This window comes from Marinomonas sp. ATLA20, assembly GCF_057180105.1.
On record NZ_JBXUKU010000001.1, the window covers coordinates 1 to 57,671 of the forward strand.

Annotated in this window: 45 protein-coding genes, 1 tRNA gene and 1 riboswitch; of the genes, 20 read left to right on the forward strand and 26 right to left on the reverse strand. The window is 44.1% G+C overall.

Annotated elements, in window-relative coordinates:
* Positions 1–226: 226 nt before the first annotated feature.
* From AC2A4J_RS00005 to AC2A4J_RS00020, 4 genes are all read right to left on the reverse strand, one after another.
* Positions 227–1,027 (reverse strand): ABC transporter permease, encoded by an 801-nt coding sequence (locus tag AC2A4J_RS00005; RefSeq protein WP_484174436.1) that lies wholly within the window; start codon positions 1,025–1,027, stop codon positions 227–229.
* On the reverse strand, positions 1,024–1,911 hold the full coding sequence (locus AC2A4J_RS00010; RefSeq protein WP_114411459.1) for an ABC transporter permease: 888 nt from the start codon (positions 1,909–1,911) through the stop codon (positions 1,024–1,026). Before AC2A4J_RS00010 ends, AC2A4J_RS00005 begins: the two co-directional genes overlap by 4 nt.
* Complete coding sequence (locus AC2A4J_RS00015; RefSeq protein WP_255827151.1) at positions 1,904–2,986, reverse strand: ABC transporter ATP-binding protein; 1,083 nt, start codon at positions 2,984–2,986, stop codon at positions 1,904–1,906. The genes AC2A4J_RS00010 and AC2A4J_RS00015 overlap by 8 nt, the downstream gene beginning before the upstream one ends.
* 74 nt (positions 2,987–3,060) lie before the next feature.
* Positions 3,061–4,170 (reverse strand): extracellular solute-binding protein, encoded by a 1,110-nt coding sequence (locus tag AC2A4J_RS00020; RefSeq protein ID WP_255827152.1) that lies wholly within the window; start codon positions 4,168–4,170, stop codon positions 3,061–3,063.
* 425 nt (positions 4,171–4,595) lie between these two features.
* Here AC2A4J_RS00020 and AC2A4J_RS00025 point away from each other — a divergent pair, with 425 nt between their 5' ends.
* Complete coding sequence (locus AC2A4J_RS00025; protein WP_484174437.1) at positions 4,596–6,482, forward strand: methyl-accepting chemotaxis protein; 1,887 nt, start codon at positions 4,596–4,598, stop codon at positions 6,480–6,482.
* Between the two features lie 94 nt (positions 6,483–6,576).
* Here AC2A4J_RS00025 and serA read toward each other — a convergent pair whose 3' ends face one another.
* The 11 genes from serA to tkt form a co-directional block, all read right to left on the reverse strand.
* A complete protein-coding gene (serA, locus tag AC2A4J_RS00030; RefSeq protein ID WP_484174438.1) occupies positions 6,577–7,806 on the reverse strand; it encodes a phosphoglycerate dehydrogenase in 1,230 nt (409 codons plus the stop codon).
* A 217-nt stretch (positions 7,807–8,023) separates the two neighbouring features.
* Positions 8,024–9,127 (reverse strand): tRNA (uridine(54)-C5)-methyltransferase TrmA, encoded by a 1,104-nt coding sequence (gene trmA / locus AC2A4J_RS00035; RefSeq protein ID WP_484174439.1) that lies wholly within the window; start codon positions 9,125–9,127, stop codon positions 8,024–8,026.
* A gap of 107 nt (positions 9,128–9,234) precedes the next feature.
* Positions 9,235–10,248: a hypothetical protein gene (locus AC2A4J_RS00040; RefSeq protein WP_484174440.1), complete on the reverse strand. Its 1,014-nt coding sequence runs from the start codon at positions 10,246–10,248 to the stop codon at positions 9,235–9,237.
* A 3-nt stretch (positions 10,249–10,251) separates the two neighbouring features.
* Positions 10,252–10,947, reverse strand: a complete 696-nt coding sequence (gene mtnN, locus AC2A4J_RS00045) for a 5'-methylthioadenosine/S-adenosylhomocysteine nucleosidase (protein ID WP_484174441.1) — start codon at positions 10,945–10,947, stop codon at positions 10,252–10,254.
* Complete coding sequence (locus AC2A4J_RS00050; RefSeq protein WP_484174442.1) at positions 10,944–13,538, reverse strand: hypothetical protein; 2,595 nt, start codon at positions 13,536–13,538, stop codon at positions 10,944–10,946. The genes mtnN and AC2A4J_RS00050 overlap by 4 nt, the downstream gene beginning before the upstream one ends.
* A complete protein-coding gene (locus AC2A4J_RS00055; RefSeq protein ID WP_484174443.1) occupies positions 13,526–14,572 on the reverse strand; it encodes a substrate-binding domain-containing protein in 1,047 nt (348 codons plus the stop codon). The genes AC2A4J_RS00050 and AC2A4J_RS00055 overlap by 13 nt, the downstream gene beginning before the upstream one ends.
* A 272-nt stretch (positions 14,573–14,844) precedes the next feature.
* Positions 14,845–14,929: transfer RNA gene (locus AC2A4J_RS00060), tRNA-Leu, on the reverse strand.
* A 126-nt stretch (positions 14,930–15,055) separates the two neighbouring features.
* Positions 15,056–16,123 carry a class II fructose-bisphosphate aldolase gene (fba, locus tag AC2A4J_RS00065; RefSeq protein WP_255827160.1) on the reverse strand — a complete coding sequence of 356 codons (1,068 nt, stop codon included), beginning with the start codon at positions 16,121–16,123 and terminating at the stop codon, positions 15,056–15,058.
* 297 nt (positions 16,124–16,420) lie between these two features.
* On the reverse strand, positions 16,421–17,584 hold the full coding sequence (locus tag AC2A4J_RS00070; protein ID WP_484174444.1) for a phosphoglycerate kinase: 1,164 nt from the start codon (positions 17,582–17,584) through the stop codon (positions 16,421–16,423).
* Positions 17,585–17,618: 34 nt separating this feature from the next.
* Positions 17,619–18,650, reverse strand: a complete 1,032-nt coding sequence (locus AC2A4J_RS00075; protein ID WP_255827162.1) for a type I glyceraldehyde-3-phosphate dehydrogenase — start codon at positions 18,648–18,650, stop codon at positions 17,619–17,621.
* A 110-nt stretch (positions 18,651–18,760) separates the two neighbouring features.
* Positions 18,761–20,761, reverse strand: a complete 2,001-nt coding sequence (tkt, locus tag AC2A4J_RS00080; RefSeq protein WP_255827163.1) for a transketolase — start codon at positions 20,759–20,761, stop codon at positions 18,761–18,763.
* 369 nt (positions 20,762–21,130) lie between these two features.
* Between tkt and metK the strand changes: the two genes are divergently transcribed.
* The 5 genes from metK to AC2A4J_RS00105 all read left to right on the forward strand — a co-directional run bounded on the left by metK (position 21,131) and on the right by AC2A4J_RS00105 (position 26,846).
* Positions 21,131–22,294: a methionine adenosyltransferase gene (gene metK, locus AC2A4J_RS00085; RefSeq protein ID WP_484174445.1), complete on the forward strand. Its 1,164-nt coding sequence runs from the start codon at positions 21,131–21,133 to the stop codon at positions 22,292–22,294.
* Between the two features lie 109 nt (positions 22,295–22,403).
* Positions 22,404–23,150, forward strand: a complete 747-nt coding sequence (locus AC2A4J_RS00090) for a 16S rRNA (uracil(1498)-N(3))-methyltransferase (RefSeq protein ID WP_484174446.1) — start codon at positions 22,404–22,406, stop codon at positions 23,148–23,150.
* A gap of 100 nt (positions 23,151–23,250) precedes the next feature.
* Positions 23,251–24,753 carry a TolC family outer membrane protein gene (locus tag AC2A4J_RS00095; RefSeq protein WP_484174447.1) on the forward strand — a complete coding sequence of 501 codons (1,503 nt, stop codon included), beginning with the start codon at positions 23,251–23,253 and terminating at the stop codon, positions 24,751–24,753.
* Positions 24,754–25,030: 277 nt separating this feature from the next.
* Positions 25,031–25,978 carry a glutathione synthase gene (gene gshB, locus AC2A4J_RS00100; RefSeq protein ID WP_484174448.1) on the forward strand — a complete coding sequence of 316 codons (948 nt, stop codon included), beginning with the start codon at positions 25,031–25,033 and terminating at the stop codon, positions 25,976–25,978.
* A gap of 7 nt (positions 25,979–25,985) precedes the next feature.
* Positions 25,986–26,846 (forward strand): energy transducer TonB, encoded by an 861-nt coding sequence (locus AC2A4J_RS00105; RefSeq protein WP_255827168.1) that lies wholly within the window; start codon positions 25,986–25,988, stop codon positions 26,844–26,846.
* Positions 26,847–26,932: 86 nt separating this feature from the next.
* Here the strand turns inward: AC2A4J_RS00105 and rpoH are convergent, their stop codons facing one another.
* From rpoH to ftsY, 4 genes are all read right to left on the reverse strand, one after another.
* Positions 26,933–27,799: an RNA polymerase sigma factor RpoH gene (gene rpoH / locus AC2A4J_RS00110; protein ID WP_255827169.1), complete on the reverse strand. Its 867-nt coding sequence runs from the start codon at positions 27,797–27,799 to the stop codon at positions 26,933–26,935.
* Between the two features lie 130 nt (positions 27,800–27,929).
* Positions 27,930–28,937 (reverse strand): permease-like cell division protein FtsX, encoded by a 1,008-nt coding sequence (gene ftsX / locus AC2A4J_RS00115; RefSeq protein WP_484174449.1) that lies wholly within the window; start codon positions 28,935–28,937, stop codon positions 27,930–27,932.
* On the reverse strand, positions 28,938–29,609 hold the full coding sequence (ftsE, locus tag AC2A4J_RS00120; RefSeq protein ID WP_255827171.1) for a cell division ATP-binding protein FtsE: 672 nt from the start codon (positions 29,607–29,609) through the stop codon (positions 28,938–28,940).
* Positions 29,610–29,688: 79 nt separating this feature from the next.
* Positions 29,689–30,924, reverse strand: coding sequence for a signal recognition particle-docking protein FtsY (gene ftsY / locus AC2A4J_RS00125; RefSeq protein ID WP_255827172.1), 1,236 nt, complete (start codon positions 30,922–30,924; stop codon positions 29,689–29,691).
* Between the two features lie 172 nt (positions 30,925–31,096).
* Between ftsY and AC2A4J_RS00130 the strand changes: the two genes are divergently transcribed.
* The 11 genes from AC2A4J_RS00130 (at position 31,097) to AC2A4J_RS00180 (ending at position 44,498) form a co-directional block, all read left to right on the forward strand.
* The gene (locus tag AC2A4J_RS00130) at positions 31,097–32,410 is read left to right on the forward strand and encodes a peptidase M16 family protein (RefSeq protein WP_484174450.1); all 1,314 of its coding nucleotides are present in this window, start codon (positions 31,097–31,099) and stop codon (positions 32,408–32,410) included.
* The gene (rsmD, locus tag AC2A4J_RS00135) at positions 32,407–33,009 is read left to right on the forward strand and encodes a 16S rRNA (guanine(966)-N(2))-methyltransferase RsmD (RefSeq protein ID WP_370646856.1); all 603 of its coding nucleotides are present in this window, start codon (positions 32,407–32,409) and stop codon (positions 33,007–33,009) included. Before AC2A4J_RS00130 ends, rsmD begins: the two co-directional genes overlap by 4 nt.
* A 217-nt stretch (positions 33,010–33,226) precedes the next feature.
* Positions 33,227–35,113 carry a methyl-accepting chemotaxis protein gene (locus AC2A4J_RS00140; RefSeq protein ID WP_255827174.1) on the forward strand — a complete coding sequence of 629 codons (1,887 nt, stop codon included), beginning with the start codon at positions 33,227–33,229 and terminating at the stop codon, positions 35,111–35,113.
* A 239-nt stretch (positions 35,114–35,352) separates the two neighbouring features.
* Complete coding sequence (gene metX, locus AC2A4J_RS00145) at positions 35,353–36,510, forward strand: homoserine O-succinyltransferase MetX (protein ID WP_255827175.1); 1,158 nt, start codon at positions 35,353–35,355, stop codon at positions 36,508–36,510.
* Positions 36,510–37,100: a methionine biosynthesis protein MetW gene (gene metW, locus AC2A4J_RS00150; protein WP_255827176.1), complete on the forward strand. Its 591-nt coding sequence runs from the start codon at positions 36,510–36,512 to the stop codon at positions 37,098–37,100. Before metX ends, metW begins: the two co-directional genes overlap by 1 nt.
* 85 nt (positions 37,101–37,185) lie before the next feature.
* Entirely contained in the window at positions 37,186–37,791 is a 606-nt protein-coding gene (gene rdgB, locus AC2A4J_RS00155) for an RdgB/HAM1 family non-canonical purine NTP pyrophosphatase (protein ID WP_484174451.1), read from the forward strand.
* Positions 37,788–38,957: a radical SAM family heme chaperone HemW gene (hemW, locus tag AC2A4J_RS00160; RefSeq protein WP_484174452.1), complete on the forward strand. Its 1,170-nt coding sequence runs from the start codon at positions 37,788–37,790 to the stop codon at positions 38,955–38,957. Before rdgB ends, hemW begins: the two co-directional genes overlap by 4 nt.
* Positions 38,958–39,421: 464 nt before the next feature.
* On the forward strand, positions 39,422–41,005 hold the full coding sequence (locus AC2A4J_RS00165; protein ID WP_255827179.1) for a BCCT family transporter: 1,584 nt from the start codon (positions 39,422–39,424) through the stop codon (positions 41,003–41,005).
* A gap of 99 nt (positions 41,006–41,104) precedes the next feature.
* A riboswitch (yybP-ykoY riboswitch) is annotated at positions 41,105–41,306 on the forward strand.
* A 9-nt stretch (positions 41,307–41,315) separates the two neighbouring features.
* Positions 41,316–41,882, forward strand: coding sequence for a TMEM165/GDT1 family protein (locus AC2A4J_RS00170; RefSeq protein WP_255827180.1), 567 nt, complete (start codon positions 41,316–41,318; stop codon positions 41,880–41,882).
* A 42-nt stretch (positions 41,883–41,924) separates the two neighbouring features.
* On the forward strand, positions 41,925–43,781 hold the full coding sequence (locus tag AC2A4J_RS00175) for a DUF294 nucleotidyltransferase-like domain-containing protein (RefSeq protein ID WP_484174453.1): 1,857 nt from the start codon (positions 41,925–41,927) through the stop codon (positions 43,779–43,781).
* Positions 43,782–44,498, forward strand: coding sequence for a 3'-5' exonuclease (locus tag AC2A4J_RS00180; RefSeq protein ID WP_255827182.1), 717 nt, complete (start codon positions 43,782–43,784; stop codon positions 44,496–44,498).
* A 28-nt stretch (positions 44,499–44,526) separates the two neighbouring features.
* Here the strand turns inward: AC2A4J_RS00180 and AC2A4J_RS00185 are convergent, their stop codons facing one another.
* The 7 genes from AC2A4J_RS00185 to AC2A4J_RS00215 all read right to left on the reverse strand — a co-directional run bounded on the left by AC2A4J_RS00185 (position 44,527) and on the right by AC2A4J_RS00215 (position 53,668).
* Positions 44,527–45,627 carry a LacI family DNA-binding transcriptional regulator gene (locus AC2A4J_RS00185; RefSeq protein ID WP_255827183.1) on the reverse strand — a complete coding sequence of 367 codons (1,101 nt, stop codon included), beginning with the start codon at positions 45,625–45,627 and terminating at the stop codon, positions 44,527–44,529.
* Positions 45,628–45,730: 103 nt separating this feature from the next.
* Positions 45,731–47,350: an alpha-glucosidase family protein gene (locus AC2A4J_RS00190; RefSeq protein ID WP_255827184.1), complete on the reverse strand. Its 1,620-nt coding sequence runs from the start codon at positions 47,348–47,350 to the stop codon at positions 45,731–45,733.
* Between the two features lie 97 nt (positions 47,351–47,447).
* On the reverse strand, positions 47,448–48,548 hold the full coding sequence (locus AC2A4J_RS00195; protein WP_255827185.1) for an ABC transporter ATP-binding protein: 1,101 nt from the start codon (positions 48,546–48,548) through the stop codon (positions 47,448–47,450).
* A gap of 72 nt (positions 48,549–48,620) precedes the next feature.
* Positions 48,621–49,763 carry a carbohydrate ABC transporter permease gene (locus tag AC2A4J_RS00200; protein ID WP_484174454.1) on the reverse strand — a complete coding sequence of 381 codons (1,143 nt, stop codon included), beginning with the start codon at positions 49,761–49,763 and terminating at the stop codon, positions 48,621–48,623.
* Position 49,764: 1 nt separating this feature from the next.
* Complete coding sequence (locus AC2A4J_RS00205; protein WP_255827187.1) at positions 49,765–50,775, reverse strand: carbohydrate ABC transporter permease; 1,011 nt, start codon at positions 50,773–50,775, stop codon at positions 49,765–49,767.
* Between the two features lie 113 nt (positions 50,776–50,888).
* Complete coding sequence (locus tag AC2A4J_RS00210) at positions 50,889–52,241, reverse strand: ABC transporter substrate-binding protein (protein WP_484174455.1); 1,353 nt, start codon at positions 52,239–52,241, stop codon at positions 50,889–50,891.
* A 455-nt stretch (positions 52,242–52,696) separates the two neighbouring features.
* Positions 52,697–53,668: a carbohydrate kinase family protein gene (locus AC2A4J_RS00215; protein WP_255827189.1), complete on the reverse strand. Its 972-nt coding sequence runs from the start codon at positions 53,666–53,668 to the stop codon at positions 52,697–52,699.
* A gap of 227 nt (positions 53,669–53,895) precedes the next feature.
* Here AC2A4J_RS00215 and AC2A4J_RS00220 point away from each other — a divergent pair, with 227 nt between their 5' ends.
* The 3 genes from AC2A4J_RS00220 to AC2A4J_RS00230 all read left to right on the forward strand — a co-directional run bounded on the left by AC2A4J_RS00220 (position 53,896) and on the right by AC2A4J_RS00230 (position 57,614).
* Complete coding sequence (locus tag AC2A4J_RS00220; RefSeq protein WP_304941370.1) at positions 53,896–54,630, forward strand: response regulator; 735 nt, start codon at positions 53,896–53,898, stop codon at positions 54,628–54,630.
* A complete protein-coding gene (locus AC2A4J_RS00225) occupies positions 54,620–56,086 on the forward strand; it encodes an ATP-binding protein (RefSeq protein WP_484174456.1) in 1,467 nt (488 codons plus the stop codon). The genes AC2A4J_RS00220 and AC2A4J_RS00225 overlap by 11 nt, the downstream gene beginning before the upstream one ends.
* A 280-nt stretch (positions 56,087–56,366) precedes the next feature.
* Positions 56,367–57,614 carry an ABC transporter substrate-binding protein gene (locus AC2A4J_RS00230; RefSeq protein WP_255827191.1) on the forward strand — a complete coding sequence of 416 codons (1,248 nt, stop codon included), beginning with the start codon at positions 56,367–56,369 and terminating at the stop codon, positions 57,612–57,614.
* The last annotated feature ends 57 nt before the right edge of the window (positions 57,615–57,671 follow it).

The window sequence follows — 57,671 nt, forward strand, 5'->3', positions numbered from 1 at the left end:
GTTAGTTGAACTTGGTCTTCGTTGCTCTGAAGCCTTGTCCGTGTCAGCGAGGGCGTATATTAAGGATCTACAGATTTTGTGCAACCCTTTTCTGAGGTTTTTTATAAATTTGTCATATTTATTTGCTACAAGCCCAAAAGCTGATCACCAAACAAACAAAAACCATAAAAAAGGCCATTATTCGTACAAATAATGGCCTTTTCAATCTCAATTAAAGCACTCTATATTATGGTGAACTGATAGAAAGCTCTCGACGACGCTTCACTTCGTAAATAACAGCTAACAAGATGGTGACAGAAATCATCACTAACCCTAGCGCATTTACCGCAGGTGTTAACCCTGTTCTTACCTTAGAGGCAATGTAAACCGTTAATGTCGTATCATAGCCTTTAACAAACAACGTCGTGTTATAGTTTTCAAACGATTGTAAAAAAGCAATTGCTGCTGCCGAGAAAATTGCAGGCTTCAAATAAGGCAAAAGAATACGTCGGAACGCTTGCCATTGAGTTGCCCCCAAACTTAACGCTGCATTTTCAAGCGTACGATCAAATCGCTGCAAACGAGCCAACACCATCAACATGACATAAGCAGCAATAAAAGTAGTCTGAGCAATCACAGTTAGGAACACACCACCACTAACCGACAACCCTTTCCAAAAGATAAGTGTCGAAATCCCCACAATTACACCCGGTGTTAATAACGGCGACATCATCAACGAATACAAAAAGGTTTTTCCTCTGCCCTGAACTGTTGATAAAAACAAAGCACAGCAAATACCAATCGGCACTGCAACCGCCAATACACCAGCAGCTACTACAACACTTGTCCATAAAGCGGTCCACATGGCACCATCTTGAGCAAGCGCCTCAAACCATTTGAGCGTTGCCCCTTTCCAAGGCGACACAGTAGGAAAACGGCTATCGTTAAATGTTGCCAGCCCCATAATAATAAGCGGCGTGAATAGATAGACAAAAAATACACCAATATAAAAACGTACGGCGAAGCGCATGATAGTTTCAGACTTCATTTTGCAATGTCCCCCAAACCTACTTTAAAAATACGCATCACCAAAGCGATGAAACCGATACAGATAATTAACAGCAAGAAGGCATAGGCAGCCCCTTGATTCCAATCCCCACCCTCAAAGAACCAATTATAAATAATTTGCGTAAACCAACGACTTCCGGGAGAACCTAATAAAGCAGGTACTGCATAACTACCCGCCGCCAGCATAAAGGTCATGATACAGCCCGTCGCAATACCTGGCTTGGCATGCGGAATCACCACACGCCAATGGGTACGAATCCAGCCTGCCCCCAAATTGCGTGCCGCTTTAATCTGATTGGTGTCCAAGCTCTCAATCGCGTTGTATATAGGAAAGATCATAAACAAGATGTAGGCGTAAACCATACCAATGAGCACTCCGCCATCGCCAGATAAAAACCGAATAGGTCGATCAATAAGCCCCAGCCCTAGTAATAGAGCATTCAGCGGTCCTTTATAAGCAAGAATGATGTACCAAGAAAATGTGCGCAGAATTTCATTGATCCAAAACGGGATAATCAACAACAACAAACAGAGCGCCGCTTTTTGAGGTGTTGCGACTTTCGCGAGGTAAAACGCAATAGGATAACTAACGACTAACGTTAATCCCGTTACTAGTACGCTTGACCAGATGGTTTTGAAGAAAATGGCCAAGTGTATTTTATTGCTAAACAGCGTCTCATAATTTGTCAGTGAATAGACGTCTTTTGGCCCGCCTATGTCAGCAGGTAATAGATTCGGGCGAAATGAGTAATCCACCATCAAAATCTGCGGCAAAATTACCAAGCCTATCAACCAGATCGCAATCATACCTATAATGCCAACCGCCAATCCGCTACCAAATCGCGACTTCAGTTGACTAAACATGGTCGCCTCCGGCAATCACAATGGCATCTCGCTCATTATAAGAAAGGCTAACGGGTGCGCCTTTTTTTAACGATTCAGAGTACTGGTGAGTCCCAAGCTGAATAGACAAAGCTTGGTCGGCAGGCGTTTTGGCATTTAAAGTCAGATACGCACCCTCAAAATTAACTTCATCGATAGTCGCTCCTAAGGTGTGCATTCCATTTTCTGCTTGTAATCTAAAGTGCTCTGGGCGAATAAAAAGCGTGGCATCAGTGCCAATAGCAATGTTGCCTTGTGAGCGCCCTGCTAACTTACCCAGTGGCCCACAATCCAATACGACAAGATCAGAGTTGGCTTCAATCACTTTGCCTGAAACGCCATTATTTTCACCCACAAAAGAGGCAACAAATGCGGTATGGGGATCTCTATATAAAGTAATAGGATCAGCAACTTGCTGAATGCGACCTGCAGACATAACAGCCACTCGGTCTGACATAGTCAGCGCCTCGCCTTGGTCATGAGTAATATAGATGAAAGTGATGCCTGTTTTACGCTGAATGGCTTTCAACTCGGTACGCATATGCTGGCGTAATTTCAAATCTAATGCGGATAATGGCTCATCCAATAACAAAACTTGCGGCTCTACAGCTAATGCACGTGCAATAGCAATTCGCTGTCTTTGGCCACCGGATAACTCAGAAACTTTTTTTGCCCCACTGCCTTCAAGGGCCACCAATTCGAGCAAGCGGTCCGAGGCTTTTTTGCGCTCACTTTTCGAAACACCGCGAACCTCTAAGCCGAACTCAATATTTTCGGCCACGGTCATAAGAGGAAAAAGTGCGAGGTTTTGAAAAATCATCGAGGTTGGACGTTTATTGGCCGGCACGCCACGCATGCTCTTACCACCAATTTTAATATCACCCTGTGTTGGGTCTATAAAGCCACTAATCATGTTTAGGATCGTGGTCTTGCCACAACCTGAAGGGCCTAAGAAACTAAAAAACTCTCCGGATTGTATCGTTAGATCGGTTTTCTGTATGGCGGTAAAGTCGCCGAATTGCATGACGGTATTATCTAAGTGAACACTGCTATCCATATTTCTCTCGCTGGTTATTTTTTCTCGATACAAAAAAGCCCCTTGCGACATAAAGTCACAAGGGGCCTTCGAGGTTATGCAGACAAGTAACGGTCTTGGTATTCGTTACGCAGTGCAACGTACCATGGTTCCTGAATAGGCCACCACCATAGGTTGGCGAGATCTTGCTCGCTGTAAGAGTCTTGGAAGAACTGCTTAGTTTCCGCTGGTAATAAAGCATCCGCACCTTTTGATGTAGAGTTATAACCAGTGGACTTAACAAACATAGCGCCCGCTTCCGGCGTGTAATACCAGTTAATGAATTCATATACTGAATCCACGTTATTGGCGTTTTTAGGAATAACAAAGCCTTCCATCCATGCCAACGCACCTTCTTTTGGTGCGCCGTAGGCAATAGGCTCGCCTTCTGATTGCAATTTAAATGCGGTGCTGTCCCAAGTTTGACCGATAATTGCGCCATTAGTACGAAATGCACCTTGCGCTTCATTTTCTGTAGACCAGAACTGAGCAAGTGCGCCCTTATGTTCGGCAGCTACTTTTAAGATGACATCAAAGTTAGCACGCATGGCTTTTTCGTTTTTGTACGAATCCAATAAAGGGAAAGGAAGTTTGCCCGCTTTTTCTAGCCACAAACCAATGCCGACAAGAGCCGAGTGACCACGAACCGTTACACCACCCGCGTTTTCTGGCAACCAAAGGTCACCATAACTTAGCTCTTTACTGATTTTTGCATCATTTTTATTGTAAGCAATTGCCTCGGTCCCCCAATCAGATGGGGCGAAGTAACGCTTACCATTTACGATCCCGCCAACATCCGATCCGGATAAAGCGCTCTCCAAGCAGCCATCCCAATTAACTCTTTTCACATCAAGCGGCTGCACTAAATCGTAATCAACATAACCTGGGACACGGTCAACTGTCGGCATAATAATATCGAAGCCGGTTCCATCCGTAGCACGCAAAGAGTTCATCAACTCATCATTGGTACCGTATGGTGTAAACGTCGCGTTAATACCAGTTTTGGCTTTAAAGTCCGCTAACATTTCATCAGTTATATAACCAGCCCACGCATAAATACGTAGCTCTTTATTAGCCGCAATGGCTTTGTTAATCGAAAATGGGGTAGCGGCAACAGCACCTGCGATAGAGGCGCCTTTCACGAATTGGCGACGGGAAAGGGTCATTCTTGAGCTCCTTTATATTTTATGATTAATTGCTATTTCAAGAAAAAGCGGCTTAACAGCCAAAACACTCTTTTAATTAAACGATCGTTTAATTTCTTTTTTAATCTAATACAAAATAATGACGAAAAAGTGACCATGGAAGGTTTTTTTTCCAATTGGACAGAAATTACACCAATTGATGCGCAAAAAGACAAAGATATGTCGTTTTTGGTCAATTCGTTAGATTTAGTACACTCTCTGCTTCGTATATCACACACAGCGTAAGTCACATTTTTGTCACATACACATATTAAGGTAGTCGTATTCGTCGTTTTATGTAAATTAAAGTAGGTTCTGAATTGAAAATATCCCATGTCACACGCACAACAACCGCAAGCTACCTGGTTATTGCGGTCATGCTTGTCGCCCTGCTCCTTTGGAGTTTAATGAAATTTCGCAGCGCCTTTGAGCAAAGTGACGCCTACACACAAGTTTGGGAATATTCTTCTATTAATTTAAAGCAGAAAATTGAAGGCTATTTATCGTCAGGGGAAGCATCCGCGCTCCAATCTTCACAGGAATTCATCGCGAAACAGATTCGCCCCGCACTTAGCTCACTTCCCGATACGATCAAAGACCCAATTAACAACCAATTAATTGAAATAGAAAAGAGCCTTCAATCTGACGTTAGAGCGGCAGGAAAGCTATCTGGAAATCCCTATGCTTTGATCGAAAACAATGAAAGGCAAACCTTGTTATCACTAAATACCCTGTCGGATAAGATTGCACAATTTCAATCACTGCATGATATGCAATCCGCCGCAGCTTACTTAGCAAGCCAAGCTTTACTGTACGCAGACCTTGCGAATATGAGTGACGCAAAAGATAACTATCTTGCCAAAAACACAGCGGACAATAAACAGCGCTTAGTTCAATCTATTGCAACATTTCAATCTCATATCGCTGACTTTAATACACTCCCCATTCTAGAACTGAATGAAGAACAAGATACTGACTCAGCTGATGACTTGGCGTCATTAATGGGATGGGCAAGCGACGTAGAAGACGCAACCGAAGTAGACGATCCTCTCGAAGAAACCAAAAGCGAACTTCATACTTGGTCAAGCCGCTATCTAAAAGACGTTGATTCTAGCCTTATCAATATCCAACAAGCTCTAACCGCACAAAACAAAATTCGGTCATTAATTAGCCAACTTGAAGACATTTTAAAAGCAGGCACTGAAGACATTCAGAAAAGTGCTCAAGAGACTCAACAACAAACCTTGATCGCATTTTCTATCTTTGTCATCCTGATGATATTAACCACTATTTCAGTGCATATATTTCAAAATAGAGTCGTTGTAAAAAGTGCTAGAGACTTATACGCAGCGGTAAAAGACTTGGTTGAACATCAAAACATCAACTCTCTCAAAGTCGGAAAGAATAAAAATGAACTGTCGGACGTAGCACACTATTTAAATCGCTACCTAGAACAAATAGCTGTGCAACGCCAGCAACGGGATACCGAGCTCAGTAACATTTCGACATCACTCAATGACATGCTCAATGCTTTTGGACAAGTACGCGAACTGAGCTCAGCATCGCGACAAGAACTGGATGATACGCTTAACATGTCGAATCAAGTAGAGACCCTTGCAGGCAAAGCAGAAGTGCGTGCTCAAGAAGTAGCAAGTTATGCTACCGATACCAATACCGCGATGACGCATAGCGTGAAACAAGCCGCTTCGTTAGCCGCCGCGAATCAAACAACGGTGGATCGACTCAGTAGCAGTAAAAAGGCATTAACCAGTTTAAACTCATCCGTGTCTAGCGCATCGTCTATTGTTGGTGGTATCAAAGACATTTCGGAGCAAACCAATTTACTCGCACTAAACGCTGCCATTGAAGCCGCACGAGCAGGTGAACATGGCCGTGGTTTTGCTGTCGTCGCCTCTGAGGTAAGAACCCTTTCAACCCGAACCCAACAATCCCTAGAAGAGATCACTAAGATTTTCTCTCTTCTTACATCGGCGACAGATAAACTTACCCAGAATATCGAACTGATTGAAACGGCTTCGATCGAGCAAATAGACTTAACCCACGCGCTCGGACAGTCCGCTCAAGATATTCTCGAAAAGTCTAAACAATCGAGTCACTTGGCGAAAAAGGCAACAGGCTATGCTGCGGAGCAAAAATTGGGCATGAATAAGCTAAATAGTGCTGTGGTAAAAGTCAGAGAGCAAGCAAACGAATCGGAAGAATTTATGACAGGCGTGACAAACAACATCAAACAGAAGATTCAAGACATCACGACAACCTTAGGAATTAGCTAACTCCCAAGGCTGAATTCTCATCCAAAATGAAAAGTCACAGAAACAAAAAATCCAGCCGTAGCTGGATTTTTTATTAAGAATACAAAGTAAAAGTTTAAAACAAAACGCGTGCTTTAACGGTTCCTTCGACTTCTTTCACTTTCTCAAGCGCTAATTCGCCTTCTTCTGCATCTACGTCCATTACCATGTAGCCAAGCTTCTCCGTAGTACGAAGGTACTGACCCGTGATATTGATGTTGTTCTCAGAGAAGATCGCGTTGATCTTAGAAAGTACACCTGGGCGGTTTTCATGAATATGAAGAATACGATGGTTGTTCGCTTGAGCTGGTAGTGCCACTTCAGGGAAGTTAACCGCTGCGATTGTTGTACCAACATCAGAGTATTTAACCAGCTTATCAGCCACTTCAATACCAATGTTCTCTTGCGCTTCCATTGTGCTACCGCCGATATGAGGCGTTAGAATCACATTGTCCAAACCACGAAGTGGAGAAACAAACTCTTCGTCATTGCCTTTGGGCTCAACAGGGAATACATCGACTGCAGCGCCACCCAAAGCGCCTGTTTTAATCGCTTCTGCCACAGCATCTAGATCAGCGACAGTACCGCGCGAAGCGTTAATAAAGATAGAGCCTTGCTTCATCTGTGAAACTTCTTTCGCACCAATCATCATCTTAGTGGAATTCGTTTCTGGCACATGCAAGCTAATAATATCGCTGGTAGACAGCAATTCTTTCAGGCTCTTAATTTGACGTGCATTACCCAAAGGTAACTTGGTGACGATATCGTAAAAGCATACTTCCATGCCTAAGGATTCCGCCAAAACGCTCAATTGAGTGCCAATACTTCCGTAACCAATAATACCTAAACGCTTACCACGAGTTTCGAAAGACCCTACAGCAGACTTAATCCAACCACCGCGATGACATGCCGCGTTTTTCGCAGGAATGCCGCGAAGCAATAGAATTAATTGACCCAACACCAACTCAGCAACACTTCGAGTATTAGAGTAAGGCGCATTAAATACCACAATGCCTTTTTCGCTTGCCGCATCTAAATCAACTTGGTTTGTACCGATGCAGAAACAACCAATAGCAACCAGCTTATTAGCATGCGCTAAGACTTTTTCAGTCAACTGAGTACGAGAACGAATACCAATGAAGTGCGCTTCCGAGATCTTTTCGATCAACTCATCTTCCGCTAATGCTGTCTTATGATATTCAATGTTGGTGTAACCAGCGTCATTCAATGCGTCCAATGCAGATTGATGAACGCCTTCTAATAACAAAATTTTGATTTTGCCTTTGTCTAGTGAGTTGTTGCTCATGGCTCGTTCGACTTCTCTATTATGGTGGGGGAAATGTATGCGCATATGTTACCACAGAACATTCTTTGTCGTATTCAAGATACAAGAATGTCTTTCATTATGATAAGAGTGAAACTCATACAAAATATTGATACTAGTACAATCTAAACGTCTTCAAAAAAATGAGTCACACTGTCTCAATATAAAAAAAAGAGGCTGTGAGGCCTCTTCTTTTATTTTAGGAATTAGCCTTACGCTCTAAGAAAACGCCAGTTTCCACATGATGCGTATAAGGAAACTGGTCAAACATCGCATATCGAACCACTTCGTGAGTGCTCGATAAAGCTTCTAAATTCGCCTTTAATGTTTCAGGATTACAGGAAATATACAGAATAGAATCTATTTTACGTATGAGCTCTACCGTTGCATCGTCTAGGCCTGCTCGCGGAGGATCAACCAAAACAACGGAGGGCGTCAATTCGCTCACACCAGCCTGAACCAAACTTTTAGGCAACTCAGAATCACCATTCAACGCTGCGGATACATCTTCACTGGCCATTTTGACCACTTGAACATTATGCATTCCGTTGATAGCAATATTTAGCTGGGCAGAGTTTACCGACACTTTGGAGATTTCGGTCGCAACCACGCGGTCAAAACGACGAGCTAATGGAATAGAAAAATTACCATTGCCACAGTACATTTCTAGCAAATCACCCGATGCGTTTTTCGTCACATCCAACGCCCACTCCAACATTTTTTCACTGATACCAGCATTAGGCTGCGTAAAGCTATTTTCTACTTGTTGGTAATGAAATTTTTCACCGTTTACCGTTAACGTCTCCATCACAAAATCACGAGTGATAATTTGCTTCTTCTTACGGCTACGGCCAATAAAGTGACAAGCAGGAAAAGCGTTATTTAACTCTTGAACAGCGGCATTCCATTCATCATCAATCGGCTTATGGTAAAGCAAACTAATTAGCGCTTCGCCCGTTGTCGTGGTTAGAAAATCCACTTGGAATAATTTGTAGCGCAAGACTGGAATATCTCGAACCGCATCCAGAAGTTTTGGCATCAGCTCATTAATAAGGCTCGATGCCGCGAGAAATTGATCAGTACGAATCGGTGTTCTTGGGTCGGCAGAATCAAACATCGCATAATATAAATCATCACCATCATGCCAAATTCGGAACTCAGCCCGCATACGATAATGAGAAGGCTGACTCGCGAATACTTCCATCTCAGGCAATGACAAAGTCGCCATTAATTTGGCTAATTCAGCTTGTTTATCTTGCAGCTGCTTTTCATACATTTCTGGTTGGATTTGATCCGGTCTCATGGCTGATTCTCTTGAAAGCGATAGATACTGATAGAGCGCGGCATTATACGAGTTCCCCGTATACAAATCTAATCACATGCAAACAATTCAAAAAATAAAGGGGGCAACTAATGAAGATATTCTGGTCCAAGCAAAATAGCTAAAGACAGGGTCAACGAAAATGTGCCGTGATAATCATCATCAGCTTCATGAGTAAACTGAGGTTTAACCTGACCAATGAGCCAATCTTTGTATAGAAGGCGTTCATATTGTATGTTGTATAAAAAACTATCAGGCTCAATCGAGTGTTCTCCAGACTGAAGAAAGCTCAATTGGTAGCCTAGGCGATTTTTTTTATTTATCCCATGTTGAAAAGCAAAGTTTTCACGGGCGTAAAACATCCCCTCCTTATCAAGCCAAGTCACACTAAAGTCTGTAGTAAAGCTTAATGGAGGCGAAATGGCATAACCCAATCCAATTCCGTAGCGAGCACCAATACCTTTAGAGTAATAGGCAAACGCTTCTTGCTTCTGCCACCAATCAAAGCGATCTAAAGTTTGCCCTTGCTTTAAGCGAATTCTCAAGAAAGGATCTAAAGGAAAATCGACTCGGATACCCGCATCAACATCCATTCCTATATCCTCTTTTATGTAACGTACCGCTGCAGAGATACTCGATTTAAGGGCAGAGTTAACCACATTATTTTGTTGCGAAGACTCGCCCCGCAAACTTTCAGGTGCTAACGAGTCTGAGTCAGATTCTACAATCAAGCGCAGCCGGTCTTGGGTATTCGGTAATTTCAATTGAGCATTAAAATCAAAAAAGCCAGTTCGCTCCCCCTTATCTTTACTAAGAACCGAACCAAAACGGATTTGAATAGAGCTATCAGATTGTTGATTGCTTGGTCTACCAGACAAAAAAGAATCGATATTTGTTGACCAACTGCCGATTTTTTTAGACACGGTTTCGTGCGATCCTATCAACCAGCCAGTCTCCCCCGCTTCATCCTCACCCGTAGCTTCTAAAGACTCATTGTTCGTTGTTTGACTATTCGTATTATCAGCGTTTTCTGCAGACAAAGCGGCTAAGGGCCAGCCAGTTACCAAGCAAATTGCAACAATATAGCCCTTTTTCAATGGCATTATTTAGCTGCCTTTCAGCATTTGTTGAATCATCAGAGACGAGTTTTCAGCCGCTACTTTAAGGTATTCTTCAAAGCTTTGAGGTGATTCTTTACCAGCGATATCAGACAGAGAACGTACTACGACAAACGGGGTTCCAAATTTGAAGCACACTTGAGATACCGCCGCGGCTTCCATTTCAACAGCCACCAATTCAGGAAAAATAACTCTAACGGCTTCCACTCGAACAGGATCATTCATGAAGCTATCGCCCGTTCCGATCAAACCTACTTTTGCTTGTACTTGAGTGACAGCCTGCAATGCTTGCTTTGCTTTACTCACGAGCGCTTCATTGGCCACATAAGTTGCTGGCATATTTGGAACTTGTCCCATTACATAACCAAAAGCGGTTACATCCACATCGTGATGAACCACTTGATCTGAAATCACGACATCGCCAACCTGTAATTCAGGATCAAAACCGCCAGCTGAACCAATATTGATGACATATTCCGGTTTAAATTGAGACAACAATAACGTCGTTGAAACCGCCGCATTTACTTTGCCAATACCCGATTTCAACAGAACAACATCTTTACCTTCAAAGTGCCCAACAAAAAAATCACAACCAGCAAGGGTCTGTTCTCGGACGTCTGTCATCCATTCTTTGATAACCGCGACTTCTTCATCCATGGCACCAATTAATCCAATTACGCTCATTCATTGCTCCTACTGTTTGTATTTTGTTGCATAACTTTTTGTGTAAAAAGTCGTATTTGATCGCCAGAATAAGGCAATGTCATATCGAAAAACGCCACATTATCCGGCATTTCAGGCCACCGTTGTACCGAAAAAAGTCGACTTGTCGGAAAAACTTCCTGAATAGATAACAAAAGCGACCTAGGCTGAGGCTCAAGCAATACTACGACAGCATTTGGGTGATAGGACAGCACCACATGATAATTAGATAAATCCGCCAGCCATTGAGTGGTCACGTCATATTTTTCTAATTCGGTATACCAAATAGCCTTAGCAATACGACTCCCTCCCACCATCACCCAAGATAAATCCCGTTCATTTGAATGAGTAGGAATAACACTCTCTAACTCACAGGCTTTCACTAAGACTTGATGTAAATTGTAATCGAAAGAACACCCCTGCAGCGTAAAGACATGTGGATCAACCTCAATAGGCAAAGTGCTATTAAGCCAAACAATCGGCAGATCATCACGATTGTATTTAAGTTTAAGTGCACGTGTCATATCCGCTTGCGCAGCAACATCTTTATCACAACCAATCAATATCGCATCAAATTTCACCACGCCACTGGACTGAGTAAAGAAACTGTCTGTGGAGACATACTCTTCCACTTGTAACCCAAGTCGTACTAAAGCCGCTTTTATTGCGAGAGGGTTTGGGTAATCATTTGCGACCCAAGCTACTACTTTATTATGTGCTAGTGGCTTGAATGAGGGTGTTGCTTCAAGCCCCTCTACTGTCAAATTAATCTGCATGGCATTATTTTGTAAGGTTTTTTGTTGACCACCCAAGTTCGCCAATAACATCTTAATCATCCAGTGAAACAAAGGCCTGAACGTCATATCATGCATGGCGACCATTTCAAGCCCTAAATCATCGAATCGAATCGTTAATCGGCGTTCGGCCATATCATTCGACATAACCATCATAAACAAGACACGAATAAGGCCTCTGAAGTTAGCGTCCACCGCCACGGTTCTTTTGCCAGACTCGACTGTACAATCTAATAACGTTCGATTCGCCTCAACCCCCATTGCGGCCATAACCCGAGCGCTTTCTTGGCAAAAAACATCTCCAATTGCCATGTAGGACACGCTATCTTCTACGCTACCAATATCATCTAAGACCGAGATAAGTAACCCAAGCCACCCTTGCAAGTGCTTACTATCAATATGGCCAGGCAAAACAGACAGGTACATAAGCTCATTTAAAATAGCATCCACATCTACCTTCTTTTGCAAAGCAAAAGACAATGGCTGCAACTGTTTCAACTGCCAGGTCAAACTGGTTTCTTGAGTGACGTTTTGCCCCACCAACAACAAGCCCCGATAGTCACTTTCATTCTTAAATGAATACGCTTTCCATTGATAAATTCGGCCTAAACTATTGATAGTCAAATCAAAAGACACACCGACTTCACCTTTTAACGCCTCTTGGATCGATTGATGACACGAGATCGGCATAAAATCAAAAAGTGTTCGAGCTTTATCCACATCAGGAAAAAGACTCTTAGCCTCCTCGTTAATTAATTCAACTTCTGCTACTTCAGTACAAAAAATAATTGCGCTGTGTATTGATTCAGTAAGCAGCTTGAATCTATGCTCTTTTGATTCAATAAAGGCTTTATATTGTTGGCTTTGCCGCTGTATAGGCAACAACTCACTATAAGGCAGTAAAGTATCTTCGTTACGAAAGGCAATCGATTCAAGAGGCTGAAAAATCAACTCCCTAATTTGACGGAATAATAAAAACCAAGAGCACAATAAAACAGCGGCAATACCAGCGATTAGAGGTAATGCCTTGGTCACCACCGCTGAAGAGAAAGCATGTTTCTGGATAATATCTAACTGCAGATCGCCCTGAATAGGCGATATCAAAGGTAAGCGAGAGTGTAATGCCTCTCCAGACATGTCTACACCAACTTTATGCTCTTCAAGCAAGGTTCGATCATTTTCATTATCATGAATTCGAACCGCGCTAACTTGAGCGCTCTCAAGCAACTCATTAGCCAAAGTTAAATTGTCGTTTAAAGAAATAAAACCATACAAAAAGCCGATATTTTCTTGGTCGTCTGAAAAAAGCTGTTTTTTAAACATCAGCAAAATGGAATCGTCTTTCGTTACGATTGATGTCCAACGATTAATAAGCCCTTCCCCCAAAATAGATTGCAAATCCACTTTGGTGAACAACCGAGCTCTAGGATCCATCGCATGCTTGCCATCTCGCCATTCAATATAGAAAAAATCCAACCCCCCAAAAAAAAGTACTTCATGGTGACTAAATAGCAAATCTAATTCGCGGCCAGCCGCATAATTACTCAAGGAAAGATCTTGGCCAATAAACTTCATTTCATCTTCAGCACGCGCCAAATAGCCATTGAAAGCTTGCTCAACAACACGATGCTTTAATGCCAAGTTTTTTTTCTCTGCACTCTGATTTAATACCTCAATAAAATATAAAGTCATAGCGGTCACGACGACAAAAACAGCCGCAGCCAATATGAATACTTTAAGGCGTAATCGATGTTGTAAACTAATCTCTACTTCTGCCATAGTTCCACCGAATAGTGATGAGCTTGCTGTACCATCAAGCGTAAACTTTCTGAATCTAATTCAGCGGGTACAAGCGAAGAATTAGCAACATAAAGACTTGGCATATTTCGTCCTTCAAGGTCTAACTTAATCGCTTCTGCTACTGCAATAGAAAGATCATCTTTCATAAAAAGAACACTTGCCTTGAGCTTGCGACTTTTTAAACCAGCCATGCCATTCGCTGATAATCCCCACGCATTGGTTTGTATTTTCGAGCCAACCCCCTCTGCTTGTAATGCAGAAACTACCCCCTCAGAAATATTCTGCGAGCAGCTAAAAATAAAATCGGGTGGATTGTTTTTCAGTAATATTTGAGTCGCATCATAGGCGCTATTTTTATCATCGGATACCGCTCTAATACGATCAATGTGACGATTATACTTCGTCATCTCATCTAGAAATAAGTCACAACGCGTGTGGCCAAGATAGCCTGTTGGCAAAACCAATGCAGAGATCTTTATCCCCTCAGGCAACTGCCGCTCTAGGTAACTCGCCAGCATAATAGTGGCCTTTTTCTGATCAAAGCCTATGTACATTAATGGCGGATGATTTCTCCAATGAGTAAGCGGAGAAGCAAAGTCGTACAAAATAACTTTGGGTTTGCCCGAACGTAAAAAACGCTCCAAAAAACGACGTTGAACCGAACCTAACTTGGTCATAACAATATAATCAGGCTGAGCATCGGCCATTTTGAAATACGCGGTTAAATCACCCTCAGAATCAAAACTATCATTATAGGTATCTAAACGATAATCGACATTAAGTTCACGCATTCGCTTTCGAAATGTCACTAAAAGGGATCTGTTCTCGAGAGAGTTCATATCACCAAATAGCAATAACGCGATACGTACTGCTCGCGTTTGAGAAATGCGCATCGGATTAGGAGGAGAGTTAACAATCGTAGTGAACTGTTCAGCCAAAGGACCCTGCCTCGGCATCAGCTGATAAAATTCCTGACTGTCCATGAGGTCAAGCGCAATATTTGCAGCTTGCACGCTTGAAGCGCAACAGCTTAGAACAATCCATGTTAAAAAAAAACGAAATCTTCGCATTACCGAACCCGATGAAACATCATAGAAAGAATTATTCTAACCAAATTAACGAACTTTGGTGATAACAGGAACAAGAAAATACGCTTCATTATGATAAATGCGCGTTTAATAGAATTATTTAGCGAAGAAAAGTGAGCTGCTACTCGCTTAAAAATAACGGCAGGTATAAATAAGGCAAAAAAAAAGCTGACATAAAGTCAGCTTTTTTTTAAATTTGGTGCGGAAGGAGAGACTCGAACTCTCACGCCGTGAAGCACTGGAACCTAAATCCAGCGTGTCTACCAATTCCACCACTCCCGCAAGGAATGGCGAGCATTATAGGTAATTGAATTTTCCGGTCAATAGTTTTTTTATGTTTTTAGCAAAAAACTTAAAAAAAGATTTCCCTTACCCTATGTACTCACCACTTTTTAAACACAGTAGTGTTTAAAAAACACGACCATTAGCGTATTCGCCACGCTCGTAGCGTACAGCCATCTCTTCCAGATCCATTGTATGAATACGAGAAGCCTGGCCTGCGCAACCAAATGCCTCATAACGGTCAATACAAACCGCTTTCATGGCCTTGATGCTTTCTGTTAAGTATTTACGTGGATCAAAGTTGCCTTTGTGTTCCGCTAAGCTACGACGAATCGCGCCTGTTGCAGCCAAACGTAAATCCGTATCAATATTCACTTTACGAACGCCGTAACGAATCGCTTTAACAATTTCATCTACTGGAACACCGTAAGTCTCAGGAATATCACCACCAAACTCATTGATGATAGACAACCAATCTTGAGGAACCGAAGACGATCCGTGCAACACGATATGCGTGTTTGGAAGTAACTCAACGATTCTTGCAATACGCTCGATATCAAGAATGTCACCAGTAGGCGGACGAGTAAATTTGTACGCACCATGACTGGTACCAATTGCTACCGCCAATGCATCAATACCTGTTGCATTCACAAAGTCCACAGCCTCTTGTGGGTCTGTCAGCATTTGATCATGAGACAATATACCTTCAGCGCCAACACCGTCTTCTTCACCGGCCTGACCTGTTTCTAGAGACCCCAACACACCCAACTCACCTTCTACGGATACGCCACATGCGTGTGCGAATTCAACAGTGCGACGAGTCACATCAACATTGTAATCATAAGTAGCAGGCGTTTTGCCGTCAGCCATCAAAGACCCATCCATCATGACAGACGAAAAACCAAGCTGAATAGATCGCTGACAGATTGCGGGAGACGTACCATGATCCTGGTGCATAACCACTGGAATATGTGGGTAATCCTCAATCGCCGCAGCAATCAAGTGACGTAAGAAGTGGGAGCCTGCGTATTTGCGGGCACCAGCAGATGCTTGCATGATAACGGGAGAATTCACTTCGTGAGCGGCTTCCATAATGGCTTTAACTTGCTCCATGTTATTCACATTGAAGGCAGGCAAACCATAGCTGTGTTCTGCTGCATGATCGAGCAATTGACGCATACTAATTAAAGGCATAAAAGATTTCCTCTGACAATTTGTCTTATATTCTATTTATAACGAACAGAGTTATGGTGTTAGGTAACTCTATAATCTTGTAATCATGGCACAGTCAATGACAGGCCATGTGGCTTACGCCTTATCGTTATTGTCATACCCGACTCACGCCGAGTAGGTCACTCTCTAGTTTTGTTTTTCACTAACACCGCTTTCAGCACAACTAACACTATGCTTACACCGATGTTAACGAAATAGGCTTTACGCCTTTTTATTTCTTATAAAGTGCTTTAGAACGATCTTTGTCATTCTTTGATACTAATTTTGCGCGCGAGACTCTAACATCGCAACCGCTGGCAACACTTTTCCTTCAACAAATTCCAAAAATGCACCGCCCCCCGTTGAAATATAAGAGACTTGATCCGCAATATCATACTTATCAACCGCCGCTAACGTATCTCCACCGCCAGCAATAGAAAAACCTTTGCTGTTCGCAATCGCCATCGCAAGCGCTTTCGTACCGCCACCGAACTGATCAAATTCGAATACGCCTACCGGACCATTCCAGATTATGGTTTGAGACTCTTCTAGCAATGCAGCGAACGCCGCCGCTGCCTTAGGCCCAATATCCAGAATCATATCGTCTGGGCCAACATTTGCTGCATCTTTGACCGTCGCAACGGCATCATGAGCAAAAGCAGTCGCCACCACAACATCTTCAGGCAATGGAATACTGGTTTTTGCCATCAAGGCTTTTGCCTGAGGGATCAAATCTTCTTCGTACAAAGACTTGCCCACTGGAAAGCCTGCCGCTGCGAGGAAAGTATTCGCGATACCACCACCAACAATCAATTGATCCACCTTATCAGACAAAGATTCCAACACCGTCAGCTTGGTAGATACTTTTGAACCACCAACAATCGCCGCCATTGGACGAGCTGGTTTCGCCAACGCTTTTTCCAAAGCTTCAAGTTCAGCAGACAACAATGGGCCCGCACAAGCAATCGGGGCAAACTTCGCAACACCATGAGTAGAAGCTTGAGCACGGTGTGCCGTACCAAATGCATCCATCACAAATACATCACACAAAGCCGCCATTTTTTTAGACAAGACTTCGTCGTCTTTTTTCTCACCTGGGTTAAAACGTACGTTTTCAACCAAAACAAGTTGACCAGATTCAACTTCAACACCGTCCAACCAATCTTTTACTAAAGGCACGTCTTGTCCTAGCAAACCAGCAATATGTGTCGCAACTGGTTGAAGAGAAAACTCTTCTTCGTACTGCCCTTCTGTGGGACGACCAAGGTGAGACATCACCATAACTTTTGCACCAGCGGCTAACGCCAACTTAATAGTTGGTAAGGCGGCACGAATACGAGCATCGCTCGTCACTTTGCCATCTTTAACAGGTACGTTAAGATCTTCACGGATCAATACTCTTTTGTTCTTCAGATCCACGTCTTTCATATTAATTACAGTCATGTACGATGTCCTCGTCGTTTAAACTTCTGATGTCTCAATCCAAATTTGATTGTTCAATCACACCTGCCCAATGCTTAGCCACATCCAACATACGGTTAGCGTAGCCCCATTCATTATCAAACCAACACAGTAACTTCACCATTCGCTGATCAATTACTTGGGTTTGTGTACTATCTATAATTACCGAACGTGGATCATGATTAAAATCCACAGACGCATGCGCTTCTTTGGTAAACCCCATCAATCCTGCATATTTTGAATTTGCAGCATGTTCTAACTGGGTATTTATTTGTTCTACAGTCACATTCCGCTCTGTACGCAAAACTAAATCAATTACAGAGACATTTAATGTTGGCACACGTACCGCATTACAACCCAACTTTCCGTCAAGTTCTGGCATCATCCGTGTAATCCCCTTCGCTAACCCTGTATCAACTGGAATAATAGAGCTCAACGCTGCACGGGTTAGACGTAAATCCTTAGTGTGGTAACCGTCAATCACTGGCTGATCATTCATCGCCGAGTGGATAGTCTGCGTCATACCATGTGCCACACCTGCAAACTGCTTCACCACATCCAAAACCGGAATCAAACAATTCGTCGTACAAGATGCCGCTGACACAATGCTTTGATTTGCCTGAATGTCCTGATGATTAAAACCATACACAATAGTCGAATCCACATCCGCCGCCGCAGGCTGGGATAGCAACATTCTGGGAACACCTGCATTTAGATAGGCTTGCGCGCCTTCTCGACTGGAAAAACTGCCTGAACACTCCAACACCATATCCAGTTCAAGAGACGACCAATCCAACTTATCAGGAGTCGCACGAGAAAAACATAAAATGCTATCGTCACCTATAAGCAAGGCATTGCCTTGGGTCGAAACAGGCTTAGGGAATCGGCCATGAGTCGTGTCATAGCGAGTAAGATAACTGATTGTCTCAATATCGGACAATTCATTAATAGCAACCACTTGAATGTGATCGCGGTAGCCGTTTTCATACAGAGCTCGTAATACCGAACGCCCGATACGACCATAACCATTTATAGCGACTCGCAACATATTCCTACTACTTCATCGCAAAGAAAGTGATCAAAAATCACCACCTTCCACCTTCATAAAAGGAAAAAGAGGCATACAAACGTATACCTCTTTTCTTATCAAGCACCAGATTACGCAGCTAGAATTTTCTCAGCAGTCGCAACCACATTGTCTACTGTAAAGCCGAAGTGTTTCATAAGATCGCCACCAGGAGCCGACTCACCAAAAGTAGTCATCCCCACCATAGCGCCTTCGAAACCAACGTATTTGTACCAGTAATCAGTATGAGCCGCTTCGATAGAAACGCGCTTAGTTACGCTACTTGGTAATACAGATTCTTTGTACGCGGCGTCTTGGGCATCAAAGACATCCGTAGATGGCATAGAAACCACACGCACTTTCTTGCCTTTCGCTGTTAGCGCTTCAGCAGAATCCATTGCTAGGCCTACTTCAGAACCTGTAGCAATCAAGATAAGATCAGGTGTACCAGTGCAATCTTTCAGCACGTAGCCACCTTTCGCTGCGTTAGCTAATTGCTGTGCATCACGCGCTTGCGCAGGCAAACCTTGGCGAGAGAATACCAAAGACGTTGGGCCAGTACGACGTTCAATACCGGCTTTCCAAGCAATCGCTGTTTCCGCCGCATCACATGGACGCCATACAGACATATTTGGTGTCATACGCAAATTCGCTAACTGCTCAATAGGTTGATGCGTTGGACCGTCTTCGCCTTGACCAATAGAATCGTGCGTGTAAACAAATACGTTTTGAATGCCCATCAAAGCAGACATACGAACCGCGTTACGGGCATATTCCATAAACATCATAAAGGTCGCACCGTAGTTAATAAAACCACCATGCAAAGAAGCACCATTCATGATACCGCTCATACCAAACTCACGAACACCATAGAAAACATAGTTGCCCGCAGGATCGTCTTGAATACCTTTTGAACCAGACCATAACGTCAAGTTAGAACCAGCAAGATCCGCAGAGCCACCTAGCAACTCTGGCAACATTGCACCAAAGAAACCAATCGAATTCTGAGATGCTTTACGGCTCGCGATGCTTTCACCTTTGTCTTGGCTTTCTTGAATGAAAGCTTGTGCTTTGGCTTCGAAATCCGCAGGCAGTTCACCCTTAATAACACGACGTTCAAATTCAGCAGCCAATTCTGGGTAAGCCGCTTTGTACGCTTCAAATTGAGCATTCCACTGCGCTTCACGAGCAGAACCGGCTTCTTTCGCATCCCAACCAGAATAAACGTCAGCAGGAATCTCGAACGGTGCATGTGGCCAACCAAGGAATTCACGAGCAGCCGCAATTTCTGCATCGCCTAGTGGTGCGCCATGGCAATCATGACTACCAGATTTATTTGGCGAACCAAAACCGATAATGGTTTTGCAGCAAATCAGAGTTGGCTTAGTTGTTTCAGCTTTCGCCGCTTCAATCGCCGCTTTGATCGCTTCTGGATCATGCCCATCTACATCAGCAATAACATGCCAACCGTAGGCTTCAAAACGCTGAGGTGTATTGTCAGTGAACCAGCCCTCAACATGACCATCGATAGAAATACCGTTGTCATCCCAAAACGCAACCAATTTGCCCAAACCTAACGTTCCAGCAAGAGAAGCCGACTCGTGAGAAATACCTTCCATCAAACAACCGTCACCAAGGAAGCAATAGGTGTTGTGGTCGACGACAGTATGCCCTTCACGGTTAAACTGCGCAGCTAACGTTTTCTCAGCAAGCGCCATACCGACAGCGTTACTAATACCCGCGCCCAATGGACCCGTTGTGGTTTCTACGCCATCGGTGTAACCGTATTCTGGGTGACCCGGTGTTTTAGAGTGAAGTTGACGGAACTGTTTTAAATCTTCGATTGCCAATTTATAACCGGATAGATGCAGTAAAGAATAAATCAGCATAGAGCCATGGCCGTTTGACAACACAAAGCGGTCGCGATCAACCCATTTTGAATTGTTTGGGTTGTGCTTTAAAAAATCATTCCATAGCACTTCAGCGATATCCGCCATACCCATTGGCGCACCAGGGTGACCAGAGTTAGCTTTTTGTACGGCATCCATACTCAATGCACGTATGGCGTTAGCAAGTTGTTTACGAGACGGCATGGTTATTCCACTCCTGATAGCTTAACGAACAATAGAAGTAACATTCTCTACGGGATAGAACCACGATACAAGGTTGGCACCATCGTAACGCCCAAACACTGGGCAAAGAAAATGAAATCACTTAGAAATCTGCACCATCGTAACAAAAAAACCACCTTTTGCCTCATTAAAATCCACATACTGGGTTGATATTTAAACAACGCTAGTTCATGATTCGCTCTACTAATACAGCGTCGATTTGTCTCGGCTTGCGGGCGCTATATAAACTCAGCTAAACAGATACGCAAGAACCTGTTTAGCACTTTTGATGCCGAACAGGTTTTTTTATGCCTGTTTAGCGACTAACTCAGCTAAAGAGGAAAACTCAATATGTCAGAATATTCTTTATTTACCTCAGAATCCGTTTCTGAAGGTCACCCAGATAAAATTGCCGACCAAGTCTCCGACGCCATCCTTGATGCCATTTTGGCAGAAGATTCTGAAGCACGCGTTGCCTGCGAAACCCTAGTTAAAACAGGCATGGTCTTGGTTGCAGGTGAAGTTCGTACCAACGCATGGGTCGACATCGAAGAAATCGCTCGTGGCGTTATCCGTGAAATCGGCTACAACAGTTCAGACATGGGTTTCGACTGGGAGTCTTGTGCCGTAATGAACGCCATTGGTAAACAATCTGCCGATATCGCAGTAGGTGTTGATGAAGCCAGTGAAAAAGAACTGGGTGCAGGCGACCAAGGTTTAATGTTTGGTTTTGCAACAAACGAAACGGACGTACTAATGCCTGCGCCGATCACTTACGCGCATCGTTTGGTTCAACGCCAAGCTGAGGTTCGTAAAAACGGTACTTTAGATTTTCTTCGCCCAGATGCGAAAAGCCAAGTCACTTTCCGTTACGATGAAAATGGCAAACCATGTGCTATCGATGCGGTTGTTCTTTCGACACAACACAGCGCATCCGTTAAACAAGCCGATCTTCGTGAAGCTGTGATGGAAGAGATCATTAAGCCCGTACTTCCTGCAGAATGGTTATCGAAAGACACCAAATACTTTATCAACCCAACAGGTCAATTCATCATTGGCGGCCCAGTGGGTGATTGCGGTCTAACCGGTCGTAAAATCATTGTGGATACTTACGGCGGTATGGCTCGTCATGGTGGTGGTGCTTTCTCTGGTAAGGATCCGTCTAAAGTTGACCGCTCTGCTGCTTACGCAGGTCGTTATGTAGCGAAAAATATCGTTGCGGCGGGACTGGCTGATAAGTGTGAAATTCAAATCTCTTACGCCATCGGTGTCGCTGAACCAACGTCAATCAGTATCAATACCTTCGGTACGGGTAAAGTAAGTGATGCGGTAATTTCACAATTAGTGCGTGAGCACTTTGAATTACGTCCCGCAGGCTTGATTAAGATGTTAGATCTAAAACGCCCAATCTATCTACCAACAGCGGCTTATGGTCACTTTGGTCGTGAAGGTGAAAACTTCACTTGGGAAAAAACAGACAAAGCGGACGCATTGCGCAAAGCAGCAGGTTTATAATTTCCTAATTTTCCGCTATAAAGCCTTCTTCTGCCCTACTATTATTACAGGGTAGAAGAAGGCTTTTTTATTTCTATTCTTTAATACTCTCGAAAACATAAGGCAAAACATGCGTATTCCACGAATTTTTATCGACACAGAACTCAATGAGAATAGCACTCTTGCCCTACCAGACTCCGCGTTCCAGCACCTCTGTAAAGTACTTAGGTTAAAATCAGACCACCCTATTCGCGTATTTAATGGTCGAGAATTTAACGGCAAAATTGGGCAATTTGACGCAACACTGTGTGATGTTGAGAAGCGTTCGGCAAATATTCATGTGACTAATTTCGAAGCACTAGATAATGAATCACCCATCCTAGTTACAGTTGGACAAACTTTATCGCGCGGCGAACGTATGGATTACGCTATTCAGAAGTCTGTTGAAGCTGGCGTATTTGCTATCCAGCCACTTTTTAGTGAGCGCTGTGAAGTGAAACTTCAAGACAGCCGTGCAGAAAAGCGCCAACAACATTGGCAGCAAGTGGCGATTAGTGCAGCCGAGCAATGTGGCCGTGGTGTAGTGCCGATTGTTCACCCACCGATAGAATTAAGTGAATGGGTCTCGAATTGTAACGAAATGTTAACACTTACATTACACCATCACAGCGCAAAACCGATTCGCCAATATGAAAAACCCTCCAACAATCAGGTAGCATTATTAATTGGGCCAGAAGGCGGGCTAAGCGAAAAAGAGGTCCAACTATCTGAAAAATCAGGGTTTAATGCCATTACTCTAGGGCCTAGAGTATTAAGAACTGAAACGGCTCCCGTGGTCGCTCTAAGTGTTATTAATACTTTATGGGGCGATATTTGATTCATTTGTACATATTGTAAGAACTAACAGAATCGCTACATATTCAGTAGATAAATGGCTATACCATGATAGCAGTACTCAATAAAGGATAGATCATCTCATGTTTCAGCGAATAGTTTTAGCTTGCACGGTTTATATAGGGACAGCTTTTCTACCTGCAGTAGTACATGCAATGACGCTTGAAGAAGCGACATATATGGCAATAGAAAACAATCCATCAGTAAGACAAGCCGTCGCCAAATATCGAGAGTCCAAAGAAAATACCGATATTGCTCTTCGCTCTGGTTACTACCCAAGTGTGGATCTTTCCGCCGGAATAGGACACGAAACAACCTACGCAGACGGCAGTAACTCAAGCGATGTAGACTTGGCTCGTCGAGAGCTTACCCTTTCATTGAATCAACCCCTATTCAACGGCTTCTCTACAAAAAACGATATTGAGCGTTTAAAAAGCGAAGCAGAAGCAGATCGTTGGAATGCACTTATTTCGGTTGAAAATACCGCTCTAGAAGTCGCTCAAGTTTACGCCGATGTTTTGCGCTATCGCGAATTGGTCAAGCTTGCAGAACTAAATTTAAAAACTCATGAGCGAATTTATGGGCAAATCAAACTAAAAAGTGATTCCGGTATTGGCCGCCAATCAGACCTTAGCCAAATCACCGCTCGCCTAGCTAAAGCTCGAGCGAATCACTTTGCAGCCATCAATAATCTCCAGGATGCCGAAAGTAACTACAAAAATGTCGTTGGGGAGTTGCCACCCGAGGACTTGATTTACCCTGTACCTGACAGAGAGCTGCTTCCGCAAGACCTTAATTCGGCCATCAATGAATCCCTGAAGAAAAACCCTGCAATAGAAGGTGCTCGCTGGGATGTTGCCGCAACAGAAAGCGCTCAGAAGCTTGCTGATGCAGACAACTACCCAACCATCAACTTTGTTTTAGAACGTACATGGAACAATAATTTAGACGGGACGGAAGGCCCAAGCGAAGATTTATTGGCTATGGTGCGCTTGAACTATAATATTTACAGTGGTGGTTCACACAAACGCCGAAAAGAAGTGGCGACTCAACAGAACATCCAAGCATCTGAAATACGCCGAAATACCATTCGAGATACGGAACTGACAGTTCGACTAGCTTGGGCAGCGTTTGAAGCAACAACAGGACAAAAAGAGCATATTAGACAATATGTGATCGCGACAAAAGAGTCTCAAATTGCTTATGAAAAACAATTTCGTCTAGGCCGTCGTACTTTGCTCGATGTACTAGATAGCGAAAACGAACTTTTCCAAGCTCGCCAAGACTATGTAAATGCCGATTACGATGAGCTTTTCTCTGAGTTCCGTTTATTTAATGCTAAAGGTGAACTGATGCGAGCATTCCGCATTTACCGTCCTCAAACTCTTGGCTTCAATGATGAATTCGACAAAGCCAAGGCGCCGCCAGCATCAGAACCAACGGCGACGGATGAGTTAAAGGCAGCAGAAAGCTCCATCAAAGACAGCCCTACAGTGTCGGACCCAAAAGCCACCCAAGCAGAAACAGAAAAATCGAAAGAGAGTGAGCTTTTCTTGGATGCCAGCGAAAACTCTGGAAACTGGTAAATATTCTTTTAAAGCAGAATCATTGATATAAAGCGCTATTTCTAGCGTCCAATGATTCTGCTTTTAATCCAATAAAACACTCAGCTTTAAATACACTGTATTACAGGCTATTTTCACCACACAGACTTATCATTGTTATATTCCTGCCTACCGAAACAACTATCTCAAAATCATGGGTGTTTTTTCTTCTCAGCGCCCCCATATTTCTATAGCATCAACACCTATTAACAGATTGAACAAAGCGATGAAACATTGCTTTCGATTTAGGAACCGCCTTATGACTATCAAACTCGGCATTGTTATGGATCCAATTTCATCCATAAACTACAAAAAAGACACCTCACTCGCCATGCTATGGGCTGCCGCAGAAAAGGGCTGGCAACTCATTTATATGGAGCAAAAAGACCTCTTTTTGGATAATGGCAAAGCTTATGCCATGACTCGTCCTATTAGTGTTTATAAAGATCCAGCCCATTTCTATGACCTTGGTGAAGAAACCAAAATGGCCATGGGTGATATAGACGTGATTTTGATGCGCAAAGATCCGCCATTTGATAGTGAGTTTGTCTACAGCACCATGATACTAGAGCAAGCAGAAAGAGACGGTGCGCTTGTAGTGAACGACCCCAAAAGCCTACGTGACTGCAATGAAAAACTATTTGCCACTCAGTTCCCTCATTGCTGCCCGCCAGTTTTGGTAACAAGACGAGCTGATTTACTGAAAAGCTTTCACAAAGAACATGGCGACGTGATCTTTAAACCACTAGACGGCATGGGTGGCAGCTCGATTTTCCGTATTAAACCAGACGACTCAAACGTTAGCGTGATTATTGAAACCCTTACCAATATGGGCGTAGAACAAATCATGGCACAAAAATTCATCCCCGAAATCAAAGACGGCGATAAGCGTATTTTGGTGGTAAATGGTGAGCCCGTACCCTTTGCATTAGCACGTATTCCAGCATCAGGAGAAACTCGTGGCAACTTAGCGGCAGGCGGACGTGGTGAAGGCCGACCTTTGACAGATCGCGATCGCTGGATTTGTGAGCAAGTTATCCCTTCGTTAAAAGAGAAGAACTTAATGTTTGTTGGCTTAGATGTGATTGGTGATTATCTCACTGAAATCAACGTTACCAGCCCAACTTGCGTTCGTGAATTAGACACTCAGTTCGATCTAAATATCGCCATGATGTTAATAGAAGCCATAGAAAAACGTCTTCAGTAATAACAGCATGCGACTAGTAGATAAGTTTTCTATCGCGCTTTTCATCGCCATTTGCTTTCATGTGCTAATGGTGATGATTATTGGCTTCGATTTTGCGCTGCCAGCTCCCAAGCCTAAAACGCTCGAGGTCACGCTGGTTCAGCACACGACAAAAGCGCCAGTCGAAGCGGACTTTATTGCGCAAGCAAACCAACAAGCCAGCGGTACAGAATTACGCAAACAAAAGCTTACCACTACAGAAAATGCGCGCTTCTTATCGGATACTATTCAAGAGATATCGCCTCCCGTCCAGCCGCAACTAGCCTCTGCCGAACCGATTGATAAGCCAAGCTTGCTAGCAACAAGAGATCAAGAGGCCGTCTTCGAGATCATCAACGAATCTGAAAATGAACCCAAAACGCTAGAAGAAAAGTTTCGAGGCGAGACCCAAATCCCAAGCCATATATCAAACGATATAGCGACATTAGAAGCCTTATTGGATCAACAACGTCAATCCTATGCCAAACGGCCAAGGATTCGCCGTTTAACCTCAGTCTCTGCCAAAGCGGCTATTGATGCACAATACTTAGATGATTGGCGCCGACGCATTGAACGTATCGGCAACATTCACTATCCAGAAGAAGCCAAACGTAACCACCTCTACGGAGACCTGCGATTAGCCGTTATCTTATTGCCTAATGGCTATGTTGACGATATTGAGATATTACACTCCTCTGGCATTCGGGTGCTGGATGATTCGGCCATGCGCATTGTTCGCCTAGCAGAACCCTTTCAGGTCTTCCCCAGCGAACTCAAGAAAGAGGTGGATAAACTAGAAATCATTCGTACATGGCGCTTTGTGCCTGGCAACCAACTACAAAGCCAGTAACTACAAAAAACCAACAAGCATAAAAAAGCCCTCACTTGGAGGGCTATTTACATTCAATTATTGCCAGTGTTTAGGCATGACAACAATCAGTCGAACTGACCATCACCCATTGCAAGACGAATTTTCTTCATGGCATTCTTTTCTAGCTGGCGAATACGCTCAGCAGAAACGCCATATTCATCGGCCAATTCATGCAAAGTAGATTTTGCATCAGACAACCAACGCTGTACTAGAATATTTCGGCTACGCTCATCAAGGTCCGCCATAGCGACTTCTAGACGCTGATTGGAGTCTTCTTCCCAGTTGCCATTTTCAAGCAAGGTGGCAGGGTCTGAACGATGGTCTTCTAAATATTGTGATGGCGCCTGAAACGCACTGTCATCGTCATCGTCTGCAGACGCATCAAATGCCATATCAGAAGAGCTTAAACGCCCTTCCATTTGACGAACGACTTCAGGCGTCACACCTAAATCACTGGCCACAGACTCAACTTCTGAATTACTGAACCAAGATAGTGACTTTTTCGCGCTACGTAAATTAAAGAACATTTTACGTTGTGCTTTTGTCGTCGCCACTTTAACAATGCGCCAGTTTTTCAGAATAAACTCATGAATCTCGGCTTTAATCCAGTGCACAGCAAAGGACACAAGACGAACACCGACTTCAGGATTAAAGCGCTTAACCGCTTTCATCAAGCCAACGTTGCCTTCTTGAATAAGGTCGCCTTGAGCTAAACCGTATCCAGAGTAACTTTTCGCAATATGTACAACAAATCTCAAATGCGACATGACCAATGTACGTGCAGCTTCTAGGTCTTCTTGATAATAAAGACGTTCCGCCAACGTTTTTTCTTCGTCCGCGGTTAAAATCGGAATTCTGCTGACGGCTTGTATGTAGGATTCTAGGTTTTGGCCTGGAATCATCATGTCCGTAGGCTGGAGAGCTTTACCCATCTCTATTTCCACCTTTCTAATTGTTCATACTGTGTATGACAAAATACTAACAAGTAAATTCTGCTTGTGTGTGACATAAATGTGAATAAACCATGGCTATTATCTTAGTAGTGATAGTAGCCTTTCATTGTCACTGCAGTTCAATAGTCGCGATATGTCGATTAACAGCAATCCATGCGCCAAACACACCAACAAATGCGCTGATAGTTAAACATAAAACAATTTCATCTGCATTAAAAGACTGTAGTTGAAAACCGCTTTGATAAAGATCGATCAGGCGTTCTGCGGGCGCACTTACCCACCAGCTAAGCATGAGAATACATAGGCTGGCAAAGAAACCACCTAATACTCCGAACCAAAAACCCATATATAAAAATGGTCGGCGAATATAAGCATCCGTTGCGCCCACCAGCTTCATAACCAAGACCTCATCTCGACGACTTTCCACCGCCATTCGGATAGTGTTACCAACAATCAAGAGTACCGCAACCACCAACAAAACCGACAGAGCATAGACAAAGCGTTGTCCAAAACTCAGTATATTTGCAAGACGCTGTAACCATTGTGCATCAAGTTCTGCATAATCGACCTCTTTTTGTGCAGCAAGTTGATCTCGCAATGCCTGCAAACTCGATAATGTCGTGATATCGACCGCTTGTTTAGGAATCACTCGCAAAACAATCGGCAACGGGTTCTCTGGCAGAGCCGACAAAATCTGTTCATAGCCACTAGAACGCTCGAAATATCGCAGCCCTTCTTCCTTAGAAATATACTCTACAGATGCAATATCATCTTGTGCTGAAAGACGATGCGACAAAGCAAGAGCTTGCGTATCTTCTAAGTTAGGAAAAAGATACAAGGTAATGACAGATTGCTGCTCCCATTGGTCGGTCACCGATTGCACGTTTTTCAGTAAAACATACAAGCCCCCCGGCAGAGACAAGGCAATAGCAATCACCATCACCGTCATCACACTGGCCAATGGATAATTCACTAGCCGCATAAAACTTTCGGTTAAAGTAGCCTGGTGCTGGCGAAAGTATTGACTCGGATTAAAAGATGTACGCGTTGGCCAATTATGCTTGGTCGCCTTAATCGATTCTCTCGTTGCTCCACGTTGATTCGGCTTCTGTGCCATTTAGCCAAACCCTCCATCATTAACCATTCGTCCCTGATTTAACGTTAAAACTCGATGGCGCATACGTGCTACCAGCGCCAAATCATGGCTGGCAACCAAAACAGTCACGCCCACACGATTAAACTCTTGAAACAAGTTCATGATTTCTGCTGACAATTTAGGGTCTAAATTACCGGTGGGCTCATCGGCTAATAGCAACTGTGGTTTATTAACAACGGCTCGGGCAATGCCTACACGTTGTTGTTCACCACCAGATAACGCCATTGGGTTGTATTTCTCTTTATCCAGCAACCCGACTTTGTCCAGCGCAGCACGCACTCGCTTAGCAATTTGCTGATGATCAGCTCCGCTCACCTGCAATGGCAAAGCAACATTATGAAAAACACTTCGATCTAATAACAATTGATGGTTTTGAAACACAACACCAACACGACGTCGATGATGCGGAATCGCTCTGCGACTCAGGGTTCGCAAATCCACACCATCTACTAAAATTTGTCCTGATGTTTGGCGCTCAATCATCATCATGAGTTTCATCAAGGTGCTCTTACCAGCGCCAGAATGCCCAGTAAGAAAAGCCATTTCACCTTGCTGCAAATGAAAGCTCACTTGCGACAATGCTTCTTGTCCACTCTCGTACTTTTTACCCACTCGTTGAAATTCGATTTCCACGCTAATTCAGCATCCTTAAATTAGAAATAAGAAAGGTCTAATCACCACTTACTTTGCCATCCAGCAATTGACTATAAAGCTATTCGCTATCAAATAAGGCGTCGACAAACTCTTGGGCAACAAACGGACGTAAGTCATCGGCTTGTTCACCCACACCAATATAACGTATTGGCAACCCGAACTGTTTAGCGATGGCGAAAATAATACCGCCTTTTGCGGTTCCATCCAGTTTGGTTAGCGTAATACCACTCACGCCAACCGCTTCAGAAAACAGCTTAGCTTGACTGATAGCGTTTTGACCAGTACCGGCATCTAGTACCAACATCACTTCATGTGGCGCGTTTTCGTCAAGCTTCTTCATGACTCGAACCACTTTCGACAGCTCGTTCATCAAATTGGCTTTGTTTTGTAGGCGACCGGCGGTATCGGCAATAACAATATCAACGCCTTTTGCTTTGGCAGACTCAATCGCATCATAGATAACCGACGCGGAATCGGCACCAGTATGCTGAGCAACGACTGGAACATTATTACGCTCGCCCCAAACCTGAAGCTGCTCAACCGCCGCGGCACGGAAAGTATCTCCTGCCGCCAACATAACACTTTTGCCTTCCGCCTGATATTTTTTAGCCAGCTTGCCAATGGTTGTTGTCTTGCCGACACCATTCACACCTACCATTAGAATAACAAATGGCCCGTCTTTACTAACTGGCTCAAGCACTTGTTGTGATTGGCTAAGAATGCCTTCCATGTCGGCTTTTAAATGACTTAACAAGGTAGCGGAGTCTTTTAGCTCTTTTCGGTTTAGCTTATCGGTTAGCGCGCCAATCAAAGTTTGTGTGGCATCGATACCAACGTCGGCCATCAATAATTGAGTTTCTAGCTCTTCCAGAAGGTTATCATCGACTTTTTTATGGCCGCCAATAACAGAAGACAAACCATTGCCTAGACCGTTACGTGTACGAGACAAACCGGACTTAACACGCTGAGCCCAAGATAATGTCGGCTGCACAGGTTCGCTTGGCACCTCTTCAACCGCTTGCGTTGTGGTGATGATTGTTGACTCATCAGCTTCACTAGCTTGATCGTCAGAAGTCAAAGTTTCCACTGCATCAGATTCATTGTTTACTGAATCTGATGCTTCTATATCCTTTTTCTTGGCCTCAGCGATATCTGCATTCATTTTGCTCACAAAACGACGACGAATAACAAAGGCGATAACCGCTAACAGTGTTCCAATTGCAATAGGAACATAACGCGCATATTCACCAAGATATGGTGTGAAAAAAGCAATAATTTGATTAACAACTTCCATTAAATCAGTCTCTTTATTTTGACTGATGCGATAAACATCAGTGAAATGCTATGATTAGATCTAGCGCCATATACATGAACACTTAAAAACGATTATTTTAACATCATTCTGGCTCGCAAACAGGCTTAGTTTTAACCAAAATTTTCTCAACCCGTAGAGTTTAAGGTTCATTATGTCCGACGATAGCAAACCTCTCTTTAGTCGACCTGTATTGGCTGCTGTCATGTTGTTTTGTACGCTGGCAATTTGGTTGTTAAACCTCTCCGCGACGAGCAGCAAATTACCCACACCTCAAATTGAAAAATGGACAACTACATCTGGCATCCCTGTTGTTTGGCTCAAGCAAACCGAATGGCAAGACAGCAACAAACTGGAAATTCGCTTCTCATTTCGTTCGGCTACCACCAATATAAAATTAATCCAAACCACACTTGCCATGTTAATGAGTGACTCTTTACCCCTCAGTACCGCTTCGATAAACCAAAGACTCGCCCCTTTAGCTGCCAGCGCAAACAGCTATTACGACCATGAAAGCCAAACCATTGGTTTAACACTAAGCAATGAGCCACAATATCTCACGCCGACGCTTTCTCTAGTAACCAATTGGCTTAGACAACCGGACTTCAAACCTCGTACTTTCGATACTTGGCAAACCCAATACCAAGCCAACCCGCCCGTTCAGCATGAACTGGAGAATGTTCTATTTTTTGATAAAACGATCAATATGAACGACTCCATAGCAGACGTGTCTTTAAAACAAGTAACCAACTACTACCAAAGTTTAAAATCATCTGCCGCGACTATTTTTATCGTAGGCGACATGTCACCAGAGACAAAGCAAAACGTCAAAAAGGCAATGAACACCATCAGCGAAGGCTATCAATTATCAAAGACTTCCCCTGAGGCTATTCACTATGAGTCCGTCAGCTCAACGATTCAACAAAATGAAGGCGATCTCTGGCAAACGCGCAGCGCCATTGCATTAATGCCAGTCGCCTCAATAAAAGAATGGATTAGCCTACAAATATGGGGCGCTGATTTGGTTTCTACCCTCAATCAGCAACAACATATTGATTTTGTTCAGCTCGCGTTTACGCTTTCACCGCATCGCCCTTGGGCATGGTGGAATATCCAATACGCAAACGACCTGACAAAAACAATAAACGAACCGAGCGATGATGCCAGTCGTTTAATGAATGCCAAAAGCCTTGTATTCGTTGAGCAAGTTCCCTCGGTAAACGATAAAAATAACTTTAATAAATTGCTAGATAACTTCACACAACAACTCGAACAACAAACATTATCACCAACATGGTGGAGCTATATCGCCACACAAGTCACTCATGAGGATGGGGCACTCACCGTGGAACAATTTGCAAAAGGCTATAAAGAAGCCCTAGACAGCTTCACCATAGAAGATTATCAAACAGCGCTACAACGCTTATTAAAACCATCGTCCTATCAAGAGATCCAGGTTTACCAATGAAGAAAAAAGTTCTAAGTAATATATCAAACAAAAGCAAAGCGAAGGCATCGAGACTTCGTATCATCGCTGGTGAATGGCGTTCTCGCCAGTTGCCGATTCCGGATATTGAAGGCTTAAGACCAACGCCAGACAGAGTGCGAGAAACCTTGTTTAACTGGATTAATGCTTACCTTCCAGGCGCGATTTGTGGTGACCTATTTTGTGGTTCTGGTGCATTAGGATTAGAAGCCCTGTCTCGTGGTGCAAAGCACATGACCTTTGTTGATAACTCACGTGTGGTGTCACAACAAATGACAGCAAACTTAGCGACATTAGGTGCCACAGACAAAGCTAATGTAATCGCACAAAACGCAGCCGTGTTTCTTGATACAGCGACACCTCACGCTATGGACATTGTGTTTCTTGACCCACCATTTCGAAAAGGCTGGTTGGCACAAATCATTCCTTTACTTGAAAAAGGCTGGCTAGCAGATCGTGCGCTTGTTTATATCGAAATGGAGAGAGAGGCCGATCTACCTGCATTACCAAACCACTGGTCTTTATTAAAAGAAAAAATCGCTGGCCAATTGGTTTATCGTTTATTTGAAGTGTCTAAATAATTAGCCTGCAAGCCCTATCCAAAATAGGGCTTACTGATTCGCCGACACATACATCGCACCAAAAATACGCAAAACTCTATTTCCCCTCCTATACTGCTTTCATCAAAACAAGCTATATCAGCCATCGTGATTTGAGCACGATACTTGCATAGCCTAGTAAAATATGTGCCATGAATGGGCACTTCACATAAACTTCGCTACGCGATGGAAGGTATCTATGCTGTCAAACCTATCCTTTAAGACCAAACTGTTCATACTTCTTGTCACTGCGATTATGGGTTTAATTATCGTCACCTTTGTGGCCATGAAGGGACTTTCATCCCAACAAAATGCCAACAATGAACTAAGAAACCTCTCAAAAATTCAATCGTCCAACGACCAACTTAGCATTCACATGCTGGAAATTGCAGATAGCCTACGTTCTATCTCTGTAGAAAATTACCAAGAGTATGTGACAAGCGCAAAAGAACAAATCACACAAAACGCCAATATCATTGCGACGAATATTGAGCAAGCCCACAGCCCAGACTTAAAGCAGACCCTCGAAGAAAACTTAATAGAGCTCAATGAATATAGCCAAGCACTCATCGCACTGATTGAAAAACGCTACATTATAGGTTTCGACTTTTCCTCTGGTTTGCGCGGCCGTATAGATAACATGGGCTCTGAAATCAGTGAAGACGTTAGTAAGCTTAGCTTACTAAAACGAGAGTTCACCAATGTCCGTAAAGCTGAAGCTGGCTACCTCTCCGATCCCACAGCCAGCAATCTAGAAGAATTTACAACAAGCTTTGCACGCTTTGATAATCGAATTGAAAACTTTGGTTTCCAAGGAACCCATGGCGTTAAGGCCAAGGCTTACCGCGAAGCTCTTATGCAATACGGTAAGGAATACGCATCACTTAACGAGATCGAAAATACTTTCACGACGCAAAAAAACCAATTTACTGAAAGCCAACTTAAAGCGAATCAGCTAATTGAAGGCAAGGTTCAACAAGCAGAAGCCAGCGCCGAAGCCAGTTCAACTCAGGCCAACGCCACACTATTGGCCGTCAGTATTAGTATCATTTTAGTGGCCGCCCTACTTATGCTCGCCATTGGCCGCAGCGTGAATAGCACCTTGCAAAATATTATTACCGACCTTAACAAAGTTAAAAAAGGCGATATGTCTTCAAAGGCGGCCGTTAACACCAAACGTAATGATGAATTCGACCAATTGAGCCAATCCCTCAATGAAATGACAAGCGGCTTAGGCAATGTGTTAAAAGACGTGGTATCGACCACTGACAATGTCAGCACCATGTCCACTGATTTAAACAACACCATCAGCAGCATTGCCAGCAGCAACCACTTGGTCAATCAACGTACCCATTCATTGGCTTCTGCCACAGACGATATTTCTAGCCGTTTAACCGAACTGTCTAGCACGACAAACACGCTTCAAGCGCATTCCAATGAAACCTATCAATCCGCTAAGTCTGGTGCGGACACCATTAAATTGGTGTTAAACAGTATCACTGACACTGTTAATATCGTGAACATGACCAGTCAACAACTCGATGAACTTGGCCGCTTATCGAAAAACATCGACAACGTCATTGCCATGATTAACGATCTTGCGAGCCAAACCAACTTGCTTGCACTGAACGCCGCAATCGAAGCTGCTCGCGCCGGCGAAGCAGGACGTGGGTTTTCTGTGGTCGCTGATGAAGTTCGAGCATTGGCCGAAAAAACCGTCGACGCGACCTCAAAGATCACAGACATAGTCAATACCATTCAGCAGTCGACTCAAACCGCTATCAGCACCATGGAAAGCGGACAAGACAACCTGAAAATCATCGGAGAAAATGGTAACAAGGCAGAAGAAGCCATGCGTGATATCGAAAACAACGCCATGACAGGATCAAAATCTACCGACTCAATGGCCAATGCCATTCAGGATGTGGCGACCACCGCGATTCAAATGAGCACAGAGATGGAAGAAATTGCTCGGCAGTTAAACCAAGATACCCATTCCATAGATATTTTGGCTGATAAAACCAAGCAAATTCAGCAAATTTCACAGCAGCTGGCCGTTAAAACGCAGGTATTCACTCTCGTTTAACAAGGTATTGCTGCTTAGATATCCTCAATAAGTAAAACGCCTCTGTCACTAGCTGAGACAGAGGCGTTTTACTTTCATCCATCTAACGCCGTACCCAGATTGATGGTGGCATCCACCTCTTGATGACACAGGGCACAAAGGCTAGACTGTGAAACATCTTTCATCGATGAAGCTTCCCACGTCTCTTCACGGGAATTCGAGCACTTTCTTTAGGACTTTTTTAGGATAAACACAAACCTATGCCGGACGTCATTCCAGCCGACTCTGTTGGTATTGTTACGCCACAGATTGCGCAATTCGACACACCGTTGGCGCTTTCTTGCGGACAAACCCTGTCATCGTACCAACTGATTTACGAGACTTATGGAACTCTGAACCAAAGCGCTTCCAACGCTATCTTAATTTGCCATGCGCTAAGCGGAGACCATCACGCCGCAGGCTATCATGCCATGTCGGATACCAAACCAGGTTGGTGGGATACGGCAATAGGGCCAGGTAAAGCCATCGATACAGATAAGTTCTTTGTTATTGCACTCAATAATTTAGGGGGTTGCAGTGGCTCCACAGGACCAACTAGCACTAATCCAGAAACGGGGCAACGCTGGGAAGCCAGCTTTCCGATTGTCACCGTAGAAGATTGGGTCGAAAGCCAGGCACGCCTAGCCGATTTATTAGGCATCCAAACTTTTGCGGCCATTGTTGGCGGTAGTCTTGGTGGTATGCAAGTACTTGAGTGGAGCATCCGCTTTCCGACTCGCTTGAAGTCTGCGGTCATTGTCGCTTCAGCACCAAAGCTCTCGACCCAAAACATTGCCTTCAACGAAGTTGCACGTCAGTCCATTCGTCGTGACCCTGACTTTTTTGATGGTAATTACATAAACAATAATTCCGTTCCAACCAACGGCCTTGGCCTTGCTCGCATGTTGGGTCACATTACGTATCTTTCAGACGATGCCATGGGCGCCAAGTTTGGTCGCCAAATGCGCCATGACAGCTACCAATACAATTACGGCATTGAGTTTGAAGTAGAAAGCTACCTGCGCTATCAAGGCGAAGCATTCACCAAACGCTTTGACGCTAATACCTACATGCTAATGACCAAAGCACTGGATTATTTTGACCCTGCTGCGCAAACAAATGGTGATCTTTCGGCCGTTCTAAGTCGTGCGCAGTGCGAGTTTCTATTGGTTTCCTTCACCACTGACTGGCGCTTTTCTCCCGAGCGCAGCGAAGAAATCGTCAACGCACTCGTCAAAGCAGGCAAATCAGTTTCTTACGCCAAAATAGAGGCAACAGAAGGCCATGACGCGTTTTTGTTTCCGATCCCACGCTACATGACCGCGCTGAACACCTTTTTAACTCGCATTGCTAGCAACCTTACCACGGAGGTCAAATAATGCGCTCTGATTTAGAAATGATCGATGAATGGGTTCAACCTAATATTAGAGTGCTCGATTTGGCTTGTGGTCCTGGCGAGCTGCTTCATCACCTCATTCAGAACAAGCAAGTAAACGGCTATGGTTTGGAAATTGGTCATGAAGATTTAAACACCTGTATCGCAAAAGGCATTCCGGTTTTAGAGCAAAACATCGATGAAGGTTTGCAGAACTTTGATGACCAAAGTTTTGACTTAGTTTTGATGACTCATGCCTTACAACAATTCCGTCGCCCTGACTTGCTGATCGACGAAATGCTGCGTATCGGCAAGGAATGCATTATCACTTTCCCGAACTTTGGCCATTGGCGAAGCCGATTGCACTTGGCACTAAAAGGCAGAATGCCGGTTTCTGATTTCTTGCCATATAACTGGTATGACACACCGAACATTCACTTTTTCACCTTTCAAGATTTTGAGCGTTTATGCCGTGAAAAAGACATCAAGGTTCTGCGTTGGGCCGCTGTAGACGGTCAGCTAAAAGACCATTGGTGGATTCGCTCCATGCCAAACTTATTCAGTGAAACAGCGATTTTCCATATCAGTCGCTAAATGACCAGCAACCTACATCAAACGATATAATGACAACAAGGCGGCGAATCAGCCGCCTTTTTTTTAAAGTATAAAGGAAAGACCGATGAACAAGACCATCGTATTAGCCAGTAATAATGCTGGAAAAATCAAAGAATTCAATGCGCTACTGAGTGATATGGGCATCGATGTCAAACCACAGAGTGAGTTCAACGTCGAAGAAGCCGAAGAAACGGGACTGAGCTTTATTGAAAATGCCATTTTAAAAGCGCGTAACGCTTGTGCCCATACAGGATTGCCAGCTTTGGCCGACGACTCAGGCATTGAAGTCGATTATCTTGACGGTGCTCCGGGCATTTACTCGGCTCGCTTTGCAGGCGATCATGGCAATAACGCAGCAAACAACAAGCTACTATTAGAAAAACTAGACGGCGTTCCTGAGCTAGAGCGTACTGCCCGCTTTCATTGTGTATTAGCTTACATGCGCCACAAAGACGACCCGACACCACAAGTATTTCATGGTGTCTGGGAAGGCCGTATCTTGACCTCAACCGAAGGCCAAGAAGGCTTTGGTTATGATCCAGTCTTTTATGTGCCAGAATGCGCTTGCAGCGCCGCCAGCCTACCAAAAGAAGTGAAAAACCAAATTAGCCATCGCGCCAAAGCCTTGAAACAGCTTTTCACCTCCTTTCAACAAGGTAAACCATCTTGAGCGCTTTGTTACCGCCTCTAAGTCTGTACATACATTTACCTTGGTGTGTACGTAAATGCCCTTATTGCGATTTTAACTCCCATCAAGCGGATCGCTTTGAAGCCAATGGTAAACTGCCAGAAGAGGCCTATTTAGCCCAGCTTTTAGCAGATTTAGACGCAGACCTACCTTATGTGGCAGGACGAGAAATTCAAACTGCGTTTATCGGCGGGGGTACGCCAAGCTTAATGAGCGAAGACTTCTATTACCGCTTAATGGATGCACTACGCGAGAAGCTAACCTGGGCGGACAACGCTGAAATAACAATGGAAGCTAACCCCGGGACGTTTGAACAAGAAAAATTTCGCCACTTTCGTCAGGCCGGCATTAATCGTTTGTCTATTGGTATCCAAAGTTTTCAGCCAAACCTGTTGAAAACCCTAGGAAGAATCCACAACCGCGAAGAAGCAATACACGCTGTGGATAAGTCAAGAGCCGCTGGTTTTGATAATATCAACCTTGATTTGATGCATGGTTTACCCGATCAAAGCTTAGAAATGGCGTTGGAAGACTTATCTCTCGCCATCGAACTGAACCCTGAACACTTATCTTGGTATCAATTAACGATCGAGCCAAACACCGAGTTTTATCGCCGCCCACCGACCTTGCCAGAAGACAACACCTTGTGGGGAATTCAAGACGCAGGACAAGCTTTACTAACCAAGCATGGATATGCTCAATACGAAGTATCGGCCAACTCAAAAGAGAAGCGTCGTGCCGCACACAACCTTAATTATTGGCGCTTCGGTGATTACATCGGAATTGGCGCGGGGGCCCATGGCAAAATCACATTGGTTAATGGTCAAATCTTTCGTACACGAAAGACTCGTCATCCAAATCATTACTTAAGCAACCTGCCTGAAGCCTTAGTTATCAAAGAAGCCATTGAACAAGAAGACCTGCCTCTTGAATTCATGATGAACCGCCTACGTTTATTTGAAACCTTTGATTTAAAGGATTACGAGCGATTTACCTATCAAAATGCCCCTATCTCTCTAATCAAAGCCTGTGAAATGGCAATTAAACAGGGATTATTGGACAACGATGAATGGAAACATCAACGTATTAAAACAACCGAAAAAGGTAAGTTATTCCTCAACGAACTGCTTGAGTTATTCCTCCCATAGCAGGCCATTTTATTTACTATAATTTGACATCTAAGCATTTAGATGCAACTCTTATCGCGTTTAGGACAAAAAGGCCATCTCTGATGGCCTTTTTGTCCTATCTAAGCAACGCAAAAACTTGTGATTTTCTAATAAAAACAATCTTTTTAAACGAAAGAAACAGCCCATTGTTTTATTCTAATTCAACAAGTTATAGCACTCATTTTGTTGTTGGGATGCTAAAAAAATGCTTATTTCATTAGCCTAATCATCAACACAAGAATATGCATAAACTGTGAAAACAGAACAAAACGCGTCGTATTAAGAACAATACAAGAATGGAAATTCTTTTAGGGTTAAGTAGCGAAACTGTATAAGAAACGCTCATGTTAATTTTCGTTTAAAAAGATATGAACAGACCTTTTTAATTCCAGTTATCCAACAAAGGTCTCGGGGAAAGTTTTCACTAATTCGGGAGAATGTTTATGAGTAATAAAGTACCTGACAATGGTCGGGCAGAATACAATACGTCATATAAGGTAGGCCAAGATAACATTAAGTTTCTTGGTCTTGACGTACTAAACCCAGTGTTTAGTACCAGCGCGATTATCATATTTGCTTTTATCATTGGCAGTATCATGTTCCCTGCTGATGCTAGTAAAATCTTGTCAGGCGCAAAGAATTGGTCAATCAATAATTTTGATTGGTTCTTTATGGTTGCTGGTAATATTTTTGTCCTCTTTTGTTTGCTTCTTATCCTTCTTCCTCTCGGCAAAATTCGCCTTGGTGGTACTGAGGCTAAATCAGAACACTCCACTATCACTTGGTTCTCTATGCTTTTTGCCGCAGGCATGGGTATTGGCTTGATGTTCTGGAGTGTCGCTGAACCTGTTGCTTACTATACCGGTTGGTATGGCACACCTTTTGATGTAGCCGCTAACACACCCGAAGCTCGCGACCTAGCAATGGGCGCAACCATGTTCCATTGGGGTCTTCATCCTTGGGCTATTTACGCTGTTGTCGGTCTATCATTGGCTTTCTTTGCGTACAACAAAGGTTTACCTCTAACTATTCGCTCTGCTTTCTACCCATTGTTTGGTGAAAAAGTGTGGGGGGCGATTGGCCACGTAATCGACGTTGTTTCGGTTATTGCAACCATCTTTGGTTTGGCTACATCTCTAGGTTTTGGTGCTCTCCAAGCCACAAGTGGTCTAAACTTCCTTTTTGGTATTCCAAATACACTAACGACACAGATTCTTGTAATCTTAGGCGTGACCGCTGTTGCCATTATTTCGGTAGCACGAGGCCTTGAAGGTGGTGTGAAGCTACTTTCTAACGTCAACATGATCATTGCTGCTGTATTGGCCGTTTTCATTGTGATCGTTGGTAACACTGGCGCTATCTTTGCGGCAATTGGTTCTTACTTCTTGAATTATGTTGAATACATCATTCCTCTAAGTAACTGGATTGGTCGTGACGACACAACCTTCTACCATGGCTGGACTGTGTTCTACTGGGCTTGGTGGATTTCTTGGTCTCCATTTGTTGGTATGTTTATCGCGCGCGTTTCACGCGGTCGTACTGTTCGTGAGTTCGTTATTGCAGTGCTACTCGTTCCAACTATCGTATCGCTTGTATGGATGGCTATTTTTGGCGGATCAGCTCTAGACCAGTCTGCTAATGGCATTGGCGCTTTGGCAAACGGAATCTCTGATTCTTCTTTAGCTATGTTCCAAATGTTTGCAAACCTTCCAATGACGTCATTAATTTCCTTTATTGGTATCATTCTAGTATTGGTGTTCTTTGTAACCTCTTCTGACTCTGGTTCTTTGGTTATCGACGGCATTACTGCTGGTGGTAAAACTGATGCACCTATGATCCAAAGAGTTTTCTGGGCCGTTCTAGAAGGCATCATTGCGATTGCTCTACTAATTGGTGGTGGTTCTGAAGCGCTTGGTGCGATTCAAGCGGCCGCGATTACCATTGGCTTACCATTTACATTGCTCATGCTGATCATGTGTGTGAGCTTATGGAAAGGCTTACATAGTGATATACACCTTTATAAATAATAAAAGTGTAGTGACTTTATAAAGATGCATTGTTATTAAAACAACGCGAGCAACCACACACGGTGTTCGCGTTGTTTTCTTTTAGCAAATACTTTATTATCAGCGTCCTCTTAGGGGAGTAATCTTCTTTGTACATACTAATTGTGTACAAAGATTCTTTGTCAACATAATCGAGCCTCAAGCTCGTGGCAAAGAAGTCCTGATCCGATAAAGTATCGACAGGGTTGATGAGACTTAAGACAATAACTTGGCTCTGGTGGGCACAGGTTTATTGTCTTTCGTTTATTGCCCACCTAGGACCTTTCGAAAAATGGAAGCACTACTCACTTCTATCTCCACTGTTGCTCTTGCTGAAATGGGTGATAAAACCCAACTTTTAGCCCTCTTCCTTGCTACGCGTTTCGCATCTAAATCGTCTATTGTTCTTGGCATCCTTGCTGCGACATTACTCAATCATGCTTTATCGGCATGGCTTGGTGTTGAAGTGGCTCAATGGATTCCTGAAAGTGCGATCAGCTGGGTGGTTGGTTTAAGTTTTATCGCCGTTGGCTTATGGTTATTGATACCAGATAAAGACGACAGTGAAGATAATAGCATGCTGAAATATGGCGCATTTGGTGCGACGTTTGTCTTGTTTTTTCTTGCCGAAATCGGTGACAAAACTCAAATCGCAACCGTCTTATTAGGTGCTCACTATGGTAGTGTTTGGATGGTATTGCTAGGCTCAACTATTGGTATGATGCTAGCAAACGTACCTGTGGTGTTTGCAGGTAATTGGATAATGGACAGGATCAATGCCAACCGCACACGTCAGCTGGCTTGTTTACTATTCCTTATTATGGGGATAGTAACAATCGCGACGCCTCTGCTTCAATAAATAGACTCTTTAAACTGCTTTTTAATAAACAGGAATGGAATAATGGATGTCGAATTAACTGAAATACTCGAAGCACTTTGTCAGCACGCACCATTCAATGAAATGGCCGACGATCCGCAACTCAATGATATGACGAAAGAGATAGAGATTCGTTATGTGCGCACTGGGGAGTGGGTTATTGCCCCAAGCGCCCCTAACAGTACGCTTTATTTTATTCGTAGCGGCGCGCTAGAAGTGCTTAGTAAGGAAAACAAGTTAATTCGACGCATGAATGAAGGCGAATTATTCGGCTATTATTCCTTGCTGCGTGGCGGTAAATCTTCACAGTCCATGCGAACCATTGAAGACAGTTTATTATATTGTATTCCGGCTCGATGGTTTCTTAAGCTCTACGAAGAAAACGATATTTTTTCTGACTTTTTTGAATTGGCACGCGAAGTTCGTTTGCGTGTTGCAATGGAGTCACAAAATTCGGACGTCTCTTTAATGACCTGCCCAGTGGTCAGTTTACTAAGACGACCACCCATTAGCGCTGACATTAGTTCAAGCATTCGTAATGCAGCCCAAGTCATGGCCGAACACCGTGTCTCCAGCCTCCTTATTACAGAAAATGATGAACTAACGGGGATTGTCACCGACCGAGACTTACGTACTCGAGCCGTTGCTGAAGGGCTTCCTTACGACACGCCGGTTTCTGAGATCATGACCCACGACCCTATTGTCATGGACAGTGGAGACTATGCTTCAGAAGCCGTGTTAAAAATGATGGAAAGTAACGTTCACCATATTCCTATTGTAAAGAATGGTCGTCCCATCGGCGTGGTTAGTACCGGAGATATTATCCAAAAAGAAAGTCACGGTAGTGTCTATTTGATCAGTGACATTTATAAGCAAACCAGCATTGAAGGCTTACAAAGCATCAGCCGTAAAATGACACACACCTTCACCCAGTTGGTTGTCGCTGATGCGAATACGCAGATGATTGGTAACGCCATGTCACACATCGGCACCGCCTTTGTAAAACGGCTGTTGCAGCTGGCCGAAGAAAAATATGGTCCGCCACCGGTGCCCTACTGTTTTATCGCGCTTGGTTCACAGGCAAGAGAAGAGCAAACCATTAAAACAGACCAAGATAATGCGCTGATTTTGAGTGACAAATACAATAAAAAGCTTCACGGTGAATATTTCGAAGCGCTAGCAGATTGGGTTTGTCATAACCTTGATCAATGCGGTTACGACTTATGCACTGGCGATATCATGGCATCAAACTCTCGCTGGAGACAGCCACTCAGCGTTTGGAAAAATAACTTCAGTAACTGGATACAAAAACCCAAGGCCGAAGCACTACTAAGACTCTCCATCTTTTTTGATTTACGTGGAGTCTATGGTGATAAAACCCTTGCGCTGCAACTGAACCAACACATACGCAAAGAAGCTCAAGCACATTCTGGTTTCTTAACCTTTATGGCACGAAATGCTAACCAGCGTAAACCGCCTCTGGGCTTTTTCCGACAATTTGTGTTGGATGGCGAAGGCGAACAATCACGCACGTTCAATCTAAAAGAAAGAGGCATTGCGCCAATTATCGACATCGTTCGAGTTCATGCCCTAGCCTGCGGCAGTGACAAACTCAATACGTTAGAACGCATCGAAGATATAGAAGCGGCGGGCTTGTTGCCGAACGGGCGCGCTAAAGATCTTACGCTTGCTTTAGAAATGATTGGTATGATTCGTATTCAGCACCAAAAAGAACAAATCGAAAACGGTGAAGAACCAAATAACCACGTTAATCCTGAAAACCTGTCTTCTTTTGAAAAACGTAATCTTCGTGATGCTTTTCATATTGTTTCGCGCCAACAGGAGTTTATTAAATTCCGTTACGCAGGGAAGCGCAGCTAAATGGGAAAGTTATTAATGAAGAATCAGTCCAAAGAAGGCATTCAAGACTGGCAAGCGATGTTTGCCGAGTGGGCCGAAGAAGCTCCTGAAGGACCACTAAAACGCTATTATCAAGCGGGTATGATTGCGCCACAAACGGCATTACAAGATACGCCTTTGCTAGCTTTAGATTTAGAAACTACTGGGCTTGATCCAAGCCAAGATGAAATAATCAGTCTTGGCTTAATTCCCCTCAGTCACAAAACCATTCGTTGCCAAGGCGCAAAATACTGGATGGCGAAACCTCAATGCTCATTGAATGCAGAGTCGGTCACCATCCACGAAATCACGCATTCGGAGCTGGAGGAAGCGCCGCGACTGCATGCGATTTTGGATGAAATTTTACTGGCACTGACCCATCAAGTCATCGTCGTGCATTGCGTTGCAATCGAACGTCAGTTTTTACTAGAAGCATCCATGAAGATTTACGGCTACCCGCTGTACTTTCCTGTGCTAGACACCATGGATATTGAACGCCAAGCCACTTTTAAACCTTGGTGGCAACGCTTTGGCAGACGCCCTTCTTTACGCTTAGACGCTTGCCGACAGCGATATAAACTACCGCGTTACAAAGCGCACCATGCGCTTACTGACGCCTTGTCATCGGCCGAATTACTGCAAGCGCAAATTTCTTACCACATGGATCCCAACGCCGATATTTCAAACTATTGGGTTTAATGGCTCCCGATCGGCCTGCTGCTTGCGGTTACGCGAGCGCAGGCTCAGCAGACACGGATTCAACATGGTTAGATGCCGTAGGGCAGCTTTCACGAATCACCAACTCGGTTTCTAGCACGACGTCTTTGGCCTCTCGCAGCCCTAAAAATACCTCAGCGGCAACACGACCTTTTTCCACTGTGTGTTGGTGAATTGTCGTAATAGAAGGGTGAATATTAGCGCTTTCAGCAATGCCATCAAAGCCAACCACTTGCAGATCTTCTGGCACACGCAAGCCCATATGCAAAGCGGCTTGCACCGCCGCAATGGCAATACAATCACTCATGCACAAGAGTAATTGTGGACGTTTAGCCATAGTCAAAGCTTCACGTGCGGCCTGATAGGCTAACTTATGGTTGTTCTCAGGGATATTCCAAATATGCTCGGATGCAACCGACAGCTGATGTTCTGCCAAGGCATCAAAGTAACCATGCAAACGCTGAATCGAAATAGACGCGGCGCGATCAAACAACTCGTCTTCACGAATGCGACACACACGATCTGTCGCCAACAAACTCAAGCCCAAAATTGCCACAGCCTCAGGCTTATGTTGCAAAGCGTGGCTGGCAATTTGATAAGCGCCACTGTGATTTTCGATATTTACTGACGTTGTACCAGGAATAAAGCTATCCACCGTGATGATGTTTTTATTCGGCATCAACCAAGGTGCATTAATACACTGCTGCGGTTTATGTCCGTAAACAATAAAACCATCTACCATAGAAGATTGCATACGGCTTTGTGCGTCTTGTTCAACTTGATCCGAGGACAACAGCAACATGTTGTATTCGTTAGCTTCAAACACTTCCGCCATGCCTTTTAGAAATTGATTGGCAACCGGATCCGTTAAGCTGTAACTAAGATCATCAGACAAGACAATGCCGACGATTCCTGTACGGCCAGTACGCAGACTACGAGCCGCGGCATTAGGGCCAAAATAGCCCATTTTTTCGCACTCGCTTAAAATATTTTCACGCAACGTCGCCGACAGCTGGTCGGGGCGATTAAAAGCGTTTGAGATAGTCGCCGTGGAAACTTCTAATCGATCAGCAACGTCTTTTAAAGTCAGTTTTTTTATGTTTTTTGTCATACTAACTACTCGTAACCAGAAAGAGTTTCAACGAACAGGCTAATCCACACAAAGCGTGATTAGCCTGTTTCGTATTAACTCAATAAACTGCGCGCAATACGACTTAAGACAACTTAGCGTAAAACGCTTGATAAGCTGGCAAGGTCAAAATCTGACCGTCCAGAGTTGATTCAAAACCATGCCCCTGCAGCACTTCGGCAAGCTCTACGTTTAGCATCGCTTGCTGCGCTTCACTCGTCATGTTTAGCACTACCAGAAGGCGAACACCGTCGTATTCACGCACCAAAGCAATTAATTGCTCATTACCAAGATCAAGCTGCGACAATTCGCCATTCACTAACGCTGGTTGTTGCTGACGCCAATGAATCAGCTGACGAACCTTGTGCAACAAAGCATCAGGATTCGCTTCTTGTTCAGCCACACTCAACGGCAACTGCTCTTGAGAAACTGGTAACCAAGGCTCAACCGTAGAAAATCCACCCAATGTCGACTTATCCCACACCATCGGCGTACGACAGCCATCACGGCCTTTAAAAACAGGCCATAGTGGAATGCCATAAGGATCTTGAATGCGCTCAAACGGCACGTCAGCTTCAGGTAAGCCAAGTTCTTCACCTTGATACAAACAAACACTACCGCGAAGCGATACGATAAGCGCCAAAGCAATCAAAGGATACGCTTTGCCATCTTCGTCTGCGCCCCAACGAGTGCGAGAACGCACCACATCATGGTTTGATAACGCCCAACAAGGCCAACCATCGCCCACAATGTTATTCATGTCTGCCAAAGTTTTGCGAATGTATTCTGGAGAGTGGGGCTTATTTAAAAAGTCGAAAGTATAAGCCATGTGCAACTTATCACCGCCAGACGTGTATTCCGCCATGCGTTTCAGAGGGAAATCATCACCGATTTCGCCCACCATGGTACTACCTGGAAACTCATTCATCATGATGCGTAAATCTTTTAAGAAATCCAAGTTTTCTGGACGACTAAGATCGTACACATGACGTTGATAAGTGTAAGGGTTATCGTGTGGCGCACCCATGGTTTTTGGCTCACCAGCTGGCACAGGTGGGTTGTCTTCCAAACCTTCACTGTGGAAATAGAAGTTCACCGTATCCAAACGGAAACCATCCACACCAAGCTCTAACCAAAAACGCATATTATCCAAATGCGCCTGACGAACTTCTGGGTTATGGAAATTAAAATCTGGCTGAGACTCTAAAAAGTTATGCAAATAATACTGCAAACGACGGCTGTCCCATTTCCATGCACTGCCACCAAAGATAGACAACCAATTATTTGGCGGTGACCCATCTGGCTTAGGATCAGACCAAACATACCAGTCCGCTTTTGGGTTGGTTTTATCCTGACGACTCTCTTCAAACCAAGGGTGAACATCAGCCGAATGGCTAATCACCTGATCGATCATGACTTTTAATCCCAACTCATGGGAACGATCTACCAAGGCTTTAAAATCAGCCAACGAGCCAAACATAGGATCGATATCACAATAGTCTGATACGTCATAGCCAAAATCTTTCATTGGAGAAGTAAAGATAGGCGACAGCCAAATAGCATCTACACCAAGCGATGCAACGTAATCTAACTTACTTGTGATACCGGCTAGATCGCCAACACCGTCGCCATTTGCATCCATAAAACTACGTGGGTAAATTTGATAAATAATCCCACCTTTCCACCAGTTCAGATTGGTTGTCATCAAGACTCTCCAAAAAAGATAAAACGTGGGGCAACGCCATTGCATTGCCCCATTAAAATAACACTATGACTAGCAGTGCTAGTCACATACAAATTCATTAGCCTTTGCGCAAATAAGACTGCTCATTCTCATCGAACAAATGCATTTTTTCAGCAGGCGCAGATAAATACACTTTATCGCCTCGCTCAATATTCAATGTTCCAGCTTGCTTAGCAATAACCATCTCGTCAGCCCCTGGAATTTTTACATACAGCAAAGTGGCTTCACCAAGGGATTCCACAAAGGCCACCTCACCAGAGAAAAGGCTATCTTGTTCCGCAGACACAACGACCATATCTTCGGGACGAATACCAAAGAAGGCTGGTTTCGCTTGCTCACTTGATTCCGTCACGATAGGGGTTTGAATCGACGCAGAAGCTGACAAAGACACCAAGGTTTGTGCGCCAGTTTGCTCAATACGACAAGGTACGATGTTCATCGCAGGCGACCCTATAAATTTCGCCACAAAAACATTTGCAGGGTGCTCATAAAGCTCTAGTGGTGAACCAACTTGCTCAATGTCGCCGCCGGACAACAACACGATGCGATCCGCCAAAGTCATGGCTTCCACCTGATCATGGGTCACATAAATCATGGTTGAGTCAGGCATGCTGTCTTTCAAATTGGCGATTTCCATACGTGTTGCTACACGAAGCGCCGCATCCAAGTTAGATAAAGGTTCATCAAACAAGAAGACTTTTGGACGACGCACAATCGCACGGCCAATCGCCACACGTTGACGCTGCCCACCAGAAAGCGCCTTAGGCAAACGATCTAGATACGGCGTTAATTGCAGCATATCCGCGGCTTTACGAACTTGCTGGTCAATATCGGCTTTGCTTGTTTTAGCAATTTGCAAACTGAACGCCATGTTGTCATACACCGTCATGTGCGGGTACAAGGCATAGCTTTGAAACACCATCGCAATACCACGCAATGCTGGCGGCACGTCATTAACCACGACACCATCAATTTCCAATGTACCAGCCGAGATTTCTTCTAACCCTGAAATCATGCGCAATAACGTAGATTTACCGCAACCTGATGGTCCGACGAAAACAATGAATTCGCCCTGCTTGATGTCCAGATTAATGTCTTTTAGAACTTCAACATTATTCGAATAAATTTTCTTAACATTGGTGAGTTTTACATCAGCCATGATTCTACTGCCTCAATCTAAATTCATACCTTTGGTGAGGAGCAAACGCTCGACTCACCTGCCTAGGTTTTGTTACTTCACCGAGCCTGCTAGCAAACCGCGCACTAAATAGCGCTGTAAACCAAAGAAGACACACAAAGGAATAATAATGGTAATAAATGCCGACGCCGTTAGGATTTCCCAGTTGCCACCACGAGAACCAAGCAATTCACGAAGTTGACCTGTTAATACCATGTGATCCGCATCATTCCCTAGGAATACCATGGCTATTAGCAAATCGTTCCATACCCAAAGGAACTGGAATATGGCAAAGGACGCCAATGCAGGAAAAGACAGTGGTAAAACAATCTTACGGAAAATATCAAAGTCTGAAGCACCATCCACACGCGCAGATTCAATAATTTCTCTTGGCAAACCAACAATATAGTTACGCAATAGATAAATCGCCAAAGGCAAACCAAACCCCGTATGCGCCAACCAAATCCCCACGTAAGTTTTCGACCCAACGCCAAAAAACTCACCGATCAAGTTATAGGTTTTCAACAGCGGAATCAGCGACATTTGCAGCGGCACAACCAACAAGCCCACCACAGCAGCCACCAGCAGTGCTCGGCCAGGAAAACGCATCCACGCCAACGCATAAGCCGCAAACGCCGCGACAAGAATCGGAATAATGGTCGCGGGAATAGTGACCGTTAACGAGTTGATAAACGACTTACCTAAACCTTCTGCGCTCAATACTTCACGATAGTTATCTAATGTAAAACGCGGGGGAATCTCAGCGGTATAGAAAATACGATCGCCACGAGAGCCTTGCCACTTTACAGGCGAAGAAAATACATAATCGCCATTTTCCATTACTTGCAAAGTCTCGCCTTTTTTAAGCTCAGCAACCTGACCAACGTCAAATTCATCCGGTCTTAAAGAGCTAGAACCAAACTGAGTTATTTCTCCTGGAGAGCCTTCAAAAAGATTACCGCGAATAACAAAACGATCACCTTCTTGTTGTTGTTTTTTCGGCTCGTGAGCACGCGCCACAAGTCGTTGTTCCGACGTCGATAGCGCTGTCCACCAGCCAGATGTAGACAGCTGGCTTTTATCGCGAATCGAAGAAATAAACAAACCCGCCGTCGGGATAGTCCAAATAATCACCAAGAACAAAACAGTCGCATGGACTAAAAACGTTAACGGAGTGCGTTTCGATGACGTAATCATATTAACGCCCCTCCATTTCGGCATTGGCGCGACGAATATTCCACACCATGATAGGGATAACCAGAACCATAATAACCAACGCAATCACCGCGCCACGACCAAAGTCGCCACCGCCATTAAACATCCAACTAAACATCTGATTCGCCAACACTTGAGTGCCCCACTGGGCATTTGTCATCGCCAATACGATATCGAAAACCTTCAAAACTAAAATGGTAATAGTGGTCCAAACCACCGCAATGGTTCCCCAAATTTGTGGCACCATAATTTTGTAGAAAATTTGAAAACCATTAGCACCGTCTAACACGGCTGCTTCAATCGTTTCATCTGGAATGCCACGTAACGCAGCAGACAGAATCACCATGGCAAACCCAGTTTGAATCCAAATCAAGATAACCATCAGGAAGAAATTGTTCCAAATTGGAATGGTCAGCCATGTCTGAGGTTCACCACCAAAAAAGACCACCAAAGCATTTAACAAACCAATTTGATCTTCGCCACCAGTACGAAAATCGTAAATAAATTTCCAAATGACCGACGCGCCCACAAAAGAGATCGCCATCGGCATGAAGATCAAACTTTTTGCGATATTGCCCCACCAAATACGATCGGTCATGGTCGCAATAATCAAACCAAAAAAGGTAGCCGCCGTTGGTACAACAATTAACCACAGCATGTTGTTACGGAAAGATTCATAGAACTCATCACTGCCAAATAACCATGTGTAGTTTGCAAGACCAACAAAGTCTTCGCCGCTGCGGCCATAAAATGACAAACGAATGGAATCAATAACAGGATAAAAAAGATAAAACGTCAGCAGCAAAACCGCAGGGCCTAAAAACAACCAAGGGCGAATATTGTTCGCCACACGTAAATTGCGTGCGACCACAGCAGGCTCACCGCTTTTGGTTGGGAATATTTTATCTAAAAGGAAGTTTGAACCGTAAAAATACGCGGCACACCCCATAACTCCTAGAATCATGGTCACTAACGCCGAGGCAAGCTGTCCCATAGAATCTCCAAAATATATCAATGCAGTGACGATTAAAAAACGGCAACCGCTTTACTTATAAAACAAATACAAAAAGCCCTAGAGCGAATATTGCTCTAGGGCTTAACAAAGAATTACTTCAAGGCATCCCATGTTTTTTGGATGTCATGAGCCACTTCTTTGGCATCTTCACCACCAGTGTAATCAACCATTCCCGTCCAGAAAGAACCAGCACCGATTTTACCTGGCATCAAGTCAGACGCATCGAAACGGAACGTGGTTGCGTAGCGCAAAATCTCACCTTGTTTCTTCGCCGCTTCACTTGAGTATGTTTCTGGGTTTGCTTTCAAGTGGGCAGAGATAAAGCCAGTTTGTGCCATCCACAACTCATGAGCGATTGGCGAGCGAATGAAATCGATAAACGCACGAGCGCCTTTGGAGTCATTTGTCACGCTCATCAAGGTACCAGCACCCAATACTGGGTTACCTAAGTCTTTCGACGCGTAAGATGGGAAGTAGAAGAAGTCTGCATCTAGACCCAATTTCGTGCCTTCTGGAAAGAAAGCAGGAATAAACGACGCCTGACGATGCAAATAACATTTAGGCGGTGAAGCGAACAAACCTTTTGGACTATCACGGAAGTCTGTAGACGCAACCGCTCCGGCACCACCATCGACAAACTTATCATTACGTGCGAACCAGCCAAATTCTTCAATCGCCCCAACAACACGAGGATCATCGAATTTAATTTCATTCGTTACCCATTTGTCGTAAACCGATGCTGGCTGAGTACGCAACATAAGGTCTTCTACCCAGTCTGTTGCAGGCCAACCCGTTGCCGCGCCAGAACCCAAACCGATACACCAAGGCGTACCACCATCAGCGACGATTTGCTTGGTTAAGGCTTTTAGGTCTTCCATAGTTTCAGGGACGTCGTAACCAGCATCGTCAAAGTTATCTGGTGAGTACCAAACTAACGATTTCAAATCTGCACGATAAAACACACCGTAAAATTCTTTGTCGCCTTGCTTGTCTTTAAAAGTAGCTAGATCCACCCAAGACTGACCTGCAGCGTAGTCGTTTTTCACGCCATCTTTGACCTTATCGCTAAGTGGCGTCAAAAAGCCTTTCGCTGCTAAGTCAGCCGCTAAACCAGGCTGGGGGAAAACAGAAATATTTGGCGCACTACCGGCTTGAGTATCAATCACGATTTGCTGTTCAAAAGAGTCTGAACCTGCGTATTTCACTTTAGCGCCAGTGGCTTCTTCAAAGTAAGCGGCAACCCGTTCAAAGTTGATTTTTTCATCACCAGTCCAAGGACCAAAAATAGAGATAGTTTCACCAGATAGCTTATTCGATTTTAGAGCGTCATAGCTGCTCCAACTAAAACGAGAATCTTCACCAGGCTTAAACATGAGGTCAGCTGCATGAACAGCATTTGCGGAAAGTGTCAGGGCTACCGCCATAGACAATAGAGATTTTTTCATCATTGCTCCTTACAGGCTCGCTTGGGAATCCCCTAGCACGCCTTTGTTTTTATTATCGTAGGTCGAAACAAGGTAAACATGTCTTCTATAAGGATTAAGAAGGAATTTGATTATTAACAAACAAAACCCGAGCTTCAAGCTCTTCACGACCTTAATATTGACTTAATTGTTTTTTAAATTTAGTAGATTCTTCAAAAAACGCGAATCTTATTTCATTCACCTTATCTGTATAAAAAAACAGCAAAAAGCGCTTTTAACTATAAATTCAGCCACTTGATGCACAATTTTTAATCATAAGCCAACCGTTTTGTACATTATTTTTGCGCATTTAAAGCGCCTTTTCAGACATAAAAAAAGCGTGGCTAAGCCACGCTTTTCATTTCGATTAACAAACTTAATAGTCTCTTAACCGTTTAACTAAAATCTGCTTTACGATTGCATCTCAATCTTATTCATTAAAACCGCTTTAATTGCGCTTCCGCCTCACCTAGCGAAGGCAAAGAAGGATAGGCGCCTAGTTTCGTCACAGAATCAGCACCGCAAGCCGCAGCAAAACGTACAATATCCACCAACTGCGACTGTGATAACGTCGCCAATGCAGCACGATCACCACCCTGTTCGGCCAATTTATAAAGCAATCCACCAACAAAAGCATCACCCGCTGCTGTAGTGTCTTTTACTTCCACTTTTGGCGTAATCACTTCACTTACACCATGAGTGGCCGTATAAAAGCGGATCGGGTTTCCACCATCCGTTAAGACAAACAAGGTCACACCCGCCGCAAGAGATTGCTCGATAAGAACAAATGGATCTTCCGCTAGCACCGCCAGTTCTTCAAGGCTGGCTTTCACCACATCGCCACTTTGCATCCAATCGATAACACGCTGGCTATCCACTTGCCCATTTGGCCAAAGGTTCGTACGCAAGTTGACATCAATACTGACAATCCAATTCGCAGCACGAGCCATACTCACACCCGCCAAAGTGGCCTGAGTAATATCGGTATCCGTCAATGTATTTGAACAGGTATGGAAAACCCCTTGGCTATCCGCAAACCAAGCCGCTTGAAAATCGCTTTCACGGAATAAAATATCCGCAGAAGGACTACGGTAAAATTCAAAACTACGCTCCCCTGTTTGATCCAAGCTCACAAAAGCCAACGCTGTTTTGGCTTCTTTGGTCATCAGCATATTGCCTGTATTCACGCCGTAATCATCAAGAGACGTTTTCAAAAAATGACCAAACGCATCGTCGCCTACTTGGCCGACGAAATGACTGTTACCACCCAAACGAGCCACAGCCACAGCGACGTTCGCTGGCGCTCCACCTGGGAATTTAGTAAAAGATTCAAGCTCTCCTGCTTTAGTTGCTCCATTAGAAAGGAAATCGATCAAGGCTTCGCCGAACGCCATTACTTTTGTTGTCATTTTTGCGGTCTCTTTTTGGTTTGCAGACATAATCTACGCAGATAGAAATAAGGGTAGTCGAAAAATTATGCAGGGCCGAATACATTAAATCAATTTAATTTATTTAAAGGCAGTTCAATTCAACTCGTATATGAGCAATTGGTTCACTGTCAGTTTCTTGCTAGACTCAAAACTGACATGACAAGTTTATAATAGCTAACGACCTAAACCCTCCACTGAGCAAGATAATGACCAACGCAAAATGTATCTATGTTGTAGACGATGACGACGAGATTCGCACCCTGCTCAAAACGTATTTAGAAAAGCACCAGTTCACTGTGTTAACAGCCGATTCTGGGGAAGCCTTCTTAGCTAACTTCAAAGCAGAGCAAGACGTCGACTTGGTGATTTTGGACATCATGCTACCAGGACAAGATGGCTTCGCCGTTTGTCGTGCTTTACGAGCTCAATCACAAGTTCCTGTCATTATGCTGACAGCCAACTCCGACGAAATGGACCGTATCATTGGTTTAGAAATTGGTGCCGATGACTACCTTGCGAAACCATTTAATCCGCGAGAGTTATTGGCACGAATAAAAGCAATCTTAAGACGTATGGAGCACACAGAAGTCGTCGAAGTGACTCCCGTTGCCCATCGGTTCTATCGTTTTGCGCAATTTACGTTAGATACACTGTCACGAGAATTGCACTTTAAAGATGAGAAAGAGTCGTTATCTGGCGCAGATTACAATCTTTTAATGCTGTTCTTAACTCATCCAGGCGCTGTGCTAACCCGCGAACTTATCGCCGAAAACACACGTGGCCGCGACAGCGCGCCGCTTGATCGTTTTATCGATGTGCATGTTAGCCGCTTACGCCAGCGTTTACGTGAAGACGCCCGACAGCCGCAGTTAATTAAAACCATTCGCGGTCAAGGTTATATATTAACCGCTAGCGTCGAAGTTATTAGTGATGCCCAATAACACACCAATTAGTAAACGCTCGCGCCTCAAGCGCTGGTCCCAGTCGCTGACTGGGCAGATTCTGATTATCATGGCGCTGGGTGTGGCCAGTGCACAGTTCATCAGCTCCTCTATATGGCTACGTCAACTAGAGTCTGATACCGAAGAAAACGTGCGTGAAGTGTCTAAACATATGGCGTTTCGTATCGCAGCAACGGTTAGCTATTTCACGTCTTTACCCACCAACTATCGCCATATTGTCATCGATCAATTACAAGACATGGGTGGCACACGCTTCTTTGTGACACTCAACAAAGAAGAAATCCGCATCAACAACATTCCCGACTCGCCGCTCAAAGACATCGTCAAGAACGAGGTTCAGTCGACACTGATCAAGCAGTTAGGCATTCATAACGCCAAAATCGCCTTCTCTAGCCCAAGCGACTTACACGTTATTAACAACCATACCCGCCTTGTTGATTTACCAGAGCGCTGGGGACATCACAGCTTATTAGTGAAGCCTCTCACACCACCGATTATCGTGATCCAAATTCCAATCAATGACAAAAACTGGCTGTATCTTGCCAGCTTAATGCCCGATCCGTATTTTTTGGATGGCACCACAGCACTCAGTGGCGATCGTTTATTCTCCATGGCCATGTCCGTCATTACCGTTTTATTGCTGAGCATTCTGATACTGCGCCGAGTAACTCGTCCATTAGCGACCTTGGCGCGCGCGGCAGAACGTTTTGGGCAAGGTGATTGGCAACCGATCAAAGAAGTGGGCAGTGTTGAAGTACGCAACACCGCCAAAGCCTTTAACGACATGCAACGCCGTATTCAGCGCTATCTCAATGACCGAGAAAGACTCTTTGCCTCCATCTCTCACGATCTTAAAACACCAATTACGCGCTTACGATTACGCGCCGAAATGTTGGATGAAGATGATATCCGCGACGCCATGATTCGCGATTTAGAAGACCTAGACATGCTGTTAAAAGGCGCACTGCAGAGCGTAAAAGAAACCGATATTCATGAAAACCGTGTCGAAGTGAACATTTCTAGAATGCTCAAAGACATGCAATCTACAGCCAATTTACATGGCGTGAAACTCACCGTCGTCGGCGAATTAGAACATCCGTTTATTGGCAAACCCTTTGCTATAAAGCGCTGTCTTGGAAACCTTGTCGATAATGCCCTGTATTATGGAAAAACCGCCATTGTGTATATCGAAGACGATGAAGACGAAGTCTGTATTCGAGTTTGTGACCAAGGACCGGGGATTCCGATTGATAAAATGGACAAAGTTTTTCAGCCTTATACTCGCCTGACACCCGATCATTCCGGCCACCCTGGCGGCATGGGTTTAGGATTAAGTATCGCACGCAATATTGCCCGTGCTCATGGCGGCGAAGTCACCCTGAGCAACCATATACAGCAAGGCTTAGAGGCCAAACTCTGGCTACCAAGGCATTAACTTTCAACAGATAAATAGACGTTTTTCATTGCTTGAAAAATGAATAAAATCGTCATTTAAAAAGCAAAAAAAGGTCACTTGGAAATGTCTTTTGCAAGACTTTGTTACAATAGGTTGCTCTACTTTACCCCCCATTGTCAGATCCTTTGCTAAATTCTGTAACTCGAACACTCGCTTAAGCTGACCTTCAGAAAGCGAAGTCGACATAAAAAATAACGCGACATCAAAGTCTATAAAATGTCTTTGGTTGGATGATATAACAATAACAAAGGTTCCTATCATGAAAAAAATTGCTTTCGGTTTAACCACAGTTGCACTTTCTCTAGCCGCGGCTACTGCTCAAGCTGGTGAAGTAGAAGTTCTACATTGGTGGACATCAGGTGGCGAAGCCGCTGCGATCAATGTACTTAAAGAAGAAATGGTAGACGCTGGCCACACCTGGAAAGACTTCGCAGTCGCTGGTGGCGGTGGTGAATCAGCTATGACCGTTCTAAAATCTCGTGCTATTTCTGGCAACCCACCTTCTGCCGCTCAAATCAAAGGCCCAACCATCCAAGAATGGGGTGACCTTGGTTTCCTAACCAATCTTGATGATGTTGCTGAGGCTAACGATTGGGACGTGATTCTTCCTCAAGTGGTTAGCAATACGATGAAGTACGACGGTCACTACGTAGCAGCGCCTGTAAACGTTCACCGCGTAAACTGGATGTGGGCTAATCCTGAAGTATTCCGTAAATCTGGCGCGTCTATCCCAACGACTTGGGAACAGTTCATCGTTGAAGCGAAAAAAATCAAAGCAGCAGGTTTCACTCCTCTCGCTCACGGTGGCCAAAACTGGCAAGACGCGACTTTGTTCGAAGCCATCGCGTTGGCTAAAGGCACACGATTCTACAACAGCGCGTTCATCGGCTTGTCTGACAAAACACTACGCAGCCAAGACATGATCGACGTATTTGATACCTTCAAGCAAATGCGTGAATTCGTAGATCCAGGTTTCTCTGGTCGTGACTGGAACATCGCAACGTCTATGGTTATCAATGGTGATGCAGCAATGCAAATCATGGGGGACTGGGCGAAAGGCGAGTTCACAGCAGCGGGCAAAAAAGCCGGTATCGATTACGTTTGTTACCCAGCGCCAGGCACAAGCGGCTCTTTCACTTTCAATATCGACTCTCTAGCCATGTTTAAAGTGGATGGCAAAGAAAAACAAACCGCTCAAAAAGACCTTGCTCGTTTGATTCTTGAACCTAAATTCCAAGAAACATTCAACTTGAACAAAGGTTCTATTCCAGTTCGTTTGAATATGCCTCGCGAGAAATTTGATACGTGTGCACATTCTTCAATGGATGCGTTCCTAGCAAGTTCTACTACTGGCAACCTAGTACCAAGTATGGCTCACGGCATGGCTGTGAACTCTATGGTTCAAGGCGCTATCTTTGACGTCGTGACTAACTTCTTCAATGACGAATCTATGACGTCTAAAGAAGCGGTTGATAAACTGGCTCGCGCAGTTAAAGCAAGTATGTAAGATATAAATCTGCAGAACCCTAATCTGCAGTAAACATACGAGGCTGGCCATAGGGCC

Coding starts and splice junctions, on each gene's coding strand:
- AC2A4J_RS00095 (WP_484174447.1), top strand. CDS start 23,251: ATGTTTCAGCGAATAGTTTTAGCTTGCACGGTTTATATAGGGACAGCT.
- ftsY (WP_255827172.1), bottom strand. CDS start 30,924: ATGGAAGTTGTTAATCAAATTATTGCTTTTTTCACACCATATCTTGGT.
- AC2A4J_RS00165 (WP_255827179.1), top strand. CDS start 39,422: ATGAGTAATAAAGTACCTGACAATGGTCGGGCAGAATACAATACGTCA.
- AC2A4J_RS00010 (WP_114411459.1), bottom strand. CDS start 1,911: ATGTTTAGTCAACTGAAGTCGCGATTTGGTAGCGGATTGGCGGTTGGC.
- AC2A4J_RS00195 (WP_255827185.1), bottom strand. CDS start 48,548: ATGGCTGATGTAAAACTCACCAATGTTAAGAAAATTTATTCGAATAAT.
- AC2A4J_RS00170 (WP_255827180.1), top strand. CDS start 41,316: ATGGAAGCACTACTCACTTCTATCTCCACTGTTGCTCTTGCTGAAATG.
- AC2A4J_RS00040 (WP_484174440.1), bottom strand. CDS start 10,248: ATGCCATTGAAAAAGGGCTATATTGTTGCAATTTGCTTGGTAACTGGC.
- AC2A4J_RS00025 (WP_484174437.1), top strand. CDS start 4,596: ATGAAATTTCGCAGCGCCTTTGAGCAAAGTGACGCCTACACACAAGTT.
- AC2A4J_RS00015 (WP_255827151.1), bottom strand. CDS start 2,986: ATGGATAGCAGTGTTCACTTAGATAATACCGTCATGCAATTCGGCGAC.
- gshB (WP_484174448.1), top strand. CDS start 25,031: ATGACTATCAAACTCGGCATTGTTATGGATCCAATTTCATCCATAAAC.
- AC2A4J_RS00230 (WP_255827191.1), top strand. CDS start 56,367: ATGAAAAAAATTGCTTTCGGTTTAACCACAGTTGCACTTTCTCTAGCC.
- serA (WP_484174438.1), bottom strand. CDS start 7,806: ATGAGCAACAACTCACTAGACAAAGGCAAAATCAAAATTTTGTTATTA.
- tkt (WP_255827163.1), bottom strand. CDS start 20,761: ATGCCGTCTCGTAAACAACTTGCTAACGCCATACGTGCATTGAGTATG.
- fba (WP_255827160.1), bottom strand. CDS start 16,123: ATGCCTTTAATTAGTATGCGTCAATTGCTCGATCATGCAGCAGAACAC.
- AC2A4J_RS00225 (WP_484174456.1), top strand. CDS start 54,620: ATGCCCAATAACACACCAATTAGTAAACGCTCGCGCCTCAAGCGCTGG.
- AC2A4J_RS00140 (WP_255827174.1), top strand. CDS start 33,227: ATGCTGTCAAACCTATCCTTTAAGACCAAACTGTTCATACTTCTTGTC.
- AC2A4J_RS00175 (WP_484174453.1), top strand. CDS start 41,925: ATGGATGTCGAATTAACTGAAATACTCGAAGCACTTTGTCAGCACGCA.
- AC2A4J_RS00215 (WP_255827189.1), bottom strand. CDS start 53,668: ATGACAACAAAAGTAATGGCGTTCGGCGAAGCCTTGATCGATTTCCTT.
- metW (WP_255827176.1), top strand. CDS start 36,510: ATGCGCTCTGATTTAGAAATGATCGATGAATGGGTTCAACCTAATATT.
- AC2A4J_RS00105 (WP_255827168.1), top strand. CDS start 25,986: ATGCGACTAGTAGATAAGTTTTCTATCGCGCTTTTCATCGCCATTTGC.
- AC2A4J_RS00130 (WP_484174450.1), top strand. CDS start 31,097: ATGTCCGACGATAGCAAACCTCTCTTTAGTCGACCTGTATTGGCTGCT.
- AC2A4J_RS00210 (WP_484174455.1), bottom strand. CDS start 52,241: ATGAAAAAATCTCTATTGTCTATGGCGGTAGCCCTGACACTTTCCGCA.
- AC2A4J_RS00090 (WP_484174446.1), top strand. CDS start 22,404: ATGCGTATTCCACGAATTTTTATCGACACAGAACTCAATGAGAATAGC.
- trmA (WP_484174439.1), bottom strand. CDS start 9,127: ATGAGACCGGATCAAATCCAACCAGAAATGTATGAAAAGCAGCTGCAA.
- AC2A4J_RS00200 (WP_484174454.1), bottom strand. CDS start 49,763: ATGATTACGTCATCGAAACGCACTCCGTTAACGTTTTTAGTCCATGCG.
- metK (WP_484174445.1), top strand. CDS start 21,131: ATGTCAGAATATTCTTTATTTACCTCAGAATCCGTTTCTGAAGGTCAC.
- ftsX (WP_484174449.1), bottom strand. CDS start 28,937: ATGGCACAGAAGCCGAATCAACGTGGAGCAACGAGAGAATCGATTAAG.
- AC2A4J_RS00220 (WP_304941370.1), top strand. CDS start 53,896: ATGACCAACGCAAAATGTATCTATGTTGTAGACGATGACGACGAGATT.
- AC2A4J_RS00180 (WP_255827182.1), top strand. CDS start 43,782: ATGGGAAAGTTATTAATGAAGAATCAGTCCAAAGAAGGCATTCAAGAC.
- AC2A4J_RS00050 (WP_484174442.1), bottom strand. CDS start 13,538: ATGGCAGAAGTAGAGATTAGTTTACAACATCGATTACGCCTTAAAGTA.
- metX (WP_255827175.1), top strand. CDS start 35,353: ATGCCGGACGTCATTCCAGCCGACTCTGTTGGTATTGTTACGCCACAG.
- AC2A4J_RS00190 (WP_255827184.1), bottom strand. CDS start 47,350: ATGACAACCAATCTGAACTGGTGGAAAGGTGGGATTATTTATCAAATT.
- rdgB (WP_484174451.1), top strand. CDS start 37,186: ATGAACAAGACCATCGTATTAGCCAGTAATAATGCTGGAAAAATCAAA.
- mtnN (WP_484174441.1), bottom strand. CDS start 10,947: ATGAGCGTAATTGGATTAATTGGTGCCATGGATGAAGAAGTCGCGGTT.
- AC2A4J_RS00075 (WP_255827162.1), bottom strand. CDS start 18,650: ATGTTGCGAGTCGCTATAAATGGTTATGGTCGTATCGGGCGTTCGGTA.
- AC2A4J_RS00005 (WP_484174436.1), bottom strand. CDS start 1,027: ATGAAGTCTGAAACTATCATGCGCTTCGCCGTACGTTTTTATATTGGT.
- AC2A4J_RS00070 (WP_484174444.1), bottom strand. CDS start 17,584: ATGACTGTAATTAATATGAAAGACGTGGATCTGAAGAACAAAAGAGTA.
- rpoH (WP_255827169.1), bottom strand. CDS start 27,799: ATGGGTAAAGCTCTCCAGCCTACGGACATGATGATTCCAGGCCAAAAC.
- rsmD (WP_370646856.1), top strand. CDS start 32,407: ATGAAGAAAAAAGTTCTAAGTAATATATCAAACAAAAGCAAAGCGAAG.
- AC2A4J_RS00185 (WP_255827183.1), bottom strand. CDS start 45,627: ATGACAAAAAACATAAAAAAACTGACTTTAAAAGACGTTGCTGATCGA.
- AC2A4J_RS00205 (WP_255827187.1), bottom strand. CDS start 50,775: ATGGGACAGCTTGCCTCGGCGTTAGTGACCATGATTCTAGGAGTTATG.
- AC2A4J_RS00020 (WP_255827152.1), bottom strand. CDS start 4,170: ATGACCCTTTCCCGTCGCCAATTCGTGAAAGGCGCCTCTATCGCAGGT.